Genomic DNA, 57671 nt, shown 5'->3' on the forward strand with positions numbered 1-57671 from the left:
CGCTGGCGGGAGTCGACGCCCGCATCGAGCTGGACCCGGCCCGGCTGCGCCCCTCGGACATCCCCAGCCTCGTCGGCGCTCCCGACAAGCTGCGGGCCCTGGGCTGGGAGCCGAAGCTGACGGTGACGGACGCCCTGCGCGACGTGCTCGGCCCCAAGGTCCCCTCGGCCACCAGGCCCCAGGGGTGAGGAATGGGGGGGCTTCGTGCCCCCTCCCCACCCCGCTGTCAGGTCCACCCCCGGCGGCCGTTAGTGTCTGACACACACCAAGCCAGGAGCAGGGACATGACGGACACGACGCGGGGTGGTTTCACGTTCTTCTGGCGGGAGCAGTCGCCGTTCTCGCAATGGCACCGCTGCCACTTCGTGGTGGAGGGCGTCGCGTACTGCTGCATGGAGCAGTACATGATGGCGGGCAAGGCGCGGCTGTTCGGTGACGCGGAGGTGCTGGCCAGCATCCTCCAGGCCACCGCGCCCAAGACGCACAAGGCGCTGGGCCGCAAGGTGCGCGGCTTCACCGACCCCGTGTGGACGCGGGAGCGCGAGCGCATCGTCTACGAGGGCAACCGCGCCAAGTTCACGCAGAACGCGTCGCTCCTGGAGACGCTGCTCGCCACGCGAGGGACGCAGTTGGTGGAGGCCAGTCCCACCGACCGCATCTGGGGCGTGGGGTTGTCCGCGGAGGACCCTCGCATCGACGACCCGTCGAGGTGGCGGGGCCAGAACCTGCTCGGCAAGGTGCTGACGCGGCTGCGCGACGACCTCATCATCGAGGAGGGCGTCAGCTCCGCGTAGCTAGCGCGCCAGCCGTTTCCAGGCACTCAAGCGCCTGTCCAGCGCGGTGAGGGCCCACAGGTCCGTGGCGTTGTCCGGGTGGACGGTGGCCAGGGCGCGGTGGAGCGCGTCTCGCGCCCGCGTCTCCCCCCACTCGGACAACACCCGCAGCGCCATCAGCGACGACTTGCGCTCGAGCAACCCCAGCAGCGCGTCCACCACGCGCGGGCTGCGCTCCTCCGCCAGCCGCTGGACGGCCTCGTGCCGCTCCTCCGGCGTCGAGTCCGAGGACGCGAGGACCTGGGTCAGCGCCTCGAATCGCGCCGGCTCCAGCAGCGGACGCGGCCCGGCGGGCTCCCAGTGCTCCAGGGTGACGCCGGTGCGCCCGAAGGCGACACACTCGCGCCGCACGCCGTCGTCGCCGAACAGGCCCATCAGCCGCTCGGGGGACGGGCGCCCGCCCACCAGCATCCGCCGCCCGCGCTCGGACAGCTCCGGTGACGCCCCCAGCAGGTGGACGCGCAGCACCGTGGCCTCGGCGGTGGCGAGCTGCTCGGGCGGGACGCGCTCCCACTTGAGGAACACCTCGGCCATGCCCCGCGCCTGGACGTACCAGCGGTACTCCAGCCACACCGCGCTGGGACGCGAGGCGAAGCGCGCGTCCTCGGCTTCGCGCAACCGGGGCGCGCCCTCCTCCACGCCGCCGAAGCAGTCCTCCAGCAGCGCCTGTGCCTCGTGGAGCTTCACGTGCCTCCGGGGTTCAGAAGTCGTACTGCACGGGGATGGAGAGGCCCGGCAACGACAGCACCGCCTGGCCCCCCGTCTTCCCCGTGAGCGCGGTCAGGCGCTCGGAGACGGGCGAGAGGTCGAAGCCCAGCTCCGCGAACTTCATCGCCTTGCACCGGTCGCCGTTGGCGTCGTGGATGAGCACCAGGTTCGCCACGGGCGTGCCGTTCGCGCCCTTCTGGAACTGACCGTCCCATCCCAACGTATACGTGTGCTCGGCGCAGCCGCCGCCGTGCGAGACGTTCAACGCCAGCACGTTGCCCTGGACCTTCGCGCCCTCGATGTTGATGGCGTCCTTGGGCTGGGGGTTCGGCATCACCACCAGGGGCAGCACCTCGGAGGGCTTCGCCGCCTCCTCCTCCGGGGGCCCCGAGGGAATCGGCTTCACGTCACCGCCCGATGGGCTCTCCGCCGCCACGTCGGGCTCCACGGGCTCCTGCTTCGCCTTGTCGTGCGCGCAGCCGACGATGAGACCGCCCAGCACCAGACCGTTCCAGATGAGCTTCCGCATCCGCATCCTCCAGGGCAGCGCCAGGCGCTTCGCGGACGGGCCCATCCCGCCCACGGCGCCAGGCTCCGCGGTCAGCGTCGGAGCGCCGCCTCGTAGATCGCCAGTGTTCCTTCCGCGGTCCGTTCCCAGGTGAACGCGCCGGCCCGCGCGCGGCCCTTCGCTGACAGCGCGCGCCGCTCCTCCGGCGAGCGCATCAACCGGTCCAACGTCGCCGCCAGCCCCTCCGCGTCGTCCGGCCGCACCGCGGGCGCGGCATCGCCACAGACCTCCGGCAGCGAGCCCGCCGTCGACACGACCGCGGGAGTCCCCAGCCGCATGGCCTCCAACGGCGGCAGACCGAAGCCCTCGTAGCGCGAGGGGAACACGAACACGGACGCGCGGCGCATCAGCTCGTAGAACACGGGCTCCGCCTGGTAGCCGAGGGGGCGGATGTCATGCCCCTCCGCGCGCAGCCGCGCGATGCGCGACTCCACGCGCCCGGAGCCGAACCAGCTCTGCCCCGCGAGCACCAGCGGCACGGAGCGACCGCGCGCGCGGAGCCGCTCCACCGCGTCCAGCACCAGGTCCACGTTCTTGCGCACGTCGAGCGAGCCCGCGTAGAGGACGTACTCCTTCGGCAGCGCCAGCGAGCGCAGGAAGTCCTCGCTCGTCGCGTCGAGCACCGGCGCGTGGACGTGGTCCACGCCGATGGGCACCACCTCCGCGCGGGACTCCGCTTCCGGGAAGCGCGCCAGCAGGTCCTGTCGCGTGCGCTCGCTGATGCACACCACCCGGTCCGCCAGCAGCAGGCTGCGCGACAGCCAGAGCCGGAACTGCCAGCGGAACTTCGCGGACACCGTCTCCGGCATCAGCAGCGGGATGAGGTCCAGCACCGTGAGCACGTAGGCCGTGCCGGGGATGCGCGTCAGCGGGAGGTTGAAGTTCCCGAGCGCGTGGTACAGCGGCGGGCGGGTGCGTTGGAGCAGCGCGGGCAACCGGGCGAGCGTCCAGGAGGTGCGCCCGCTGTCACCGCGCGGATGGTCGCCGCTCGAGCGGGCCCCGAACTTCTCCAGGCGCACGCCGCGCGCCTCGAGGGCGCCGGCCAGACAGCGGGTATAGAGGCCGATGCCGGTGGTCGGCTCGTCCCAGAGTGTCGCGTCGAAAGCGATGGGGCCGGTGGACACGGTGCGCCTCATAGCACGGCCGTGTGATAGGCAGGGCCGCGCATGGCGATCCACCAGTTGATAGCGAGCTTCGTCCCCGGAGACGCCACCGGGCAGGCCGCGCTGCACCTCCAGCTCCTCCTGCGCCGCATGGGCCACTGGGGCGGGCTGTACGCCGACGAGGTGGGCCCGGGACTGGAGGGCCTGGCCAGCCCCGCCGCGACCCTCCAGCCGGAGCCGGGAGACCTGGTGCTGTACCACCATGGCATCGCCTCGCCCCTGAGCAGCCGGCTGATGCACCTGCCCTGCCGGCGCGGACTCGTGTTCCACAACATCAGCCCCGCGCGCTTCTACCAGGGCCTGCCACTGGAGGACGCGCTGGTGGCCGGGCGCGCGCAGTTGGCGGCGATGGCGCCCTTCGTGGACGTGGCCATCGGAGTGTCGGACTACAACGCCGCGGAGCTGCGCGTGGCGGGCTACCGCAACGTGCATACGGTGCCGCTGCTCATCGAGCCCGAGCGCTTCGGCGGGGACCGCGCGGACGCGAAGCTGCTGCGGCGCTTGGAGGGCCCTGGCCCGGTCCTGCTCGGCGTGAGCCGGGTGATGCCACACAAGCGCTTCGAGGACCTCCTCGCGTTGCACCGTGAACTGCTGCGGCTGCGTCCCCAGGCCCGGTTGTTGATGGTGGGCGGCTACGAACCGGGGAGCCGCTACTTCCGCTCACTCCAGCGCGAAGCGAAGGGGCTGGGGGGCGTGAACTTCCTCGGCCGACTGAACCATGCGCAGTTGGTGGCGGCGTACCGCTCCGCGTCCGTCTTCGTCTCGATGAGCGAGCACGAGGGCTTCGGCGTCCCGCTCATCGAGGCCATGGCGGCGGACGTCCCGGTGATGGCGTACGCGGCGGCGGCGGTCCCCGAGACGTTGGGTGGGGCGGGCGTCGCGTTCGACCAGAAGCGCTTCGCCTTCCTCGCGGAGCTGGCGGTGGACCTGAGCGAGGACCTGTCGCTGCGCGAGCCCGTCCTCGAGGGGCAGCGCCGGCGGCTCGCGCACTTCTCCGCGGCGTCGGTGCAGCAGGCGCTGGAGCGCGCGCTGGAGGACACGCCCGCGCCGCGTCCGCGCCATCCCCCGCGTCCCCCCAAGCGCCCCCGGGTCGCGGTGGTGGTGCAGCGCTACGGCGAGGTGACGGGAGGCGCGGAGATGCTGGCCGCGCAGGTCGCCGAGCACCTGACGCCGCATTGGGACATCACGGTGGTGACGACCTGCGCGAAGAACCACCTGTCCTGGGAGAACGTCTTCCCCGCGGGACCGGACACGGTGCGCGGCGTGGACGTGCTGCGCTTCCCGGTGACGCGCTCGCGCAACATCCGTGGCTTCAACGGCCTGTCGCGACAGCTCTTCGACCGGAGCAACGAGCGGCTCCGCGAGGAGCAGTGGATCGCCGAGCAGGGCCCGCTGTCCCCGGGACTCCTGCGCCACCTGGCCACCACGCGCGACGTCTACGACGGGTACCTGTTCTTCACGTACCTCTACGCGCCCACGGTGTGGGGACTGCCCCTGGTGGCGGACCGGGCGCTGCTGGTCCCCACCACGCACGACGAAGCCCCCATCCGGTTCGACGCGTATCGCGACGTGTTCGAGCGCCCGCGCGCGCTCCTGTGCCTCACGCCGGAGGAGCTGACCATCATCGAGAAGTACTTCCCGAACCATGCGCGCACGCGCGTGGTGGGCGTGGGCGTGGACCGGCCCGCGGCGGATGGCACGCGATTCAAGGAGAAGCACGGCCTGCACCGGCCCTACCTGCTCTACGTGGGGCGCCAGGAGCCGGGCAAGGGCGTGCCGGAGCTGCTCCAGCACCATCAGGCCCTGAAGCAGCGCTTCGCGGACGCGCCGGACCTGGTGCTCGCGGGTGATGCCCACATGGACCTGTCGGGAGAAGGTGTGCGCTACATGGGCCGCATCCCCGAGCAGGACAAGCACGACGCGCTGGCGGGGGCCCTCGCGGTGGTGGTGCCCTCGCGCTACGAGAGCCTCTCGTTGCTGACGTTGGAGGCGTTCGCGCAGGCGACGCCGGTGCTCGTGAACGGGCGCTCGGACGTGCTGGTGGGTCAGGTGTCGCGCAGCGGCGCGGGTCGGGCGTACACGGACCTGGACTCGTTCATCACCGGGCTGCGCGAGGTGGGCGAGCACCGCGACTCGCTGGGCAAGCAGGGGCTGGCCTACGTGAAGAAGCAGGGCTGGCCACAGGTGGTGGCGACGTACAAGGAAGAGCTGGAACGCATCCTCGAGGAGAAGCGTCGATGAAGCTGCTGGGACGGGACATTCCGGCGCGGGAGCTGATCGCCCGCATCGAGGAGCGCCTGCGCACGCGCGGCCTCCCCACCTCGGAGCCAGTGGAGATCCCCGCAGAGGGCGTGGAGCCCCGCGTGGAGCCACTGACGTTCAACCTGCACGCGCTCGAGGAGCACTCGGACGCCACGCGCGCGCTGCCGCTGCACACCCATCGGGGTGGCGTGGGGCAGCTCGTCGTGGTGGCCAAGTGGGCCTTCCGCAAGACGTGCCAGGTGTTCATCAACGAGGCGCTCGGTCGACAGCGCGTCTTCAACGGGCACGTGCGCGACTCCTATGCGCAGCTCTCCGCCGAGGTGCTCCGCCTGCGGCGCGAGGTCGAGCAACTCCGCGCACGGCAGTCCGCCCCCGCTCTCGTGGAGGAGCCACGGAGGCAGCAGACGCCGACCACGCGACAGGAGCTCGTCATCTCTCGGGCGGCCACCGCTCCCGCGTCCGCCACCGATGGTGACCTGGTCCTCCCCAAGCCCCGGACCACCACCGCGAAGAAGGAGAACGCGCAGGCACATCCGGAACCCGCCCAGCGTCCCGAGCCCTCCTCGACCAGGCTCGAGCGCAAGGACGCCTCGGTGCCCCAGCCTCCGACTCAGGATGCGCCAACGAGCGCCAAGAGCCCCTCGACGAGCAGCAAGGGTTCACCCCTCCGCGGGGCGGGCGCACGGAACGCTCGAACCCCGGGCAAGGCCAAGCCGCGCCCTGTGGCCGGGAACAAAGGCACGCCCCCGACCGATGTGGCCGCGAACGCCGCATCCTCGAATGCCCCGCAGCCGACTTCGGCCAGCGCGGCGAATCGAGAGCCCCACGGCGCCGGCAAGGCCACGGGCCGCGCCGGGAAGATGAACCGCCCCCCTCACGGTGGCGGGAAGCCCACGGGCCACGCTGGGAGCAGAAGCGGCAAGGCCTCCCGGCGTCCCCGTCGGCGTTGAGGCATCGAGGGGGGCGCTGGACGGAGACGCACCACGCTCCAGCGCGACGAATCGAGCGACCCACGGCGTCGGCAAGCCCGCGAGCCGCACCGTGCAGATGAACCGCCCCTCATGGCGCGGGCAAGCTCACGGGCCGCGACAGGAGCAGGTGCGGCAAGGCCTCCCAGCGCCCCCGAGGCATCGTGGGAGGCGCTGGGCCGAAACGCACCGAGCCCTGACGCCCTCCCTTCGAAGCGCGAGGTTGCGACGGAGCCGGCCCCGAGGAAACAGCGGGGCCGCTCCCCCGGCGCGCCGTCCCGAGGACATCGTTTGACGGCCTCCACCCACCGTGCTCAAACCGAGGGGAGTGGAATCTCCGTCCGTCACCGTCGTCATCCCCGCGTACAACGAAGGCCAGCGGCTGCCTCGTTTCGTGGAGCGCCTCACCCAGGTCGGCCTGAAGCAGCCCGCGCCGCCGGTGGAGTTCCTCGTCGTGGATGACGGCAGTGCCCCCGAGCACGCGGCGGCCCAGCGCGCCTGCGTCGAGGCCGCCGGGACGCGGTTCACCGAAGCCGGTTCTCCCCACCGCTTCACGTACGTCGCCGCGCCCCGCAACGGCGGCAAGGGCTCCGCCATCCGCCTGGGCTGGAGCCAGGCCACCCCAGAGTCCGAGTGGCTCGCCTTCCTCGACGCGGACGGCGCCATCAACGCGGAGGAGCTGTTCCGGCTCGTGCGGATGACCACGTCACCGGAGACGGGCGACGTCGACGTGCTGGCGGGCTCGCGCATCCTCATGGCCGGCCGCCGCGTGGTGCGAAGCCTGGCCCGCCACCTCCAAGGGCGCATCTTCGCCACGCTGACGGACCTGACGTTCGACCTGAGGTTCTACGACACACAGTGCGGCGTGAAGCTCGTCCGGGCCTCCGCGCTGCGTCCGCTGCTGGGCGTCCTGAGCGAGCAGCGCTGGCTGCTCGACGTGGAGCTGTTGGCCCTGCTCAAGCGCCAGGGCGCCCGCTGCATCGAGGTCCCCATCGACTGGGAGGACTTCGGCGGGTCGAAGGTCATCCCCGGCCTGGACGCCGCCCGCATGTTCTGGGGGCTCCTCCAACTGCGTCGCCGGCTGGACCGCCTGCCCCTGCCCCCGGGCCCCTCCCACTGAGGGGACCCACCTCCCCCCACGCCCCACCCGGGTCGCCCGGGTCCCTCTCGGGGAAGCAAGCCCATCCCGACCGGGAGCCCCCTGACGGACCCCTGCCCCGCGGGGTGACGAGGTCGGGGCAGCCCCGAGCGTCCGCAGGCGTTACAACCGCGGTCGGACTTCTCGCTCCCGGTCGCCTGGGTTCACGCCCCGTCCAGAGGCCGCTTGCTTTCCAGACGGGGCACCGCGAAATAGGCCTCGCACGCGAGCCGTTGCTCCAGGTTCCTCCTACACCTTCTGTGATATGCGCGCCTTGACCGACCTGCCCTCAGCCCCTGGCTCCACCCTCCACCTGGGCCTCCCGGGCTTCACCTTCGAGGACCTCTATCGCCCGCGCGGCTTGCGTCGGCTCGCGAAGAGCTTCGATGCGCAGTTGGCCGAGGACGAGCCGGAGCTGTTCAAGGCGTTCGACGCGTACCGCCAGTCCGGCGGCACCAGCGTCCGCGGCCCCGAGGAGTCGGACCTGCTCGTCCGCGTGGCCCGCCACGTCTCGCGCTTCGTCGCGCGCCTCTTCCGCATCGAGGCGGAGCAGGAGCACCTGGCCGGAGGCCTGAAGGGCGAGCTGCCCCTGTTCGACTTCAAGCGCGAGTTCATCACCCGCCGCGTCTTCAAGAAGGGTGCCCCGGAGCGGCCCACGCTCGCCGAGTTCCCCTCGCTGGATGCCCGCATGGGGCTGCTCATGTCGCTCGGCTTCGCGGAGGCCGTCGCCACCGGGGACCCGGAGCGCGGGCTGGCCGAGTCGGTGCTGTCCCTCATGGAGCTGGAGCGCCTGTTCTCCGGCAACCTCCCCTCGCAGGAGCAGGAGAAGGCGGAGGCCCTGCGCGCCCGCTGGGCGGCCATCCGCGCCGCGCTGCTCGCCACGCAGGAGGGCCGCGACGCGTTCGGCTCCAGCCTCGTCACGCACGGCGACGACGCCGCGGAGCTCCAGGCGGTGCGCGCGCTCCTGTCCCTGGCGGACCGCTGGACGTACGCGCGCGCGCTGCACCCGGAGACGAAGGAGCAGTTCCACACCTGGCCCACGCACCGCATCCCCAAGCCGCTGGTGTTCGACCAGTTGGTCCAGCTCCAGCGCCCGGACGCGGAGCTGCCCGAGGCCACCGAGGGCCTGGCGCACCACCTGCGCCACCGCGACGGCTTCAAGCTCACCGACCGCCGGGGCACCCCGCGCGACGTGATGAACGAGGTGGACTACTGCGTGCTCTGCCACGAGCGCCAGAAGGACTCCTGCTCCAAGGGCTTCCCCGCCAAGGACCCGGTGGCGGAGGGGCACAGCTACAAGAAGAACCCGCTGGGCATCCCCCTCACCGGCTGCCCGCTCGACGAGCGCATCTCCGAGGCGCACCTGCTCAAGCGCGAGGGTGACTCGCTGGCCTCGCTGGCCGTCATCACGCTCGACAACCCCATGTGCCCGGGCACCGGCCACCGCATCTGCAACGACTGCATGAAGGCCTGCATCTTCCAGAAGCAGGAGCCGGTGAACATCCCCCTGGCGGAGACCGCGGCCCTCACGGACGTGCTGGACCTGCCCTGGGGCTTCGAAATCTACGGGCTGCTCACCCGCTGGAACCCGCTCAACATCCGCCGCCCCTACGCCCTGCCCTACGTGGGCCGCAACGTGCTCGTCGTGGGCCTGGGCCCCGCCGGCTACACGCTGTCGCACTACCTGCTCAACGAGGGCTTCGGCGTCACCGGCATGGACGGGCTGAAGATCGAACCGTTCCCGGACGAGCTCGTGGGCAAGGGCGGGCACGCGCTGCGCCCCATCCGCGACTGGCGCGCGCTGACGCATGAGCTGGACGAGCGCGTGCTGGAGGGCTTCGGTGGCGTCTCCGAGTACGGAATCACCGTGCGCTGGGACAAGAACTTCCTGACGCTCATCCACCTCACGCTGGCGCGCCGCGAGGGCTTCCGCATCCACGGCGGCGTGCGCTTCGGAGGCACGCTCACCATCGACGACGCGTGGGCGCTGGGCTTCGACCACATCGCCATCGCCGCCGGCGCGGGCCGCCCCACCATCATCGGGATGAAGAACAACCTCATCCGGGGCATCCGCAAGGCGAGCGACTTCCTCATGGCGCTGCAGCTTTCGGGCGCGTTCAAGCGCGACTCGCTCGCCAACCTCCAGGTGCAGCTCCCCGCCATCGTCATCGGCGGTGGCCTCACCGGCATCGACACCGCCACGGAGCTGATGGCGTACTACCCGGTGCAGGTGGAGAAGGCGCTGGAGCGCCACGAGACGCTGGCGGCAGCCCTGGGCGAGGAGGTCGTGCTCGCGCGGCTGGACGCCGAGGAGCGCGCCACCTACCAGACCTTCCTGGAGCACGGCCGCGCGGTGCGCGCCGAGCGCGAGAAGGCCCGCGCCGAGGGTCGCACGCCCGACTTCATCAAGCTGGTGCGCGCCTGGGGCGGCGTCAGCCTCGTGTACCGCCGCAGCCTCACCGAGTCCCCCGCCTACCGCCTCAACCACGAGGAGGTCACCAAGGCGCTGGAGGAAGGCATCCGCTTCATCGAGCGCATGAGTCCGGTGGAGGCGCTGCCGGACACCACGGGCGCCGTGCGCGCCCTGCGCTTCGAGCGCATGGTGACGGTGGACGGCAAGCTCAAGGGCAGCGGCCAGTTCTTCGAGCTGCCCGCGCGCACCGTGTGCGTGGCCGCCGGCACGTCCCCCAACGTCACCTACGAGCGCGAGTACCCGGGCACCTTCCAGCTCGACGAGGGCGGTGACTACTTCCAGGGCCACGCGCTGGTGGACGGCGCGGACGGCTTCGCCCTCCAGAAGGTGGAGGCGAGCGAGGACCTGGACGCGAAGGTGGGCTTCTTCACCTCCTACGCCAAGGACGGGCACTTCATCTCCTTCTACGGCGACAACCACCCCACGTACGCGGGCAACGTGGTGAAGGCCATGGCCAGCGCCAAGGATGGGTACGTGGAGGTGGCGCGCCTGTACGCGAAGGAGGTGGCCGCGCTCGACTTCGACGACGAGCTGGCCCAGGCCCGGCGCGACGAGGCGCGCGCGGCGCACTTCACGAAGCTGGACGAGGCCTTCAACGCCACGGTGGTGGCGGTCAACCGCCTGACGCCCACCATCGTCGAGGTCGTCGTGAAGGCGCCCTTCGCGGCGAGCCACTTCCAGCCCGGCCAGTTCTACCGGCTGCAGAACTTCGAGCGGAACGCCACCGTCGTCGACGGCATGCGCCTCACCATGGAGGGCCTGGCCCTCACCGGCGCGTGGGTGGACAAGGAGCAGGGGCTGATGGGCACCATCGTCCTGGAGATGGGCTCCTCGTCACGCCTGTGCTCGGCGCTCAAGCCCGGCGAGCCCGTCGTCCTCATGGGCCCCACGGGCGCGCCCACGGAGATCGGCCACAACGAGACGGTGGTGCTCGTGGGCGGAGGCCTGGGCAACGCGGTGCTCTTCTCCATCGCCCGCTCGCTCAAGGCCGCCGGCTGCCGCGTCGTCTACTTCGCGGGCTACCGCCTGAAGTCGGACTCCTTCAAGCAGGACGAAATCGAGGCGGGTACGGACCAGATCGTCTGGTCGGTGGACTCCGGGGACACCATCGCCGCGCGCCGCCCGCAGGACTCCTCCTTCCGGGGCAACGTGGTGCAGGCCATGCTGGCCTACGCCGAGGGCAAGCTGGGCGTGGCGCCCGTCATCTCCCTCTCGGAGGTGGACCGCATCATCGCCATCGGCTCGGACCGGATGATGCGGGCGGTGGCCGAGGCGCGCCACGGCGTGCTCCAGCCGTTCCTGAAGCCGGACCACGAGGCCATCGGCTCCATCAACTCGCCCATGCAGTGCATGATGAAGGAGATCTGCGCCCAGTGCCTCCAGCGGCACGTGGACCCGAAGACGGGCAAGGAGACGTGGGTCTTCTCCTGCTACAACCAGGACCAGCGGCTGGACCAGGTGGACTTCGTCAACCTGAACCAGCGCCTGCGCGGCAACACGGTGATGGAGAAGGTCGCCGACCTGTACCTCGCGCAACTGCTCAAGAAGGCCCCCCACCTCAAGCGCGTCTGAGGGGAGCACCTTCCGAGCGCGTCTTCACCGCCGCGTGCCGGTGAAGACGCGCAGCATCTCCTGGTAGTTCTTCACCAGGTCGTCCTCTCGCGTGAGGACCACGTCCACGTTGGCGTCGCCGTACTGGCGCCGCACGTCCGTCAGCTTCTGGAAGGCCTCCACCTGCTGCCGCATGGACGCCACCTGGGTGGCCAGCTCCGCGCGCTGCCCCTCCGGCAGCTTCGCCTGGAGCGCCTCCAGCTTCGCCAGCTCCTCCTCGTACTGGAGCGTGCGCCCCAGCTGCCGCTGGCCGATGACCGCCGTCACCACCTCCGCCAGGCCGTTGACGTCCGCCACGCTCAGCTTCGCCTGCGCGCGCGCCTCCGCCTCCGCCTTGGCCTTCGCCTCCACCACCTTCAAGCCCTCGCGCGCGGCCGCCATCGCCTCCGGCGTGCCCGCGTCCACCAGCGCCCCCAACCCCTGCAGCCCCTTCACCTGCTGGCCGTACACGTCCAGCATCCGCTGCTGGTAGGTGACGTACGCCTCCAGCTTCTCCCGCGTCACCACGTAGGCGCCGGGCTCGGCCTCCTCCTCGGGGAGCGGGCTGGCGGCGGGGGCCGGGGCTTCCGCCCTGGGTGCCTGCACACCCGTGTCCTCGCCCTTCTTACAGCCCGAGAAGGCCATCCATCCGGCCAGCAACCACGGCACCTTGCGCATCCGCTCTTCTCCCGAGAGACGGACCGTCAGTCCCCGCGTATATGCTGCGCGAGCTTTCATGGCGGAGAGGGCGGCCCCCTTCTGTCTGTCACGTCGGGGTTGTTCCGGCCACTGAACAATCGCCGCATTACCTTTGACCAACCCGGCCACGGTCGTGTACGAACCGCGGTCTTGTCGCACCGGTGGAGGGACTTTGAGGATTTTCCTGGTTAGGCACGGCGATGCGGACGCAGAGATCCCCGAGGGTCTCGGCGACGAGGCTCGCGCGCTCACGGCGAAGGCTCGGGCAAATACGGCGGCCCACTTCGCCTCACTCTCCGAGCGCATGGGTCCCATCGGCCTCATCCTGACCAGCCCGCTGGTTCGCACGGTCCAGACGGCGCAGATCCTCTCCTTCGTCACGAAGCACGAGGGTCTGCTGCGCGCCAACCGCTGCCTCCTGCCGGACATGCCGGTGGGCGCGGTGGAGCCGGTCATCGCCGAGCACTCGGACGAGAACCTGGTCCTCGTGGGCCACCAGCCGTCCATGGGCGCGCTGGCGGCGCACCTGCTGGGGATGCAGTCGTTCCCCAAGCCGGTCAACCCGGGCACCGTCATCGCCCTGGAGCGCCCCGAGAGCGACAGCACGCACCTCAAGTTCCTGTTCTACGCGGCCCCCGGCCAGCAGGTGCTTGACGTCATCCAGTGAGGCCCGCGCGGCCATGATGGACGAAGCCCGCTACAACCAGCTCGTCGCGAGCGTCTTCAAGAGGCTGCTCGCGGCGGCGGATTCCATCGACCCCGACATCCTGGAGGCGGAGAGCACGGGTGACATGCTCACCCTCACCGCCCGCTCCCGGGAGAAGTGCATCGTCAACACCCAGCGCGCCGTGAGGCAGGTGTGGGTGGCGGGCAAGGGTCAGGGCATCCACTTCGACTACGACACGGCCACCGGCACCTGGAAGGACGACAAGGGCCGGGGCCTGGAGCTGTTCGCGTTCGTGTCCGAGGTGGTCCGCGACATCAGCGACGCGGACTTCGTCTACCCGTCCTGAGGTTTGGCGCTGGTCGCGGCCTCCGCGACCATCTCCACCCAGTCCCCACCCGCGGCCTGCGCCCGTCGCAGGGCGTCGCCGGCGTCCTTCAACAGGCCGCCGAAGCTGACCTGGTTGTGGGAGGCGCCCGGGGCCACCTTGCCGGCGGGAGGCTCGGACACCGCCACGCCCACGGAGGCACTCCCCTCCGGGAGCACCTTCACGGCCTTGAGCTTCTCGCGCAGGCGCTCGGCCACCACGCGCGCGCCGGAGCGCGGCGTGTGCGGCAGGAAGACGACGAAGCGGCTGTCCACGAAGGGCACCGCCACGTCGATGTCGCGGATGCCCGAGTGGAGCAGGCGCAGCACCTCCGCGAGCGCCACCGTGCGCGAGGCCGGGGACAGGCCCGCCGCGCGCTCGGAGAACTTGTCCAGCTCCACCATCAGCACGGCGATGGGGTAGCGGTAGCGCCGGCTGCGCTTCACCTCCATCACCATCAGCCGCTTGAGGAACTCGAAGTCCGAGGACAGGGCCGACGACGCCGGCGACGCCGCGCCGATGGCCGGCATCTCCCGCGTCACCCGCCGCCCCTCGAGCTCCAGCGGTGGAGGAGGCGGCACCACGCGCACGGGGGCCGTGGCGCTGGGGGCGCTGGCGCCTCGACGGGCCTCGTCCCGCTGCAGCAGGAGCGAGACACACGTCAGCACGGTGGCGCGCTTGAGGGGCCCCACCAGGCTGCCGTCCGCCCCGGCCTGGGAGGCGCGGGTGTCGGCCTGCTCCTCGTCCGGCGAATACATCAGCAGGACGGGCACGGAGGCGTTCTGCGCTCGCAGGGCGCGGCACAGCGACTCCCCATCCACTGCCCCCGTTCCGGCCGCCAGGACCACGGCGGGCGGACGCTCCCGGGCGGCTTTCAGGGCCTCTTCGGCGCTGGCCACCCAGCTCACCTCGTGCCCGGCTCCCTCCAGGAACCGGCGCAGCGAGCCCGCCACCGCGGCGACGGGCTCGACCAGGAGCAGGAAGGCCATCAGACCTCCATGACCTCCTTCTCCTTCTTCTGGACGATCTGATCCACCTGGGCCACGCCGGCGTCGGTCTCCTTCTGGACCTTCTCGGAGATGCGCTTCTGGTCGTCCTCGGTGATCTTCTTGTCCTTCAACTGCGCCTTGATGACCTCGTTGGCGTCACGGCGGATGTTGCGGATGGCGACCTTGTGGTCCTCGCCCTTGGTCTTCACCTGCTTGGCGATGTCCTTGCGGCGCTCCTCGGTGAGCGGCGGGAACGGCAGGCGGATCATCTCGCCGTCGTTCATCGGGTTGATGCCGAGGTTCGCCTCGCGCAGCGCCTTCTCGATCTCCTTCAGGACGCTCTTCTCCCACGGCTTGATGATGATGAGCCGGGGCTCCGGGGCGCTGACGCTGGCCACGCCGGACAGGGGCGTGGGGGTGCCGTAGTAGTCGACGCGGATGTTGTCGAGGATGGCGGTGCTGGCGCGGCCGGTGCGCACCTTGCCCAGCTCCCGCTTGAGGTCCTCGAGCGTCTTGTCGATGCGGCCCTTCAAATCAGCGACGATGTCTCCGCTCATGTGTGAGCTCTCCTTGGAAGACGAGGGGGGTGAAGGGAGGCGCGAGCGTCAGGCCCAGGCCGTCTCGTTGCCACCCACGACGGTACCAATCTCCCCACCACCGAGCACCGCGCGGCGGATGTTCCCCGGCACGGTCAGGTCGAACACGATGATGGGCAGCTTGTTGTCCATGCACAACGAGATGGCCGTGGAGTCCATCACGTTGAGGTTCTGCTTCAACACGTCCATGTACGTCAGCGAGCGGTAGCGACGCGCGGTGGGGTCCTTCTTCGGGTCCGCGTTGTAGATGCCGTCCACCTTGGTCGCCTTGAGGATGACCTCGGCGTTGATCTCCATCGCGCGCAGCGAGGCGGCCGTGTCCGTGGTGAAGTACGGGTTGCCGGTGCCCGCGGCGAAGATGACCACGCGCCCCTTCTCCAGGTGGCGCACCGCGCGCCGGCGGATGTAGGGCTCGGCGATCTGCTCCATCTTGATGGCGGACAGCACCCGCGTGTGCAGGCCCTTCTTCTCCAGCGCGTCCTGCATGGCCATGGAGTTGATGCACGTGGCCAGCATGCCCATGTAGTCCGCGCTCGCGCGGTCCATGCCCTCCGTGGCCCCGGCGATGCCGCGGAAGATGTTGCCCCCGCCGATGACGAGCGCCACCTCCACGCCCGCCTTCGCCAGTTCGATGACCTCGTCGGCGATGGCACTCAGCGTGGGTGGGTGGATGCCATACTTCCCTTCACCCATCAGGGCCTCGCCCGAGAGCTTGAGAAGGATGCGCTTGTAGCGGAGCGGTTGGATGGTGTCGGAGGACATGCGCCTCCGCTTCTATCCCCCGTCCCGCGCAACATCAACGCCCGAGTCTCCTCCAGGGCCGCGCACCGTTTGCTGCAGGTCGCCAGAGGCCGTGGGAGCCCCTCCAAAAGGCGAGGGCCGCGTCACCCGCCCCCTCTTCGGGAGCAAGGCGCGCGGCCCTCCAGGTGCGTCACGGGGCCCCTAAAGAAGGGGCCGGGGTGACTCAGGCCTGGCCCAGCGTCTTGGCCACTTCGGCGGCGAGGTCGTCCTTCTTCTTCTCGATGCCCTCACCCACCTCGAAGCGGACGAAGCGGCGCACGGTGACCTTCTCGCCGATCTTCGCGGCGCGCTCGGTGATCATGTCGCCGACCTTCTTCTTGTCGTCCTTCACCCAGAGCTGGTCCACGAGGCAGACGCCCTCGTAGTACTTCTCCATCTTGCCCACGAGGATCTTCTCCAGCATCGCCTCGGGCTTGCCCTGCTGCTTGAGCAGCTCGCGCTGGATGTCCTTCTCCTTGTCCAGGTTGTCGGAGGGGACCTCCTCGCGGCGGACGAACTTGGGGTTGGCGGCGGCGATCTGCATCGCCACGTCCTTCACCAGGTCCTGGAAGTCAGGGTTGCGCGCGACGAAGTCCGTCTCGCAGTTGACCTCCACCAGCACGCCGATACGGCCGCCGTGGACGTAGGTGCCGACCAGACCCTCGGCGGCGACGCGGCCCTCCTTGCCAGCGGCGCGGGAGATGCCCTTCTTGCGCAGCCACTCCTCGGCCTTGGCGAAGTCGCCGTTCGACTCGGCCAGCGCCTTCTTGCAATCCATCATGCCCGCGCCGGTCCGCTCGCGCAGGTCCTTCACCATCTGGGCGGTGATTTCGGCCATGTTCGTCTCCAGCATCCGCCGTCATCGAGGGCGCCAGGCGCCGGGCGGAGCGTTTGGGTTTCGGGGGGAAACTTCGGGACAGCAGAAACAAGGACGGCCGGGTGACAGGCGTTCTGATGCGCCACCCGGCCGTTCGAGGACTGGGAACCGCGGGACGGCTACTCCGCCGCCGCCTCGCCGCTCTCCTCGCCACCCTCGGACGCGGGCTGCTCGGCGACAGCCGGGGCGCCCTTCATCTCGACGAGGGGGCCACGGCGCTCGCCGCCGCGGTCACGGTCGCCGCCACGGCGGTCGCGGTCGCCACGACGGGGGCCACGGCGGTCGTCACGCTCGCGGCGGTCGTCACGGCCCTCGCGCTCCTCCTGCTCGTCGCGCTCGGCGGCGCCGGACGCGCGGTAGCGGGCCGCGCCCTCGAGGCAGGCCTCGGCGATCTTGGAGGTGAAGAGCTTGATGGAGCGGATGGCGTCGTCGTTGCCGGGGATGACGAAGTCGATGCCGTCCGGATCGCAGTTCGTGTCGACCAGGCCGATGACCGGGATGCCCAGGCGCGTCGCCTCGTGGATGGCGATGTGCTCCTTCTTCGGGTCGATGACGAAGACGCAGCGGGGCAGCTTCGACATCTCCTTCACGCCGCCCAGGTTCTTCTCGAGCTTCTCGCGCTCGCGCTCCAGGGCCGCCACTTCCTTCTTCGGCAGGCGCTCGAAGGTGCCGTCCTCGGCCATCTTCTCCAGCGTCTTCAGGCGGTCGATGCCCTGCTTGATGGTCTTGAAGTTGGTCAGCGTGCCACCCAGCCAGCGGCTGGTGACGAAGAACTGACCGGCGCGGGAGGCCTCCTCGCGGATGACGTCCTGGGCCTGCTTCTTGGTGCCGACGAAGAGGACCGAGCCGCCGCGGGCCGTCACATCCGCCACGAAGCGGAAGGCCGACCGGGCCATCGTCACCGTCTTCTGCAGGTCGATGATGTAGATGCCGTTGCGGGCGCCGAAGATGTACGGCTTCATCTTCGGGTTCCAGCGCTTGGTCTGGTGGCCGAAGTGGACGCCGGCCTCCAGGAGCTGCCGCATCGTGATGCCGCCGGCGGCGGCCATGGCCTGCTGCTGATTCGTTTCCTGCGTGTCGATCGACATGTGATTCTCCGGTTGTGTCCGCCACGCCCAGGCGAAGCTCCGGTCGAGGCCCCGGGAGCGCGGCCCCTCGCGAAAGGGACCTGCCACCCACGGAAGCACCGGTGACCGGCTCAGGCGTGTGTGTAGTGGGTACGACTGGGGTGACTTCCCCCACCCCTAACCTCGGGGCGGGCGGTCCTTAACAGAACCCCTCCCGGCGGCGCAAGCTTCGCTTCACCGGGGGTGGCGGACGACGGGCCGGAGCCCGCCTGTCCACCAGGCATCCGACCCTCCAGGGGGGCTTGCCGCCCGGAGGGACGGCCGGCGGGGGTGCCCCCGCCGGCGAGGCGCCTAGACGCTGGCTTCCGCCGCGCCGTGGCACTTCTTGTACTTGCGCCCGCTGCCGCAAGGGCAGGGGTCGTTGCGGCCCACGCGGGGCCCACCCTGCTGGGCGGCCGCCGGCCGGGCCGCCGCGGCGACGGAGGCCTCGTCCAGCTTGCCCTCCGCGTTGCCACGGCCCTCCACCGCGCGCTTCTGCTGCTGCGCGAGCTGCCGCTGGATGCGCACCGCCTCCTCCTCCGCGCCGGAGGCGGAGCGGGGCTGCACGCGCATGAGCTGCGAGACGAACTGCGCCTTGATGGCGGACAGCGTCTGGATGAAGCCCTGGTAGCCCTCGCGCTTGTACTCCTGCTTCGGGTCCTTCTGGCCGTAGCCACGCAGGCCGATGCCCTGGCGCAGGTGGTCCATGCCCAGCAGGTGCTCCTTCCAGAGCCGGTCGATGGTGGCCAGGTAGTTGTACTGGAGGAAGCGCAGGAAGTTCTCCCCGAACTCCTCCTCGCGCGACAGGAACACCTTCTCCGCGGCCTTGTAGATGTGGTCCTGCAGCTCGTCGCGGTTGCCCACGCCCTCGAAGGTCATCTCGAGGTCGAACGTCTCCTTCACGTTCTGCGAGAGGGCCTCCAGGTCCCACCCGTCCGAGCCCTTCGTCGGCGCGTAGGTGTCGACCGTGGAGACGATGACGTCCTCCACCGCGTCCAGCACCATCTCCTTGAAGTCCGCCCAGCTCACCATCTGCTCGGAGCGGCTCTTCACGCGCGTCTTCGGGTCCTCCGTGTACTCCACGAGCGGGACACCCGCGCCCGCGGCCAGCACTTGGCGACGCAGCTTGTAGATGGTGCGCCGCTGCTGGTTCATCACGTCGTCGTACTCGAGCAGGTTCTTGCGGATGTCGAAGTTGTGGCCCTCGACGCGCTTCTGGGCCCCCTCGATGGCGCGGGTGAGCCAGATGTGCTCGATGACCTCGCCCTCCTGCATGCCCAGCCGCTCCATCAGGCCCTGGATGCGCTCGGACCCGAAGATGCGCATCAGGTCGTCCTCGAGCGACAGGAAGAAGCGGCTGGCGCCCGGATCACCCTGGCGGCCGGCGCGGCCACGCAGCTGGTTGTCCACGCGGCGCGACTCGTGGCGCTCGGTGCCGATGATGAACAGGCCGCCGGCCTCCATCACCTCCGTGCGCTCCTTCTTCGTCTCCTCCTCGATGCGCGCCTGGGTCTCCGCCAGCTTCTGGTTCCACGCGGTCAGCGCCTGCTGGTACTCCGCGTTCGGGTCCACCGGCGCGGCGCCGTCCGCCGCGGGCTGCGGCGGGAGGCCCGGGGGAGGCGCCTCCGGCGCGGGGCCCATGGCCGCCTTCGCCAGCACCTCCGCGTTGCCGCCCAGGAGGATGTCCGTGCCGCGGCCGGCCATGTTGGTGGAGATGGTGACCGCGCCCTTGCGGCCCGCCTGCGCGACGATGTCCGCCTCGCGCTGGTGCTGCTTGGCGTTCAGGACGTTGTGCGGCACGCCCCGCTTCTTGAGGAAGGTGGAGACCACCTCGCTCTTGGCGATGGACACCGTGCCCACGAGCACCGGCTGCCCCGCCTTGTGCAGCTCCTCGATCTGCTGCGCCACCGCCTCGAACTTCTCGCGCTCCGTCTTGTAGACCACGTCCTGCTGGTCCTTGCGGATGTTGGCGCGGTTGGTGGGGATGACGCGCACGTCGAGGTTGTAGATCTTCGCGAACTCCTCCGCCTCCGTGTCCGCGGTGCCCGTCATGCCGGACAGCTTGGAGTACATGCGGAAGTAGTTCTGGAACGAGATGGTCGCCAGCGTCTGGTTCTCGTTCTCGATCTTCACGCCCTCCTTGGCCTCGATGGCCTGGTGGAGGCCGTCCGACCAGCGGCGCCCGGGCATCTGGCGGCCGGTGAACTCGTCGACGATGACCACCTCGCCGTCCTTCACGACGTAGTCCTTGTCGCGCTTGTAGAGCGTGTGCGCGCGCAGGGCCTGCTCGACGTGGTGGAGCGTCTCGATCTCCCCGGGGTCGTAGAGGTTGGACACGCTCAGCCGCTTCTGCAGCTTCTCGATGCCCTCGTCCGTCAGCGACACCGAGCGGTGCTTCTCGTCCAGGGTGAAGTCCTGGTCCGGCACGAGGCCGGGGATGACCTGGTCCACCCGGTAGTACTTGTCCGTGCTGTCCTCGGTGGGACCGGAGATGATGAGCGGCGTGCGGGCCTCGTCGATGAGGATGGAGTCCACCTCGTCGACGATGGCGTAGTTCAGCTCCCGCTGGACGTAGTCCTGCAGGCGGAACTTCATGTTGTCGCGCAGGTAGTCGAAGCCGAACTCGTTGTTCTGGCCGTAGGTGATGTCCGCGCGGTACGCCTCCTGCCGCTGCTTGTCCGACAGCTCGTGCAGCACGCAGCCGGTCGTCATCCCCATGAACCTGTAGACCCGGCCCATCCACTCCGCGTCGCGCCGGGCCAGGTAGTCGTTCACCGTCACCACGTGCACGCCACGCCCGGACAGGGCGTTGAGGTAGCTGGGCAGCGTGGCGGTGAGCGTCTTGCCTTCACCGGTGCGCATCTCCGCGATGCAGCCCTCGTGCAGGAACATGCCGCCGATGAGCTGCACGTCGTAGTGACGCTGGCCGATGACGCGGCGCGCGCCCTCGCGGATGAGCGCGAAGGCCTCGAAGAGCATGCCGTCGAGCGGCCGCCCGTTCTGGATCTCCTGCTTCAGCCGGGCCGTCTCGGCGGGGAAATCCTCGTCCTTGAGGGCCCGCATCCGGCTCTCCAGCTCGTTGATGCGGATGACCTTCTCGCGGGCCTTCTTGAGCTCACGCTCGTTCTTGGTCCCGATGAGCTTCTTCAGCGTCCATTCGATCATTCGATTGACTCTCTCGCGGCCGGAGAATCCTCGAAGGACGGCGGCGAGTGAAGGGAAATCCCTGGAGATGTAAGGGGAGGCTGGTGGGAAACCACGGGTGCCCCCTGAAACTTCCTCTCGGCCGGTTGCCCAGCGCGCATCGGTTCAGAGTAAAGCGGAACCGAGTCCACGCAATGTCCCCTTCGCGAAATCAACGCCGCCCCTCTGGCCGGCGCGCTCCCCAGGGAGCCCCCCGCCGCCCCGGACGTCCCGGTCCTCCCCCTCCCCGCCAGGGCCCCGCCGGCCGGAGCGCCGCCCCTGCACGCACCGCGCCGCCCGCGCCCCCGCCGCCCCCCAGGGCGCGGATTCCCCCCATGCCCGTACAGACGCAGAACGCCACGGCGGGACGTTGGCTGTGGACCTGCCGCGCGGGCTTCGAGCCCCACCTCTTCGAGGAGCTTGAGTGGGCGGAGGCCTCGCCCCGCATGCTGGGCGAGGCGCTGGTGGAGAGCGACGCGCCCGAGGGCCCGCCCCCCGCCTTCGCCCGCGCCGGCTACCAGGTGCTCGCCACGCTGCCCCCCGGCCCCGCCGACGCCCAGGCGGACGCGGTGGCCCGGACGCTCACCAGCCAACGCGGCGCCCGCCCCTGGGTGCTCCAGGCCTTCACCCCGGACACGCCCCGGGGCAACACGCTGACGGCCGCGGCGGAGGCGCTGGAGGCCGCGGTGCGCGCCAGGCTCCCGGCGGAGCGGCTGCTCGGCGACGCGCAGCGGGCGCGCGAGGCCAGCGCCCTGCTCGTCGGGCTGTGCGTCGCGCCGGACGGCGTGGCGGTGCTGGGCCTGGTCGCGGCCCGGGAGGCCCTGTCGCTGGCCCCCGGTGGCCGCCGCCGCATGCGGCGCGAGGGCGAGTCCCCGTCCCGCGCGGCGATGAAGCTGGAGGAGGCGCTGGACGGACTGGCCTTCGAACCCGGGCGCGGCGACGTCTGCGTGGACCTGGGCGCGGCGCCCGGCGGGTGGACGCAGCGGCTGGTGGCGCGCGGCGCGAAGGTCGTGGCGGTGGACCCGGCCCGGCTGATGCCGGAGCTGACGGCCCATGCCCGGGTGAAGCACGTGCAGCAGAGCGCGTTCGCCTACGCGCCCGAGGCGCCCGTGGACTGGCTCTTCTGCGACATGGCGTGGCGTCCGCTGGAGGTCGCCCAACTGCTCGCCAAGTGGGGACGGCGGGGCTGGGCAGGCCATCTGGTGGCCAACATCAAGCTGCCCATGAAGGACAAGAACCCCATCCTCCACCGCGTGCGCCACATCCTCGTGGAGGACGGCGGCTGGGAGGGGCTCACCCTCCGCCAGCTCTACCACGACCGGGACGAGGTCACCGTGACGGCGCACCGGATGCGCTGACCCACGAGGCCTGCGCGAGGGCGCGCGACGCGCTAGAGATGGGCCACAGATGCCCTACCCACTCGACGACGCCACCGCCACCGCCCTCGTGTCCCTGTTCCCCTGGGTGATGACCCGCAGTCCCCAGGCGCCGGTGCAGGCCGCCGTGGAGGCGCTCCTCCAGGCGGAGCAGGCCCGCCGGGGACACCCGGACCCCAAGACGGGCGCGCTCCAGGTCCCCGCCCTCACGCAGGGCAACCTCCTCAAGGAGGAGTACGACCTGTCCACGCACGCGCACCACGACGGCTGGCGCGTGGGCGCCGTCATCGCGGACGTGAAGGGGATGATCAACCTCAACGCCCGCTTCGGCTTCCCCACCGGCGACGCCCTCCTCCGCGCCACCGTGGAGTCGCTGGCCGCGCAGTACCCGGGCGCCAAGGTGGTGCGCCTGCACCCGGACGCCTTCGCCGCCCTGCTCGTCCCCACCTCCCAGCTCACCGTGAGCGAGTCGCTGGCCGGCCCCACCCACGAGGCGCTGTCGCGCGACGTGCGCCGCGTGCTGCCGCCCGGAACGCCGGACGCGGACGCGCCGTCGTGGACGGTGAGCCTGCTGGAGGTGACGGTGGACGCCCCGTCGCACTGGCAGGTGCTGGGGCCGCTGGTCTGGGCGGAGCTGGAGCGCGCCCACGTCATGCAGCGCTCCGGCCGGGCGCAGGGCCTGCAGCGACGGCGGCTGCGGCTGGACGGCTTCGTCCCCGGGCCCGCCACGCTCTGAAGGGGGCCGCCGTGGCGGGGCCTCCCTTCCGGGACGGGCACCGGGAGGGGTGCCCCGCTACTCCTCGAGGATGAACTTGCGCGGGTTCTGCGGGATGCCGTTGACGCGGACCTCGTAGTGCAGGTGCGGGCCCGTGGAGCGGCCGGTGTTGCCCACCGCCGCGATGAGCGAGCCGCGCTTCACCTTGTCGCCGGCCTTCACCAGCATCTTCGCCAGGTGGCCGTAGCGCGTCTTGATGCCGTAGCCGTGGTCCACGACGATGACGTTGCCGTAGCCACCCTCCAGGCCCGCGAACACCACCGTGCCGTCCGACGGGCAGAAGACCTCCTTGCCGTGGGGCGCCGCGATGTCCAGGCCCGAGTGCATCACCCGGTCCGCGGTGTACGGGTCCAGGCGCTGACCGAAGTCGCTCGTCACCCAACCCCGCGCGGGCCAGATGGACGGCGTGGAGGCCAGCAGCGACTTCTGGTCCTGGAAGTACGCCTGCAGCTCCTGGAGGCTCTGCTCCTGGCGCGTGGCCTCCGCGCTCAGCTTGTCCAGCCGGCCCATCAGCAGCTTGGGCGTCTCCGTCGTCGTCAACTGGGTGAACTGGGTGTCCGTGGCCGGCGCCTGCGAGCCCGCCTCCGGCTCCGTGGGGCCCATGGCCAGGTTGCGCTGCGGATCCGACAGGAGCGTCATCGCGCGCAGCTTCTGGTCGAACCGCTCCACCCGGTCCAGCGTGGACCCGATGTGCTCGATGCGCTCACGCACCGACTTGAGCTGCGAGCGCAGCGTCAGGTTCTCCTCGCGGAGGATGCGGTTCTCGGATGCGTCCGCCGCCACCTGGAAGTAGTGGATGCTCGCCCCCGCCCCCAGTCCCACCACCAGCATGAGCCCCATCCCCACTTGCATGAGGAAGGAGCGTTGGATGGTGTACCGCTTCACCGGCGCGTCGTGGTCTGGGATGACCATCAACGTGAAGGACTTTTTCGCCACGGGACAGCTCCCTGCTTGCGTGGGACATCCGGCGCGCGAAGCTAAGTCGCTCCCGCGCGCCCATCACCTCCCCCCACCGCCTCACCCCTCCCGCTAACGTCTCCTCCTGGCGTCTGCCAGGGCTGGAAACGTTTGGGCAGCTACCATTCAGTTTCCAAGAGTGTCAAGGTCAACAGTGACCTGAGAAGGCGGTTGTCGTCCACACGCACGGCGATTTTCAGGCCTCGACCCGCACCACGATGACGGTGATGTTGTCGTCACCGCCCCGGTCGTTGGCGAAGTCGATGAGGCGCTTGGGCACGGACTCGAGCCCCGGAGCCTTGGCCACCACCTCGTGGATCTCCTTGTCCTCGAGCATGTTGGCCAGGCCGTCCGAGCACAGGAGGAAGACGTCGCCGGGCTCGGAGACGAGCCCCATGACATCCACCTGGACCTCCTCCTCGAAGCCCACGGAGCGGGTGATGATGTTCTTGTAGCGGGAGTGCTTGGCCTCCTCCGGCGTAATCATCCCCGCCTTGATCTGCTCGTTGACCAGCGAGTGGTCCTCGGAGATCTGCTGGATGAGGTCGCCCCGGATGAGGTACGCGCGACTGTCGCCGACATGGGCGAAGAAGGCGTGCTCCTCCCGCACCACCAACGAGATGACGGTGGTGCCCATGCCCGACAGGCGCGGATCCTCCTGGGCCGCGGTGTAGATGGCCAGACAGGCCTTCTCCACGGCGGTGCGCAGCGCCTCGGGGATGGGGGAATCCTGGAGGTTGGGCACGGACAGGAAGGGGTTGTCCTTCCCCTCCCGCGCGCGCCGCAACTCCTTGTCGATGGTCTCCACGGCGATACGGGAGGCGGTACCCCCGCCCGCATGTCCCCCCATGCCGTCCGCCACGACGTAGAGCTGGAGCTCGTCGTCGAGGAGGAAGCTGTCCTCGTTGTGATTGCGCTTGCGCCCGACGTCCGTCAGGCCAGCGGAAACGACTTTGAGGCGGGAGGCCGCGGTCTGCCCTGCGGTGTTGGACACACCAAGGATGCTATGTGAGACCCAGGGATGGGGCAAGGACACGGATGACCTTGCAGCGCGTCAAGCCGTCCGGCGCAGCCGGCCCCGGGGTGTGCCCTCGGGTCCGACCTCCCGGCCGCGGGCCCTGGGCGAGGCCAGGGCGCGGTGGGCCGAGCGCACCAGGGCCTCCGCCGCCCCCAGCGCCTCGCGCGTCACCTCCACCCCGGACATCATCCGGGCCAGCTCCCGCGTGCGCTCCGCCCCCGCCTCCAGGACTGTCACCTGGGAGACGGTCCGCTCCCCCTTCACCGCCTTGCGGATGAGCAGGTGCGCGTCCGCGTAGGCCGCCACCTGGGGCAGGTGGGTGATGCAGAGCACCTGACGGTGGCCGCTCACTTCCTTGATCATCCGGCCCACCACGTCCGCGATGGCGCCGCTGACGCCCGCGTCCGCCTCGTCCAGGATGTAGCAGCCGCCCCGGTCGCTGTCCGCCAGCGCCCGCTTGAGCGCCAACAAGAGCCGGCTCGCCTCGCCGCCGGAGGCCACCTTCGCCAGGGGACGCGCCGGCTCCCCCGGGTTGGCGCTGAAGAAGAACTCCACCTCGTCCAGGCCGTCCGGACGCAGCACCTCGCCGGGCGTCACGCGCACCTCGAAGGCCGCCTTGCCCATGGCCAGGTGCCCCAGGCCCTCGCGCACCTGGGCGGAGAACTCCAGCGCGCTCGCCGAGCGCGCCCGCGACAGCACCGCCGCCGCCTTGCGCGCGCGCTCCTCCACCCGCCGGCGCTCCGCCGCCAGTTCCTCCAACACCTCCTGCCGGTTCTCCAGCGTGCCCAGCTCGGCCTCGATTTCGCCGCGCTTCTTGAGCACGCCCTCCAGGGAGGCGCCGTGCTTGCGACACAGCCGCTTGAGCCCGTCCAGCCGCTCCTCCACGTCCGCCAGCCGGTTCGGGTCCGACTCCAGGCCCTCCACGTACCGGTTGAGCCGCCGCCGCGCCTCCTCCAGCTCAGACAGGGCCGTGCTCAACGCCTGCGCCACCGGCGTCAGCGAGGCGTCGCACTTGACGGCCTCGTGCACCAGCCCCAGGGCCCGCCCCACCGTCTCCACCGCGGACGGCTCCTCCCCGGAGACGAGCAGCTCCGCCTCCGCCGCGTGGCGCTTGAGCTTCTCCGCGCTCGACAGCCGCTTGCGCTCGGCGTCCAGCCGCGCGTCCTCGCCCGGCTCCGGGTCGATGCGGGCAATCTCGTCCAACTGGAAGCGCAGGAACTCCGCCCGCTCCCGCACCTTGGCCTCGTCCCCGCCCAGGGCCTCCATGCGCGCGTCCACCTCCCGCAGCGCGGAGTACTCCCCGAAGTAGGCCGCCAGCGGCGCCTCCACCGCCCCATACCGGTCCAGGAGCACCCGGTGCAGCCCCGGGTCGAAGAGGCTGACGTGCTCGTGCTGCCCGGCGATGTCCACCGCCCCCCGGGTCAGCTTCGTCAGCACGCCCACCGTCACCAGGGCGCCGTTGACGTAGACCTTGCCCCGGCCGGTGCGTCCCAGCACCCGGCGGACGAGCACCTCGTCCCCCAGGTCCGGCAGCCCCAGCTCCTCCAGGCGCGAGGCCAGCACCGGGGTGCGCGCGAAGACGCCCTCCACGGACGCCTCCTCGCAGCCGGCGCGGATGACGTCCGCGTCCGCCCGGCCGCCGAGCAGCAGCCCCAATGAATCCACGAGGATGGACTTGCCCGCCCCCGTCTCACCCGTGAGGACGGTGAGGCCGGCTCCGAACGCCACCTCCACCTCCTCGATCACCGCCACGTTCGAAATCCGCAGACCCAGCAGCACGCGCGCCCTCCAATGTCCGTACGACGGCCCTGGCACTGAACACCCTAACAGGTCCCCCTGACACTGCACAGGCGTTCCGTCCAGCCGCACGGATGGCGGGCGGGTGGGAGGTAGGGCACCGTTGACGCCCCAACCTCCCCTCCCGACTCAGGTCTCGGTGAAGAGCTCCTGGATGTCCTGCTCGGTGAGGGTGCGTGCACCCTCCTCGCTGTCGCCGCCCAGGACGCCGGCGGCCAGGTCCCGCTTGCGGCGCTGGAGCGAGAGGATCTTCTCCTCCACCGTGCCGCGGGTGATGAGCTTGTAGCTGATGACGGCGCGCGTCTGGCCGATGCGGTGCGTACGGTCCGTGGCCTGGTCCTCGACGGCCGGGTTCCACCACGGGTCGAAGTGGATGACGTAGTCCGCCGCGGTGAGGTTGAGGCCGGTGCCGCCCGCCTTCAGGGAGATGAAGAACAGGGGCGGGCCGTCCGGGCGGTTGTACTCGTCCACCTTGCCCATGCGGTCCTTGGTGCGGCCGTCCAGGTAGAGGTAGCGCAGGCCCTTCTTGTCCGCCTCCGCCTTGAGCAGCTCCAGCATCTCCGTGAACTGGCTGAAGACGAGGGCGCGGTGGCCCTCCGCCACCAGGTCCTCCACCAGCTCCATGAAGCGCTCGACCTTGGCGCTGGGCGGCAGGAGCGTGCCGGGCGGCATCTTGAGGAGCCGGGGGTCGCAGCACACCTGACGCAGGCGCATGAGCGCGGCCAGGATGGACACGCGGCTGCGCTTGAAGCCGACCTTCTCGATGCTCTCGTTGACCTTGCGGCGGCTCTCCTCCATCACCTCGCGGTAGAGGGCGGCCTGGCCGGGCTCCATCTCGCACCAGGCCACGCTCTCCGTCTTCGGCGGCAGGTCCTTGGCCACCTCCGTCTTGAGGCGGCGCAGGATGAAGGGCTGGATGCGGCGGCGCAGCCGGTCCTTCACCGTCCCGTCGTTGGCCACCTGGATGGGCTGCTCGTAGCGGTCGCCGAAGCCGTCCGCGCTGCCGAGGAAGCCCGGCATCAGGAAGTCGAAGATGCTCCACAGCTCCGACAGCCGGTTCTCCAGCGGCGTACCCGTCAGGGCCAGGCGCGTCTCGCTCGGCAGCGCCTTGCACGCCTGCGCCGTGGCGCTGTCCGCGTTCTTGATGTTCTGCGCCTCGTCCAGGATGACGTAGCGGAAGCCCACCTGGGAGAGCTGGTCCAGGTCCCGGCGCACCAGCGCGTAGGACGTGAGCACCAGGTCCATCCCCTTCAGGTCCTCGGCGCGCTCCTTGCGGTCCTGGCCGTGCCACACCATGGACTTGAGGCCCGGGGTGAAGCGCTCCGCCTCGCGCTCCCAGTTGGCGAGCACGCTGGTGGGCGCGACGACGAGCGACGGCTTGCGGCCCTCGTCGTTGGCCACCTTCTGCAGGAGGCTGAGCGACTGGATGGTCTTTCCCAGACCCATGTCGTCCGCGAGGATGCCGGACAACCCGTGGCGGCGCAGGAACCACAGCCAGGACAGGCCCGCCTCCTGGTAGTGGCGCAGCGTGGCCTGCAGGCCCTCGGGCACCGCCACCTTGGGCACGCCCGCCGTCTCGCGCAGCTCCAGCATCGCCTGGCGCGCCTTGGCCTCCACCTCCGTGAACTCACCCAGGTCCGCGAGCAGGTCCAGGGCCACGGCCTGGTGCAGCGGCAGCCGCGTGCGGGAGCGGCCCGGCAGCGCGCCGGCCTCCTCCAGGAGGTCCGCCACGCGCTTGATCTCCGCCGGGTCGGCCTCCGCGAACGTGCCGTCCTTCAGGGGGACGAAGCGCCGGCCGGAGTCCAGCCACATGCGCACGGCGCCCAGGTCCACCGCCTGGTCGTCGGTGACGAACTCCGCGTCCAGGTCGAACCACTGCACGCCGCTCATGCCCACGCGGATGCGCGGCTTGAGCTTGGGGCGCAGGCGCACCTTGGGGGCCTGCACGCCGAAGCGCTCCCAGTCCGCCGGCAGCGACGCCAGCCCGCGCGCCCAGAACTCCAGCGCCACGTCGCCCGCGGCGTCGAACACGTGCGACTGCGGGTCGAAGCGCAGCCCCATGTCCAGCAGCTGCTTGCCCGCGGCGCGCTCCAGCTCCTCGCGGCGCCGGAACAGCTTGCGGCTGTCCCCGCCCACGCCGCTGGCGTAGCCCAGGTGCGTGGCCGTGGGGGACACCGGCGCGGTGGTCTGCCCGTAGCGCGCGGCCAGCTGCACCTTCACGCGCTCCGGGTTGCCCTCCAGCGTCAGCACGAAGTGGGGCTCCACCGTCTCGTCGACCTCGATGTCGTCCGCCTTCAACGACATGCGGAAGCGAGGCAGGTGCGCGGCGAAGAACGTCAGCACCCGGTCGAGCTGGCCGGTGGGGAACGACATGCTCGGCTCGAGCAGCCACTTGCGCAGCAGGCGCGGCGGGAAGTCCGGCTCCACCGGGTGCAGGTTCTGCCCCTGGATGACCCAGGTGCGCCGGCCCGACAGGAGGATGACGTCCTTGAGCGCGTAGCTGACGCCGTCCGGGAAGAGCAGCTCGATGCGCGCGTCGGCGCCGTCCGGCCGGGACTCCAGGCGGATCTGCGGCCGCACCGGCGTCTCCGTGTTGATGAGCTGCGTGCCCCGGTAGATGACCCGCCGCTGGCGCAGCATGTCCAGCACCTCGCTCAGGTCCTCGTCCGACAGGACGATGCGCGAGTCGTAGCGGTGCTCGTGGCGGGCCAGCATCATGAAGACGCGCTCGTCCGCGGGGGCGATGCGGCCCCCCGTCTGGAGCAGGCGCTTGACGTGGATGGGGCCCTTGGTCTGCGCGTCCTGGCGGCGTACGTCCACCACCCACTGACGGCTGCCCGAGTTCGTGTTCGCGGCCGTCAGCCGGTAGAAGAACTCGTAGTCGGGCTGGGACGACAGGCCCAGCCAGCTCTCCACCTTGGCGAGCGCGGGCAGGTTGACCGCGTCCACGGCGGGGGCGTCCGACTCCACCGGGACCTCCGGCTCCACCACCTCGTTGCTGGCCGAGGAGGCGGGAGCCGCGGGCTCCGGGGCCGCCACCGGTTGCGGCCGGGGCGGCGGACGGAAGCGGGCCGCGTAGATGAGCGCCGCGGCGACCACGTGCTTGCAGTGGGGGCCGTACACGTTCCACGACTGGCAGGTGCAGGAGGACGTGGCCTTGCCACCCTCCAACATCAGCGCGACCTCGTAGCGCTCGCCGGACGAGCCGGCGACTTGTGCGCGGATGCGGTCCCCTTCCCGCTGGAGCCCGAAGACGCGCCGCGACTCGGCGACCTCCCGGCCCTTCTTGAAGGTGGTGGGTTGGACTTCGGCCTTCAGGCCCCTGAGCCACTGGGTGTCCTGAGGAGGGAGGGCGTCTCGGATGTCGACGGTGGATTGCACGGCTGGCAAAGGCCCCTGGCTCCTGGCGCCGGGGAACCTTTGCCACTAGCACAGCAAGAGGTCGCCCGCTCGCGGGAAATGTGGATGAGTCGGCCAGCGGAAGCAGCCACCGACCTCAGGCTATGAGAGCATCAACGCTCGCCATGACCCGGACCGTCCGCCCCCGTGTCTTCGTGACCCGCCAGCTCCCTGGAGAGGCCCTCGGCCGACTGGGCGAGCGCGTCGACCTGCGCGTCTGGGAGGAGGAGCTGCCCCCCTCGCGTGACAGGCTGATGGAGGAGGCGGCGGGCGCCGAGGGGCTCGTCACCTTGTTGACGGACCGGGTGGACGCTCGCCTGCTCGCCCTGGCGCCGGGCCTGCGGGCGGTCAGCAACGTGGCCGTGGGCTACGACAACATCGACGTCGCGGCCTGTACCCGGCAGCGGGTGGCGGTCGGAAACACCCCGGGGGCGCTCACGGAGACCTCCGCGGACTTCGCCTTCGCCCTCATCCTGGGGCTGGCCCGCCGGGTCGCGGAGGCGGACGCCTACGTGCGCGCGGGGAAGTGGCGCACCTGGAGCCCCACCCTGCTGTTGGGCACGGACGTGTACGGGGCGACCCTGGGCATCGTCGGCGCGGGGGGCATCGGCGCGGCGGTGGCGCGGCGCGCCCGGGGCTTCGGCATGCGCATCCTCTACACGAGCCGCGAGCCGAAGCCCGCGCTCGAGGCGGAGGTGGGCGCGCGGTGGGTGGACAAGGCCACGCTGCTGGCCCAGGCGGACATCCTCAGCCTGCACGTCCCGCTGACACCCCAGACGCGGCACTGGGTGGGGCGCGAGGAGCTCCGCGAGATGAAGCCCGGGGCCCTCCTGGTGAACACGTCGCGCGGCGGCGTGGTGGACCCGGAGGCGCTCGTGGAGGCGCTGCGCGGCGGCCGGCTGGGCGGCGCGGCGCTGGACGTGACGGAGCCGGAGCCGCTGCCCGTGGACAGCCCCTTGATGACCCTGCCCAACGTCCTGCTGGCGCCGCACATCGCCAGCGCGTCACACGCCACCCGGGGGCGCATGGCCTCCATGGCGGTGGACAACCTGCTGGCCGCGCTGGAGGGAAGGCGGCCACCCCACTGCGTCAACCCGGAGGTCTTCGCATGAACCTGCCCGCCCCCAGCGCGTCCGACCCCACCCTCGTCGCCGACCTGAACGCGCGCCTGCGCGACGTGCCGGACTTCCCCAAGCCGGGCATCGTCTTCAAGGACATCACCCCGGTGCTCGCCGACCCGCGCCTGTTCGGCCGCGTCATCCACGCCATGGCCGAGCCGTTCCGGGGCCGCCACATCACCAAGGTGGTGGGCGTGGAGGCCCGGGGGTTCCTCCTGGGCGCGCCCATCGCCCTCTCGCTCGACGCGGGCTTCGTCCCCGCGCGCAAGCCGGGGAAGCTGCCCCACCGCTCCGTGGTGGAGCGCTACTCGCTGGAGTACGGCGCGGACGGGCTGGAGATGCACGAGGACGCCATCCTCCAGGGCGAGCGCGTGCTGGTGGTGGACGACGTGCTCGCCACCGGCGGCACCGCGGAGGCCACCGCGAAGCTCGTCAAGCGCCTGGGCGGGGAGCTGGTCGGCTTCAGCTTCCTCATCAGCCTCGACTTCCTCGAGGGCCCCAAGCGGCTGGGGCCCGACAAGGTGACCGCGCTGCTGTCCTTCTGACGCGCGGCCGCGCGCGCCGGGCGGGGCGGCCGGGCGGCCGGGGCCCCTACCCGCCCCCCGCCTGCCTGCTGCCAGCCTCCGGCGACATGCGCACCTGAGACCGGGCGGTGGAGACCCACCGGCCCGTCAGGAGGCGTCATGCCCGAGGTGCGCTCCAGCGGGGGTGCCCGCATCCGCTACGACGACGTGGGCCAGGGCGAGCCCGCCCTGCTCCTCATCCCGGGCTGGTGCACCCGCCGCGACCTCTTCCAGCCGCTCGTGCCGCTGTGCGCGGCGCGCCGCCGCGTGCTCGCCGTCGACCTGCGGGGCCACGGCGACTCGGAACCGGGCCCGGGCGACTTCGACGGCGGCGCCATCCTGGAGGACCTGCTCACGGTGGTGGAGGCCAGCGGCGCCCGCCAGGTGGTGCCCGTGGCCCTGTCCCACGCGGGCTGGTGGGCCCTGGAGCTGCGCCGGGAGCTGGGCGCAGAGCGCGTGCCCCGGCTCGTCCTCCTGGATTGGATCGTCACCGAAGCGCCGCCGACCTTCCTCGCCACGCTCCACGGGCTCGTCTCCGCCAACTGGAAGCGGGCGCGCGAGGACCTGTTCCGCGAGTGGACCGCCGGCGTGGAGCGCGAGGAGCTGCGGCGCTTCATCATCGAGGAGATGGGCGCCTTCCCCGAGGAGATGTGGGCCCGGGCCGGCCGGGAGATCTCCGCGGCCTACAGCCGGGAAGGCTCGCCGCTGCGCGCCCTCACGGGCCTGAGCCCGGCGACGCCCACCCTCCACCTGTACGCGCGACCGGACTCGCACGACTACCTGGAGGCCCAGGTCGCCTTCGGCGCCCACCACCCCTGGTTCCACGTCATGCGGCTGCCCGCCGTCAGCCACTTCCCCACCCTGGAGGTGCCCGCCCTCATCGCCGCCGGCATCGAGGCGTTCGTCTCCGGGCGCACCACCGCCGTCAAGACGGGCCCGGGCGTCGACCGAGGCACTCCCCTGCCGGGCTGACCCCACGTCCCCGTGCGCGGGTTGACGTCCGCCCCCGGCGCGTTTATAAGTTGGTCACACAACCAACAAACAAACGCGCATGCCCCGACCGTCCAACACCGAAGAGCGCCGCCAGCAGATCGTCACGGGCCTGCTGCGGGTCATGTCGGAGCGCGGCTACGAGCGCGCCTCCGTCAACGAAATCGCGAAGGCGGCGGGGCTGAGCCCCGGCCTGGTGCACTACCACTTCAGCGACAAGCAGGAGATCCTCCTGGTGCTGGTGGAGCAGCTCGCGGCCCGGGGGCGTGCGCGCGTGGCGGCGCGGCTCGCGAAGCACCCGCCGGACGACGCGCGCGGCCGGGTGGACGCGTTCCTGGACGCCTTCCTCGCGGTGGGGGCGGACGCGGACGTGGACGCGGTGGCCAGTTGGGTCACCATCAGCGCGGAGGCCATCCGCCAGCCGGAGGTCCGCGCCGCCTACGAGCAGGTGGTGCGCTCGGACCTGGAGCAGTTGGAGTCGCTCGTGGCGGCGCTCGTCGGCAAGCGGCGCGCGCGGGCCCTGGCCGCGGGCCTGTTCGCGGCGGTGCAGGGCTACTTCGTCCTCTCCGCCAGCGCCCCGGGCCTCATCCCTCCCGGCTCCGCGGCGAACACCGTGAAGCACATGGCCGCGGGCCTGCTGGACACGGCCGACGCGAGGGAGCGCGCATGAAGACGCCCGCCAAGCTGGGGCTGCTGTCGAGCCTCTACCTGTCGCAGGGGCTGCCCTTCGGCTTCTTCACGCAGGCGCTCCCGGTGCTGCTGCGCCACCAGGGGCTGTCGCTGCCGGCCATCGGCCTGACGCACCTGCTCGCGCTGCCGTGGGCGCTGAAGTTCCTCTGGGCGCCGCTCATGGACCGGCACGGGTCGGCGCGCTGGGGCCGGCGGCGCGGCTACATCCTCCCCCTGCAGCTCCTGGCCGCGGGCCTGCTGCTGTCGCTCGCGTTGCCCGAGGGCACGGTGGACACCCGCTGGCTCATGGCGGCCGTGCTGGGCGTCAACCTGCTCGCGGCCACCCAGGACGTGGCGACGGACGGGCTCGCCGTGCATCTGCTGTCGCCGTCCGAGCGGGGCTGGGGCAACGGCATCCAGGTGGCCGCGTACCGCGTGGGCATGATCCTGGGCGGCGGCGTCATGCTCGCCATCTTCGACCAGACGGGCTGGCGCGTGACGTTCCTCGCCCTGGGCGCGACGCTGCTCCTCGCCACCCTCCCCATCGCGCTGCACCGCGAGCAGCCCTCGCCAGCGCCCGGGCACCAGAGCCTGGGCCTCGCCTGGTGGTGGCAGCAGCCCGGCGCGGCGGCCTGGCTCGCGCTGCTCGTCGCGTACAAGGCGGGAGAGGCGCTCGCCACGGGCATGCTCCGCACCTTCCTCGTGGACCAGGGGATGACGCTCACGGACATCGCGTGGATGCTGGGTGGTGTGGGCTTCACCGCGGGGCTCGTGGGCGCGCTCATCGGCGGCAGCCTCGTGGTGCGGATGGGTCGGCGTCACGCCCTGCGGGTGTTCGGCGTCATCCAGGCGGGCGCGGTGCTGCTGTACGCCGTCGTCGCCAGCGGCCAGGCCTCGCGCGCGTGGCTCACGCTCGCCTGCGGCGTGGAGCACGTGGCCAGCGGCATGGCGACCGCCACGCTCTTCACCGCGATGATGGACCGGTGCCGGCCGGACCACGCCGCCACGGACTACACGGTGCAGGCCTCGCTCGTGGTGCTCGCCACGGGGGCGGCGGCGGCGCTCAGCGGCTTCAGCGCGCAGGCGCTCGGCTACACGGGCCACTTCGTCCTGTCCGCCCTGCTCTGCGTCGCGGGGGTGCTCTGCGTCAGCCCCGCCCTCTCTTCGCGGTGGGCCCCCCACCCCGACCTCCCCGAGGTGTCGCCATGACCATCGCCGTCTACGCCGGCAGCTTCGACCCCATCACCTCCGGGCACCTGTCCGTCATCCGACAGGCCGCGCGCCTGTTCGGGCACGTCGTGGTCATCGTCGCCGTCAACCCCGCCAAGAACACCCTGCTCACGCCGGACGAGCGCGTGGCCCTGGTGCGCGACGCGGTGGCCATGCACCCCAACGTCACCGTCGCGCGGACGGACGGCCTCATCGTCGACTACGCGCGGGCCATCGGCGCCAGCGTCCTCCTGCGGGGGGTGCGCGGGGCGACGGACGCGCAGTTCGAGACGGAGCTGGCGCAGAACAACCGCGCGCTCGCGCCCGAAATCTCCACCCTCTTCCTGCCCGCCGAGGCCCACCTGGCCGAGGTGAGCAGCAGCGCCCTCAAGTCCCGCGCCGCGAACGGCGAGGACGTCTCCTCCTTCTGTCCGCCCGCCGTCGCGGCCATGCTGCGCGAGCGCCTGCACCCCTCCCTCCGGAGCCCGACATGAGCCTGTCCTTCATCCCCCTGGGCGTGGGCGACGCCTTCTCCGCCCTCTTCTATTCGTCCTGCCTCGCCGTGGAGGCCGAGGACCAGGTCCTCCTCATCGACTGTCCGCACCCCATCCGGAAGATGATGCGCGAGGCGTCGCTGTCCTCGGGCGTGCCGCTCGACGTGGACCGCGTCAGCGCCGTGGCCCTCACCCACCTGCACGCGGACCACTCCTCCGGACTGGAGGGGCTGGGCTACTTCTCCTTCTTCGTGCTGAAGCGGAAGCTGGAGCTGCTGGCGCACCCGGCCGTGGCCGACCGGCTGTGGGCGGGGCACCTGGCCGCGGGCATGGAGTGTCTCATCGAGAAGCGCGGCGAGCCGCCCAACCCCAAGCACTTCGAGGACTACTTCGAGCACACGCCGCTCTCCACGGAGGCGTCCGTGCGGCACGGCCCCTTCCTCATCGAGGCGCGCATGACGTACCACCACGTGCCCACCACCGCGCTGCGCATCCACGCGGGCGGCCGGTGCCTGGGCTACAGCGCGGACACCGCCTTCGACGAGGGCCTCATCTCCTGGCTGGGCAAGGCCGACCTCGTCATCCACGAGACGAACTACGGCGTCCACACGCCCTACGAGAAGCTCGCCGCGCTGCCCGCGGAAACACGCGCGCGCATGCGCCTCATCCACTACCCCGACGACTTCGACACCCAGGCCAGCGTCATCGAGCCGCTGGTCCAGGGCCGCCGCTACACCGTCTGACGCCCCGGCCGGAGCGGGAGGCGCCCGTCCCACCACCGCGGACGGGCGCCCCGGGACGTCGTGGGACTGCTCGCTACTGCGAGAAGATGAGCAGCGAGTAGGGGCCGATGGCGAACGAGGCGTTGTTGGCCATGCCGTCCTTCGCGCCGCTGTAGGCCGCGGTGTTCGCGGACGCGGTGTTCCCGAAGTCGCTCGAGTACCCGTTCCAGTCGCTGTTGAAGCGCAGGTACCAGGTGCCGGTGCGCGGGAAGCCGATGTTGTAGCTGGGGAAGTAGGTGCCGCTGAAGTTGGCCACGACGATCACGTCGTCGCCCGCGCCGCCGCTCTCCCAGCGGTGGTAGGCAATCACCTTGTTGGTGTTGTTGACGTGGTGGACGTTGACGTTGGCGCCGCGCAGGCCGCGCGTGTTGTTGAACCAGTTGCGGCGCAGGCGGATGAGGTCGCGGTAGAGCGTGGTGATGCCGCCGTAGGTGGTCGCCTTGGCCCAGTCCACCGGGTCGCTGTCGGAGAAGTAGCCGTCCTCGAGGAACTCCTGGCCCTGGAAGAGCATGGGGATGCCCGGGGACGTCAGGGCGATGCCCGCGCCCAGCGTGGAGCGCTTCTTGGCGGCCCAGCTCCCCGCGTTGCCCGGCCAGATCTCCTCCGGCACGCGCGAGTGGCCGTTGGCGACCTCGTCGTGGCTCTCCGTGTAGATGATGCGCGCGTGGCCGCGCCCGCTGAAGCGCTGGGTGATGGCGTCGCGCACCGCGGTCATGTTCCGGTTGGCGTCGTTCTGCTCGATGATGGCCGTGCGGACGGGGTGCACGAACTCACCGGCCCACTGCGCGTCGAAGCCCGCGCCGCCCGTGTTGTCGTCGCTGTTCCCGTCGGTGATGGAGTTGCCGCCGCCGAAGTCCTCCGCGATGGAGATCTTCCAGCCGCGCGTGGCGTCGATCTCCCGGTTGATGGAGCGGAACACCGGCCACGCCTCGGGGATGGCGTTGGAGCCGTCCGACGTGCGCATGTACTTGGTGGCGTCCCAGCGCAGGCCGTCGCCCCGGTAGTTGTCCAGCAGGTTCATCATCGAGTCGCGGATGTAGCTGCGCACGCCCGCGCGGCCGTAGTCCGGGCGCGTGTCGCCCCACGGCGTCGACTTGCGCCAGTCCGTGAAGAAGTACTCGCCGCCCGAACCCAGGCAGTCGCCGCTGAAGCACCACATGGGCAGGTCGCTCGGGCCGTAGTGGTTGTGCACCACGTCGAAGATGACGGCGATGCCCCGGTAGTGCGCCTCGTCGACGAAGCGCTTCATGTCGTTGGGCGACCCGTAGGCGCTCTCCGGCGCATAGGGGTACGCGGCGTTGTAGCCCCAGGAGAAGTCACCCGCGAACTCGAACGCGGGCATCACCTGCACCACGTTCACCCCCAACGCCTGCAGGTGGTTGAGCTTCGCGATGGCGCTGGTCCAGTTGCCCGGCCCGAAGCCCGGCGAGTCGAAGAAGGTCCCCACGTGCATCTCGTAGATGACCATCTCGTTGAAGCCCGGCGTGCTGAACTGCTGCGCGTTCCAGTAGTACTCGCCGTGGTCGAAGATGATGCTCGCGCCGGTGGAGTTCTCCTGCCAGTTCGACCGGGGGTCCGCCCGCTCCGCGTCGCTGCCCCACTGGTTGCGGGTGACGAACTTGTACTTCTGCCCCTTCACCGCGCCGGCGACGTCGCCGGAGAAGTACTCGGACGTCCCCTCCTTGCTCAGCTCCAGCGTGTTCCAACTGCTGAAGTCGCCCTTCACGAAGACCTTCGAGGCCAGCGGCGCCCAGACTCGGAACGTCGTGCCTCCCGAGTAGACGACTGCGCCCATGCCCGGTCGGCTCGACGCCGCGAGCTGCTGGCCGACCTGCGCCGTCTCCCCGAAGGAGCCCTGTTGAGTCGGAAGCGCGGACTCGCCACAGCCGAACAGCCCGGCCAGGAGCAACGCGCCCCACACCTTGTTGTGTCGCATGGTGACAACCTCCCTGTGTGTTCAGGGGGCGTCCTAGCAACCGCAGTGAAGTGCGAGCAAACCGCCTTCAAGTGAATTCTGTAACTTTCGGCCATGACACACTGTGCCACCCCTCCAGGATTCCCCGCGCGAGCGGCAACCCGAGGTAGGGGCATGGCGGGTGTGCTCGCCTTCGACGCGTGAGTGCGCTACTCCCGCGAGCCCGGCGCCGCCCGGGCGCCCCAGGAGAGAACGACTCGCGATGACGACGACGACAGCGCCGGCCCGAACCGGGGCCCTGCTCCTGCCGCTCGCGCTGCTCTGGGCGCTGGCGCCGGCGTCCGCCCTGGCGGCCGAGCCCGTCAAGCCCGTGCGGCTGACCTTCCTCCACCTGGCGGACGTCTACCAGGTGCAGCCCGTGCAGGGCGGGAAGGCGGGAGGGCTGGCGCGGGTGGCCACGCTGCGCAAGCAGGTGCTGGCCGAGGCGCCGGGCGCGCTGACGCTGCTGGGCGGTGACACGCTGTCGCCGTCGGTGGAGTCGCTCCTGGAGGTGGACGGCCAGGCGCTCAAGGGGCGCCACATGATCGACGCGTGGAACGCGCTCGGGCTGGACGTGGCGGTGCTGGGCAACCACGAGTTCGACTTCGGCGACGACGTGCTGAAGGAGCGCATCCGCCAGTCCCGCTTCCCCTGGCTGGGCGCCAACGTCACGAACGCGAAGACGGGCGCGCTGTTCGACGGCGTGAAGACCTACGACGTGCGGGAGATGGACGGGGTGCGCGTGGGCCTGTTCGGCGTGGTGCTGCCGGAGACCAAGACGACCACCAAGGCGGGGCCGGACACCGTGTTCGGCGACGTGTGCGAGGCGGCGAAGGGCGCGGTGGCGAAGCTGCGCGAGGACGGGGCCCAGGTCATCCTCGGCCTGACGCACCAGACGCTGGAGCAGGACCGCGCGCTCGCCCGGTGCGTGAAGGTGGACGCCCTGCTCGGCGGGCACGACCACGTGGGCGCGGCGGACCGCTCCACGGGCACGCCCATCTTCAAGGTCCCCGCGGAGGCGGTGGAGCTGGGCAAGCTCACCCTCGACGTGGACGCCAAGACGGGCCAGGTGCGCAAGACCACGTGGAAGCGGCTGCCCGTGACGTCCAAGGTGCCGGAGGACGCGGCGTTCAACGAGGCCATGAAGGCCTATGGCCCGCTGTTCGCGCGGCTGGCGGAGCCGGTGGGGCGCACGCCCGTCGCGCTGGACGCGCGGGGCACGTCGGTGCGCACGCGGGAGACCAACCTGGGAGATTTCGTCGCGGACGCGTTCCGCGAAGCCGCGGGCGCGGACGTGGCGCTGGTCAACGGGGGCGCGCTGCGCTCGGACGCGGTGCTGCCCCCGGGCGTGCTGACCCGCAGGGACCTGCACGGGCTCATGCCGTACACGGACGCGCTCGTGGTGGTGGAGCTGAGCGGCGCCACGCTGCGGGCCGCGCTGGAGAACGGCGTCAGCCTCAGCCGCGAGGACGCCCGCCCCGGCCGCTTCCCCCAGGTGTCCGGCATGCGCTTCACCTTCGACGCGCGCAGGCCCGTGGGCGAGCGCGTGCGGGAGGTGACGGTGCACGGCAAGCCGCTCGACCCGAGCGCCACGTACCGGCTCGCCACGCTGAGCTTCCTCGCCAGCGGCAAGGACGGCTACGACGTGCTGAAGGGGCAGCCCGCCACGCCCGCGCTGGCGGACGGGCGCGCGCCGCTGGAGGTCATCGCGGAGGCCTTCCGCACCGGCCGCCCCACCCCGCGCGCGAAGGGCGACGGCCGCATCGTCCGGCTGGACGGTCAGGCACTGGCGCCGGACGCGCGCCGCCCCGCACCGCCGATGAAGTAGCCCGCACCTCCGCCCGCCTGCGCGACGAGCATCCGCTTTCCGACAGACCTCCAGGTCGGAAGGGGGGTGTTTCAAGCCTCGTGTCTGGCAACCAACGGCCGGTATTGCTCCACTGCCCCGCGCACGGAGCCCCCTTCCTCTCCGACGTCGCGACACCTGGCCCTGGGACTCCGCATCCACCCCCACGCGGGAGCTGCCCATGGCCGAGCTGGAGACGTTCCGACTGCCGGAGTCCGTGAGCGGAAGTGACGCCGACATCACGTTGGCGTTGTCGATGATTCAAGCCTGGCGGAAGGACGGAATCTTCCAGGTCCAGACGACGAACGCGCAGGAGCTGAAGGTGCAACGCGCCTTCGAGGCCAGCCGGCGCTTCTTCCGTCAGCCCATGGCCGCCAAGGCCCGCTGCGTGAGCGACCTGACGTACAGCGGCTACATCGCCTCGGGCGAGGAGCTGACCGCGGGCGAGGCGGACCACTCGGAGGTGTTCACCGTCTGCAAGGACGTGCCGCTGACGGACGCGCGCGCCCAGGCCCGCTGGCCCTGCCACGGCCCCGCACCGTGGCCGGACGAGGCCTACCGCCGCGCGATGAAGGACCACCTGGAGGGGCTGGGCGCCATCGGCGACAAGCTGCTCCAGCTCGTCGCGCTGGGGCTGGGGCTGGACGACATGCACGTGCTCACCCGCCTGACGCGCGAGGGCTGGCACCACATGCGCGTGCTGCGCTTCCCGGCGCGCTCCCCCACCGCCACGCGCGGCATCGGCGCGCACACCGACTACGGCCTGCTCGTCATCGCCGCGCAGGACGAGGTGGGGGGCCTCTACGTCCGCCCCCCCATCGAGGGCGAGACGCGCCCGCGCAACTGGCTGCCCGGGGAGAGCTCCGCCGGCAGGTACGAGGACGACGAGCGCTGGACGTACGTCAAGCCCGTGCCCGGCGTCCTCACCGTGTTCCCCGGCGACATCCTCCAGTTCCTCACGCGCGGCTATCTGCTCTCCACCCCGCATCGGGTCCGGCTCAACACGCGCGAGCGCTTCGCCATGGCCTACTTCCACGAGCCCCACTTCGAGGCCTGCGTCCGCCCGCTCACCCACCCCGCCGGCAACGAGTTCATCCACTACGGCTCGCACTTCACCCACATGTTCATGCGCAGCTACCCGGACCGCGTCACCACCCAGCGCATCCTCGACGAGGACCGGCTCACCGTCCTCGCCTGGCTGCGCCACGAGGCCGTGCAGCGCACCACGCCCGTCGAGGAGGAGCGCCGGCTCGCCACCGGGTGAGGCCAGGCCTCAGGGCGCCGTCCAGCCACGGAGGCGATACACGGCGCGCCCCGCGAGCTCGCGCAGCGCGTCCGTGCTCTGGTTGAGGAAGCCCGCGCGGGGCAGCCAGCTCGAGCGCCCCGCGCGCTCGCTCGGCGTGCGGGCGTCCACCGGCAGCGTGTCGGGGTGCAGCCCCACCGCCGCGAAGCAGCCCGCCGCGCGGGGCATGTGCGCGGCGCTCGTCACCAGCAGCAGCGTGCGCCAGCCCCGCTCCTGGACGATGCGCGCGGACTCCACCGCGTTCTCCCGGGTGTTGCGGCTGCGGCCCTCGGTGACGATGCGCTCGGCGGGGATGCCCCACGCCTGGAGCTGCCGCGACAGCACGTCCGCCTCCACCACCGCCTCGGGGCTCGGGTCCAGCGAGCCGCCGGAGAGCAGCACCTGTCGCGCCCGGTCCTCCCGCAGGAGCTCGAAGCCACGCAGCACCCGCTCCACGGCCGCGTTGTACTCGGGCTGGCCCGTGCGCTCGGTGGCGGACGGGTCCAACGCTCCGCCCAGGACGATGACCGCGTCGTACGTCACGTCCGGCCGGGACGTGTCCCGCGCGCCCGCCTCCACCGCGCGCGTCAGCGCCGTGGCCACCCCCTCCGACGAGAAGGCGTAGAGGACACCGAGCCCGGCGACGGACAGCGCGCGCGACACCGCCGGGCGCAGGCGCCGCACCCGGCCGAGCAGCAGCAGGAGCAGCGCCCAGGTCAGCGGCGCCAGGAAGAGGTCCAGCACCTTCGACAGGAAGAGGAACACGCGCGGCGCTGGGGGCCCCTCAGCGCTCGCCCCAGTGGAGCTTTTGCCGGAGGATGGAGAAGTAGGCCACCTTGGGGTTGCGCACCAGGTTCACCCGGTTGGGCGAGCGCACCACCTCGATGCAGTCCCCGCCCTGCAGGCCATGGCCCGTCTGGCCGTCCAGGGTGAGGTAGGTGTCCGCCGTCTCGCTGCGCAGGGTGATGCGGATGACGCGGTCGGCGGGCACGACGATGGAGCGCTGGGTGAGCGCGTGCGAACAGATGGGCGACAGCACGGTGCAGTCCACGGACGGGTGGACGATGGGCCCTCCGGCGGACAGCGAGTACGCGGTGGAGCCGGTGGGCGTGGCGAGGATGACGCCGTCCGCCTTGTAGGTGGTGATGGGCACCCCGTCGATGGAGGTCTCGTGGTCCGCGATGCGCGCCAGGGCGCCCTTGTTGATGACCACGTCGTTGAGGATTTCGTCCTCGATGAGCACCCGGCCGCCGCGGATGAGGCGGCAGGTGAGCTTCATGCGCGAGTCCACCTGGAAGCGCCCCGCGAGCACCTCCTCCAGGGTGGAGAACAGCTCCTCCACCGGAATCTCCGTCATGAAGCCCAGGCTGCCCAGGTTGACGCCGAGGATGGGCACCCCGCGCCCGGCCAACAGCCGCGCCGCGTAGATGAGCGTGCCGTCCCCGCCCAGCACCACCGTCAGGTCCGCCCGGGCCGCCAGCTCCCGGTCCTCCACCCGCGGCCAGCCCAACGCATGGGCCAGCGTCCGGTCCGCCAGCACGGTGAGCTGCGGATAACGCTCGCGGATCCGGGCCGCCAGCGCCACGGCCTCCGGTTTGTCCCTCTTCGCGACGATGACCAGGGTCTGCACGGACTGGTTTTCTAATCCAGCCGGGCGGCCGGGCGCCTCCCTGTTTTGCGGGGGTGCCGTCCCCCGGACAGACGGCTCGGCGCGAAAGGGGCCCCGGCGCTATTTTTGGCCATTCATGGACCTCTTCGAACACGCCGGCCAGGAGGAGCAGGCCCGCCTCGCGCCGCTGGCGGAGCGGATGCGCCCCCGGACCCTCTCGGAGTTCGTCGGACAGGAGCACCTCACCGCCGAGGGCCGCTTCCTGCGCCGCGCCCTGGACAGCGACCAGGTCCCCAGCCTCATCTTCTGGGGCCCCCCGGGCACCGGGAAGACGACGCTCGCCCAGCTCGTCGCCCGCTCCACCGGCGCCGCCTTCGAGGCCCTCTCCGCCGTGCTCGCGGGCGTGAAGGACATCCGCGAGACGGTGGCCCGCGCCCAGGACCGCTGGAAGCTCCACCGCCAGCGCACCTTCCTGTTCATCGACGAGATCCACCGCTTCAACAAGGCGCAGCAGGACGCGCTGCTGCCCCACGTGGAGAAGGGCACGGTGACGCTCATCGGCGCCACCACGGAGAACCCCTCCTTCGAGGTCAACGCCGCGCTCCTGTCCCGCACGCGCGTCGTCACCCTGCGCGGCCTGGAGGACGAGGAGCTGGTGGCGCTGCTGCGCCGGGCGGTGGAGGACCCGCGGGGCCTGGGAGGCCAGGCGCGGGTGGACGACGAGGCGCTGGCCTTCCTCGCGTCCACGGCGGGCGGAGACGCGCGCAAGGCGCTCACCGCGCTGGAGGTGGCCGCGGCCCACGGCGGCGCGAAGGTGGACCGGGCCGCCGCCGAGGAGGCCCTCCAGCAGAAGATGCTGCTCTACGACAAGGGCGGCGAGGAGCACTACAACGTCATCAGCGCCTTCATCAAATCCATGCGCGGCAGCGACGTGGACGGGGCGCTGTACTGGATGGCGCGCATGCTGGAGGCGGGCGAGGACCCGCTGTTCCTCTTCCGGCGCATGGTCATCTTCGCGTCGGAGGACATCGGCAACGCGGACCCGCGCGCGCTCGCCGTCGCGGTGGACGCCCTGCGCGCCTTCCAACTGGTGGGCCTGCCGGAGGGCACCCTGCCCCTCACCCAGGCCGTCACCTACCTGGCGCTGGCGCCCAAGTCGAACGCGGTGCTGACGGCGTACGCCGCCGCGCGCGAGGCCGTGGAGAAGCAGGGCGCGCTGCCGGTGCCGCTGCACCTGCGCAACGCCCCCACGAAGCTGATGAAGTCGCTGGGCTACGGGGGCGGCTACAAGTACCCGCACAACTTCGAGGGCAACTACGTCCCGGAGGACTACCTGCCCGAGGCCCTGCGCTCCCGCAGCTTCTACACCCCCACCCGCAACGGGCTGGAGGCGGAGCTGTCGGACCGCTACGAGGCCATCCGACGGCAGCTCGCGGAGCGCGTCCGCGAGCCGGGCGAGGAGGGTTGAGGCTCCCCGCCCCGGTCGACGACCTCCGTCAGGAGGCGACCTCGAGCGGCTCGTTCCCCTCGGCCTCGTCCTTGATGGCGCGGGGCTTCATGGAGCGGCCGGCGACCTCGTACTGCTTGAGCAGGCGGCGGAAGTTGGAGCGGTCCACGCCCGCGGCGCGCGCGGCGCTGGAGACGTTCTGGTTGTTCTTCTCCAGGAGCGCGGACAGGTAGCGGCGCTCGAAGGCGCGCATCGCCAGGCGCTTGGCCTGGGCGTACGGCAGGTGGGCGAGGCTGAAGACCTCCACCGCCGAGTCGGCCTGGGGCGCGGACTGGAAGCCCGGCGGCAGGTCCTCCACGTCGATGACCTCGTTGGCCGTGAGCACCACCGCGCGCTCGATGACGTTCTCCAGCTCGCGGACGTTGCCCGTCCAGCGGTTGCAGGTGAGCGCCTCCATGGCGCGCGGGGAGATGCCCGTCACCTTCTTGTCCGCCTTGGACGCGTACAGCTTCAGGAAGTGGTGCGCCAGCAGCGGCACGTCCTGCGGCCGGTCGCGCAGGGGCGGCAGGTCGATGGTGATGACGTTGAGCCGGTAGAACAGGTCCTCGCGGAACTTGCCCTGCTCCTTGGCGCGGGACAGGTCCACGTGGGTGGCGGCGATGACGCGCACGTCCACCTTGACGGGCTCGTTGGCGCCCACGCGCTTGACCTCGCCCTCCTGGAGGACGCGCAGCAGGCGCACCTGCGTGGCGGGCGGCACGTCGCCAATCTCGTCCAGGAAGATGGTGCCGCCGTCGGCCGCCTCGAACAGGCCCTTCTTGTTGCCCGTGGCGCCGGTGAAGCTGCCCTTCACGTGGCCGAACAGCTCGCTCTCCAGCAGCGTCTCCGTCAGCGCCGAACAGTTGACGGCGACGAAGGGCTTGTCCTTGCGCGAGCTGCGGTAGTGGATGGCGCGCGCCACCAGCTCCTTGCCCGTGCCGCTCTCGCCCTGGATGAGCACCGTGGCGGTGGAGTGGCTCACCGTCTCCACCAGCTTGAAGACCGAGCGCATCTGCGGCGACTGGCCGATGAGGTCCTCGAACTGGCTGCGCACCGTGAGGGCCTCCTCCAGCGCCCGGGTGCGGTCCTTGAGCGCCTTGCGCTCGGCGGCCTTGGCCACCGTGAGGCTCACCTCGTCGATGTTCTCGAACGGCTTGGTGAGGTAGTCGTACGCCCCCGCCTTCACCGCCTCCACCGCGGTCTCCACCGTGGCGAAGGCCGTCATCATGATGACCTCCACGTCCGGGCGCTCGGCCTTGATGCCGCGCAGGAGGTCCATGCCGGACAGGTTGGGCATCTTGATGTCGAGCACGACGACATCGATGGTGGGGTCCTTGGCCGCCGTGAGACCTTCCACCGCGTCATCGATGGCCACCACCGGATGGCCCTCGCGCTGGAGGATCTGCGTCACGGCCTTGAGGACGACGGAGTCATCATCCACGACGAGGACTTTGGCGCGCCTGACTTGGTTCACGGCAACCTCTCGAGCTGCAGGGGGATGGGCAGAAAGACGGTGAAACGGGAGCCGGCGCCCACGTGGGTGTCGACGTGGAAGCTGCCCCCGTGGTCCTGGACGATGCGGTACGCGATGGACAACCCCAGCCCGGTGCCCTCACCGGGGGGCTTGGTGGTGAAGGACGGCTCGAAGATGCGCGGCAGGTGCCGCTCCTCGATGCCGCAGCCGGTGTCGGTCACCGCGAAGAAGCAGCGGTCTCCCTCACGGCCCGTCTCCAGCGACAGCCGGCCCTCCCGGTTGGGGAGCGCCTGCAGGCCGTTCTGGAGCAGGTTGAGCACCACCTGCGCCAGCTGGCCCGGGTCGCCGTACACCTTCGGAAGGCCGTCCTTGAGCCCCAGCGACAGCTCCACGCGGGGCGTCGCCTTGAGCTGCGCGCGGAAGAGGACGGCGGCGTCCTCCACGCAGCGCGACAGGTCGAACAGCCGCCGGTCCTCCACGCGGCTGTGCCGGCTGAACTTCAGGAGGCTCTCCACGATGCGCTTGCAGCGCAGCGCGCTCTCCTCGATGAGCCCCAGCGACTCCAGGTCCGGCTCGCTGCGCCCCGCGTCGCGCGACATGAGCTGCGCGAAGGCGAGGATGCCGCCCAGCGGGTTGTTGATCTCGTGCGCCACCCCTCCCGCCAACTGCCCCACCGCCGCCATCTTCTCCGTCTCGATGAGCCGGCGCGTCATCGCCTGCTCCTCCGTGACGTCGCGGTAGGTGCACACCACCCGCTCGTCCCCCGCCATGGGGTACGCCGACACCACGTAGGTGCGCCCGGCCTGCTGCACCTCGCCCCGCGCCCCCTTGCCGCTCTCCATCGCCGCCGGCAGCGGACAGCCCACGCACGGCTCGTTGCGCCCGAACAGGTAGCGGTAGCACGCGATGTCGGACGGAATCTGCTCGATGGAGCGCCCCGCCACGTGCGCGTACGCCAGGTTCGCCCGCCGCACCGCGAAGTCGCGCCCGCGCACCACGCACAGCGGCGTCTCCATGCAGTCGAACGACAGCTCCCATTCGCGCTTGGCCTGGCTGAGCATCCGCGTGCGCTGCGCGACGCGCTCCTCCAGGTCCGCGTTGAGCAGCTTCAGCTCCGCGTTCTGCTCCTGCGTCACGCGGTACAGCCGCTCGTTCTCCGCCTGCAGCGCGTACTGCTCGAACGCGCTCTTCACCGTCAACACCAGGTGGCTGTCGTTCCAGGGCTTGGAGATGAAGCGGAAGATCTCCGACCGGTTGATGGCCTCCTCGATGGCCTGCTGGTCCGCCTGCCCCGTCAGCATGATGCGCTGGGCGCGCGGCTCCTGCTGCTTCACCCGGGTCAGGAACTCCACCCCGTTCATACCCGGCATCCGGAAGTCGGAGATGACCACCTCCGGCCGGAACGCCTCCACGGTGCGCAGCGCCTGCTCGGCGTCCGTCGCCGTCTCGATGTCCCAATCACCCCGGCGGAGCACCCGGCGGATGGACTTGAGGATGTTCTCCTCGTCGTCCACCAGCAGCAGCCGCCCGCGGGAGGCGGTGTCTTGAGAGGGGAGCTTTGCGGCGAGGGGACCCATCGGACTCTTTCCGCCCCACGACAATTGCAATGCTCCTGCCAGCGGCAGAAGGGATGCAAACCCATGGAATCACGGGATGAATTGAGTCCCCGACAGTCAGGAGCCCGAGTCATCATAGACTCACCCCACCCCAATGGGTCAATATCGACTCGGGGTCTTTGACCCGGGTCACTCCCCCTGCGAGCCGGCGGGCGGGAACAGGGGGAGCTGGGTGTGGAGGCTGATGCGGTCCCTGCCGTCGTCCTTGGCCCGGTAGAGGGCCTCGTCGGCGGTGAGCAGCAGTTGCTCGGGGCTGAGGACGGTGCGGTGGGGGAAGCTCGACAGGCCGAGCGAGGCCGTCACCCGCAGGCGCCCGTCCGGGCCCACCTGGAGCAGCCCCAGTTCGCGGCGCACGCGCTCGGCCACGGTGAGGGCCCCCGTCAGGTGGGTGCGCGGCAGCAGCACCGCGAACTCCTCGCCGCCGTAGCGGGCGACGAGGTCCGTCTCCCGCACGCTGCGCTGGAGCGCCGCGGCCACCTCGCGCAGCACCCCGTCACCGATGGTGTGCCCGTACTGGTCGTTCACCTGCTTGAAGTGGTCCAGGTCCAGCAGGATGAGCGACAGCGGGTCGTCGTAGCGCTGGGCGCGGCGGAACTCCTCGCGCAGCCGCTCCTGGAAGTGCCGGTGGTTGTGCACCCCGGTGAGCCCGTCCGTGGAGGACAGCCGCTGCAGCTCGCCCACCTGCCCCGCGAGCCGCTTCAACCGCGCCTGCAGCTCGAGCAGCCGGTCGACCCGCGCCGCCAGCTCGTCGCCGTCATATGGGTCGAAGACGACCTCGGCGCCCCGCCGCAGCACCTCCAGCCAGGGCCGCATGAACTCGCGGCCGGCGACGACGAGGAGGGGGGTGCTGGGGCCGCCCTCGACCTGGGGGAGCAGGCGGTCGACCAGGGGCCGCATCGCCGAGGGGCACCCCGGCGCGACGAAGAGCACCAGGTCCACCTCCGTCGCCAGTCGGATGACCTCGGGGCCTGGAGGGATGCGCCGGAGCGTCCGCTCCCCGGTGTCCAGCACCCGTGACAGCTCGGCCTGGTTCGAGTCCGCCTCTTCCACCACCAACAAGGTGCAGGGTCTGGCGCTCACAGTGTCCCCGTAAATTGATACTTGCACGGTATCACAACGTGTTCCCGGGTGGGAGGCCCGTGATTGATTTGGGACCCAGGGCTTGCTAGCGAGCCGCTCCATTCGACCCCGTCGGTGTCACCGACGCGTCGCAGCAACGAGGTCCACCGTGGCCAAGTACCCCAGCATCAGCCTCTTCCTTCCCGCCTGGAACGAGGAGGACTACGTCGAACGCGCGGTGAGCCGGGCGCTCGACGTGCTCCCCCGCCTGACGGACGACTTCGAAATCATCATCGTCAACGACGCCTCCACCGACCGGACGAAGGAGCTGGCGGAGGGGCTGGCGGCGCGCATCCCGCAGCTACGGGTCATCACCCATCCGGTGAACCTGAAGCTGGGCGGGGCGATGCGCACGGGGCTGGCGGCGTCGACGAAGGACATCGTCGTCTACTCCGACATCGACCTGCCGTGGGATTTGCGGGAGCTGGAGCGGGCGCTGCACCTGCTGGACTACCTGGAGGCGGACATGATCTGCGCCTTCCGGTTCGACCGCACGAGCGAGGGCCCCAAGCGCATCGTCTACTCGTTCGTCTACAACATGCTCATCCGGGCGCTGTTCGACATCCAGATCAAGGACGTCAACTTCAGCTTCAAGGTGATGCACCGCCGCGTGCTGGAGTCGATGGAGCTCAAGAGCCAGGGCTCGTTCATCGACGCGGAGCTGGTGGTGAAGGCCATCCGCAAGGGCTTCCGCGTGTTCCAGATGGGCGTGGACTACTTCCCGCGCACGCGCGGCATCTCCACGCTGGCCTCGCCCTCCGTCATCGTGAAGATGGTGAAGGAGCTGGTGAAGCTCTACCCGGAGACGCGCTCTCCCGAGCCGCCGGCCCACCCCGTGCGCCTGCCGCCCTCCGTGCAGCCGCTGCGTCCGGCGTCGCCTCCCGGCCGCGCCGCGCAGGGCTGAGCCTTTCCGCATGGCGCGCCCCCTCACGCGCCTCGTGGTGAACGCGGACGACCTGGGCCTGCACCCGTCGCTGGACGCAGGCATCCTCCGCGCGCACCGCGAGGGCATCGTCACCAGCACCACGCTGCTCGCCATGGGGCCCCACGCCGCCGAGGCCGCCGCGCTCGCGCGCGCCCAGGGCCTGGCGGTGGGGCTGCACCTGGCGTTGTCCACGCGGCTGCTCCCCGCCGCGCCCGCGCCCACCGTGCCCACGGTGGCCCCCGGAGGCCGGCTGCGCGCCAGCTGGGCGGACTTCGCGCGGGCCTGGCTCACGGGCCAGGTGCGACGGGACGAGGTCTCGCGCGAGCTGGAGGCGCAGCTGGCGCGGGCCCGCGACCTGGGCGTGGAGGTCGACCACCTGGATGGGCACCAGCACCTGCACCTGCTGCCGGGCATCCGTCCCCTGGTGGAGTCCCTGGCCGCGCGCGAGCACCTCCCGTTGCGCTGGCCGGACGCCCTGCCCCGCGCGCCGTGGCTGCGCGCGCCCGGGCCCGCGCTGAAGACGTCGCTCCTGACGGTGCTCGCGAGGCTGGCGCCCCGGGCGCGCGCGGACGTGCGGCGGGTGAGCGCGGGCGGGGTCTTCGAGGCGGGCCGGCTGGACGAGGCCGCGCTGCTGTCCGCCCTGGACGCGTTGCCCTCCGGGGACTTCGAGCTGGGGTGCCACCCCGGCGAGGGCACCCCGCATGTCCCCGAGGACCCGGCGTGGCGCTACGGCTGGCAGGCGGAGCTGGACGCGCTCACCAGCCCCCGGGTGCGCGCGCGGCTGTCCGAGCGCGGCATCGAGCTGCACTCCTACGGGACGCTCGCCTCCGCGACGTAGAGCACGTGGGGCGTGGTGTAGCCCCGCCCCAGGTCCACCACCTCGCGCACGTCGAACCCGGCGCCGGAGAGCAGCGCCGTCATGGCCGCGCGAGGCTTGAGCACCATGCCGCCGCTGGCCCGCGTGCGCCCCAGCAGCGACACCATCACCCACTCCTGCGCCAGCGCCTTGCGGTGCTTCCAGGAGCCGTCCCCCTCCACCTCCTTCAACAGGAAGCGGCCACCGGGCTTGAGCAGGCCGCGCACCGTCCGCAGGAAGTCGGGCCAGCGTGGCTCGGGCAGGAGGTACAGCACGTCGCAGACCACCGCCGCGTCACACGCCCCGGGCAGCGCGGGCGCGAGCGTGGTCTCCACCGTGCCCTCCGACAGGTGGACGTTCGGCAGTCCCCCCAGGGCCCGCCGCGCCCACGCCACCTTGCGCGGGTCCGGGTCCACGCCGTGCACGGCGCGCTCCGGAGCCTCCAACGCGAGCAACGCGGACAGGAGCCCGTGGCCACAGCCGATGTCCGCCACCACGCCCCTGGGCGCGCGCTCCACCACGGACAGCAGCGGCGCGGAGGAGGCACGCGCGTGGACGTGGAAGCGCTCCGCGGCGGGGAGGCCGGCGTACCGCGCGAGGGCCTGCTCCAGGAGCGCGCTCATGAGATGTAGTAGTCCGCGCCGAAGGCCCAGGACAACACGAGCAGCGACACCGCGCCCACCGCCAGCGCGCCGCGCAGGAGCCTCGGGCGCTCACGCAGCAGCATCGCGCCGGTGAGGAAGACGGGGAAGGCCGACAGCAGGTAGCGCCCCATGCCCATGAAGTCCTTCGTGGACCACGCCGGCAGGCCGACGATGGCCAGCACGTACGCGGCATAGCCCCAGCCCAGCAGCTTGCGCGTGGGCCACACCAGCGCCAGCGCCAGGAAGGTGAAGAAGGCGTGCGCGGCCAGGCGGAAGGCCTCGCGCTTGTCGGTGGGCGACAGGATGACGCGCTCGAACCAGCTCACCTTGAGCCACGTGTGCCAGCCCGGCTGCTGGTCCCACCCCGCGGCGCCCTGCACCTTCACGAAGGCGAACGGGTCCCCGAACTGGTGCCACAGGTAGAGCATGTAGCAGCCGAAGCCCAACCCCGACAGCACGGGGAGGAAGTCCACCACGCCCCACTTCTGCCCCCGCGCGTGCTTCCACTCCAGGCGCCGCACCAGCAGCCCCAGCACCACCGCGGGCGCCACCGGCCGCGCCGCCGTGGCCACCGCCGCCACCAGCACCGCGGGCCCCAGGTGCCCCTTCTCCAGCAGCAGGAAGGCCGACACCACCAGCAGGACGAACAGCGCGTCCGAGTACATGGCGCCGTAGAAGTAGAACGTGAACGGGTACATCGCCATCAGCAGGCCGGCGCTGAGCGAGGTGGGCTCGTCCGCCAGCAGCCGGGCCCAGCGCGTGAAGAGGAACAGCGCCAGCGGGCCGCACAGGAACGTGATGAGGACGCCCGCCTGGTAGACGTTGGGGCCCAGCGTCTGCACCGCGCGGATGAGCAGCGGGTAGAGCGGGAAGAACGCCACCGAGCTCTGCTGCCCCGGCGTGAACTGGTAGCCCTCCTGGGCGATGCGCATGTACCAGCTCGAGTCCCACGCCACCCACCCCATGGTGACGTACTCGTCCAGGCGCACGACGGGGTTGTTCGGGTCCTTGTGGAAGTAGCGCCAGGCCCCGGCCCCGGCGGCGGCGCTGCAGGCGACGACGGCGACGAGGCTGACCCAGGCGATGGTGCGGGACGCGGAGCGGTTCATTGGCGGGCGGCAGGCTCCTCGCAGAACGCCGCTCCGGTCAAGCGCGGGGACGGGAAGCCACCCTCCCGTCCCCTCCCATGACGCGCCGCGCGCTCAGCGCGGGTAGAACGTCTTGCCCGTCTTCACCAGGTCCACCAGCAGCGGCGCGGGCGTGAAGCGCTCCCCCAGCTTGTCCTGGAAGTGCTCCAGCTTGCGCAGCAGCTCGGAGGGCCCCAGCGCGTCCGCGTAGTGGAACGGGCCGCCGAGGAACGGCGGGAAGCCCAGGCCGAAGATGGCGCCCACGTCGCCGTCGCGCGCGCTGCGGAGGATGCCGTCACCCAGGCAGCGGATTGCCTCGTTCACCATCTGCAGCACGAGCCGGTCCGCCATCTCCGTCGCGTCGAAGTGCTGGCGCTCCTTGCCGTGCGGCAGGAGCCCGTAGATGGACGGGTCCACCGTCTTCTTCTTGCCGCCCTCGTAGAGGTAGAAGCCCTTCTGGCTCTTGCGGCCCAGCCGTCCGTCCGCCACCACCGCGTCCAGCGACTTGGGCGCCGCCATGCGCTTGCCGAACGCCGCCTCCATGATGGGCCCCACCTTGTGGGCCACGTCGATGCCCACCTCGTCCAGCAGGGTGATGGGGCCCACCGGGAAGCCGAACTCCACCAGCGCCTTGTCCAGCGCGGCGATGTCCGCGCCCTCGCCCAGCAGGTGCGCCGCCTCGTTCATGTACGGCGCGAGGATGCGCGAGGTGTAGAAGCCCGGCCCGTCGTTGACGACGATGACCGTCTTGCCCTGCTTGCGCCCCACCTCCACGCACGTCGCCGTCACCCGGTCCGCGGTGCCCGGGTGGGTGATGATCTCCAGGAGCGGCATCTTGTGGACCGGGCTGAAGTAGTGCATCCCGATGACCTGCGACGGCCGCTTGCTGCCCTTGGCCAGCTCCGTGATCGGGATGCTGGACGTGTTGGACGCGATGATGGCCTGGTCGCCGGTGACGGCCTCCACCTCCGCGAGCACGCGGTGCTTGAGCTTCAGGTCCTCGAACACCGCCTCGATGACGAGGTCCGCCGACTTGAAGCCGCTGTAGTCCGTGCCCGCGGTGACGCGCGCCTGCTTCGCCGCCGCCTCGCGCCACGTCAGCGAGCGGCGCTTCACGCGCTCGTCGAGGATGCCCTGCACCTGCTTCAGTGCGCGCGCCACGCCCGCGTCGTCCTTGTCCTTCACGCGCACCTGCGCGCCCTGGAGCACGCCAGTCACGTAGGCGATGCCGCCGCCCATCAGCCCGCCGCCGAGCACGGCCACCTTCTTCACCTCGCGCGGCTTCACGCTGGCGTTGGAGGTGCCGTTCTCCTTCTTCAGCGCCGTCGTCGCGAAGAAGACCTCCACCAGCCGCCGCGACACGTCCGACACCACCAGCTCGCCGAACGCCTGGGCCTCCGCCTCCAGGCCCGCCTTGCGCCCGGACTCCAGGCCCACGCGCACGACCTGGAGCGCCTTCTCCGGCGCGGGGTACTTGCCGCGCGTCTTCTTCAACAGCTGCTTGCGCGCCTGGTCGAAGAGCAGCTTGCGGCCGAGCGGGTTGTCCTCCAGCGCGACCTCCGCCCACAGCTCCTTGTCCGCCAGCCCCTGGAAGAAGCCCGCCAGCCCCTTGCCGCGGGTGGCCGCCGCCTTCAGGCCCTGGTGCGAGCGCTCCGGCACGAGCGTGCCCTCCGCCAGCTCCCGCGCGCGCTTGAGCGCGACGGCGCGGAGGATGGGCACCGGCACCACCTCGTCGACGATGCCCAGCTTGCGCGCCTTCGACGGCTTGACGCTCTTGCCCGTCAGGATGAGGTCCAGCGCCGCCTGCGCGCCGATGAGCGCCGGCAGCCGCTGCGTGCCGCCCGCGCCCGGAATCAGGCCCAGCTGCACCTCCGGAAGACCCAGCGTCGTCTTCGGGCTGTCGGTGGCGATGCGGTAGTGGCACGCCAGCGCCCACTCCAACCCGCCGCCCAGGCACGCGCCGTGGATGGCCGCGACCACGGGCTTGGGGAAGGCCTCCAGCCGGTCGAAGGCCACCTGCCCGTCGCGGCTCATCGTGGCCGCCTCCTCCGCGCTGCGCAGCGTCTGGAGGTAGTCGATCTTCGCCCCGGCGACGAAGCTGTCCTTCTTGCCGGAGACGAAGACCACCGCCTTCACGTCCGCGTCACGCTCCGCGCGCTCCATCAGCAGCGTGAAGGCGCTCCCCACCTCCGGTGACAGCGTGTTGACGGGGGAGTCCGGCAGGTCGAAGGAGACGACGGCGACGCCGTCCTCCACCTGGAAGGAGAAGCCCTGCTTCGCCTCGAGTGCCTCGAGTTTGATGGCCATCACGCACGCTCCAGGACCACCACGGCGCCCAGGCCGCCGGCGGCGCAGACGGTGCACATCACCGTGTTCTTGTTCCGACGCTTCAACTCGTTGAGGGCCTGGGTGACGATGCGCGCCCCCGTGGCTCCGAAGGGGTGCCCCAGCGCGATGGAGCCGCCCGTCACGTTCAGCCGGTCCCGGTCCACCTCGCCCACCGGCGCGCTCCAGCCCGCCTTCTTCGCGAAGGTGGGCGACGCCAGCGCCTGCAGGTTGCTCGCCACCTGCGCGGCGAACGCCTCGTGCATCTCCACCAGGTCGATGTCCGCCAGCGACATGCCCGCGCGCTTGAGCGCCGTGGGCACCGCGTACACCGGCCCCTGCAGCAACTGGTCCCCCGGGTCCGTGGCCGCGTAGGCGTGCGAGCGCAGGTAGCCCAGCGGCTCGTAGCCCAGCGCCCGGGCGCGCTCCTCGCTCATCAGCAGCAGCGCCGCGGCCCCGTCCGTCAGCGGCGACGCGTTGCCCGCGGTGACGGTGCCGTACTTGCGGTCGAACACCGGCTTGAGCTTGCCCAGCGCCTCCAGGGTGCTGTCCTCGCGGATGATGTTGTCGCGCGACGCCGTCTCGTCGAACCGCGGCGGCACCGCGACGTGCATCACCTCGTTGTCGAAGCGGCCGTCCTTCCACGCCGCCGCCGCGTTGCGGTGCGACGCCAGCGCGATGCGGTCCTGCTCCTCGCGGGAGATGCCGTTCTCCTTCGCCATCTTCTCCGCGCTCTCCCCCATCGACAGGCCCGTGGAGTACTCCGCGATGGCGGGCGGCACCGGCACCAGGTCCTGCGCCTTGAGCTTCTGGAAGGGCCTGAGCTTCTCCGGCAGCGAGCGCCCCTTGGACGCCGCCGCCAGCGCGTGCGCCAGCGGCCGGCTGGTGAACACCGGCGGGTCCGACATGGCCTCCGTGCCACCGGCGATGGCCACGTCCACCTCGCCCACCGAAATCGCGTTGGCCGCCGTCGTCATCGCCTGGATGGACGTCGCGCACGCGCGCGTCACCGTCACCGCCTCCACCTTCATGGGCAGGCCCGCCGCGATGACCACCTCGCGCGCGATGGACGGCCCCGTCAGCGTGGGAATCACCTGACCGAAGACGAGCTGGTCGATGAGGTTCGGGTCGATGTCCGAGCGCTGCACCAGCTCCTGCACCACCATGCGCCCCAGGTCGAGCGCGGTGAGCCCGGAGAACACGGTGCCCGCCTTGACGAACGGGGTCCGCAGGCCGCGGACGATGGCCACCCGCTTGTGGCCGTTGCGCTTCTCGCTTGCCATGAGTGCCTCACCCTCCTACGTCGAGTGAAGCCCATCTAACGAGCGGTGCTGCGTCGCGTCAACGTCGGATTGACTCAAAAATCAATCCGCGACAATCCGACAGACGCCGGCCCGCGCTCCGAGGGGGCGGGCGAGTCTGTTCCCAGGAGGGCGCGCTCGCGCCACCTCCCCGCGGTGCGAGGCCCGCGTCCAGGAGCGGACACTCGCCTCGGGTGGGGACTACGGCGTGAGCGTGCCGGCGCGCAGCGCGGCGCCGTGCCGGTGCACGGCGTCCACCACGAACTTCGCGGCGTCCGGGTCCGTGGGCGGGAGGATGCCGTGGCCCAGGTTGAAGATGTGCCCCACGGGCCCGGCGCGCCGGAGGATGTCACGCACGCGGCCGTCCAGCTCCTCGCGCGGCAGGAACAGGTGCAGCGGGTCCAGGTTGCCCTGCACGGCCACGTCCGGGCCCAGCACGCGCCGGCCCTCGTCCATGGGCAGGGTCCAGTCCAGGCCCACCACGTCCGCGCCCGTGCCCTTCAGGAGCGACAGGTGCGTGGACATGCCCACGCCGAAGACGATGACGGGCACGCCCGTGGCCTGCAGCTCGGACACCATGCGCTTCAGGTACGGGATGCAGAAGCGCTCGTAGTCCCACGGCGACAGCTCGCCGCCCCACGAGTCGAAAATCTGGACGATGCTCGCGCCCGCCTCCACCTGCATCTTCAGGTAGGGGATGAGCGTGTCGGTGAGCTTGGAGAACAGCTGGTGCGCGAGCGCGGGCTGCTCGAACATCAGCCGCTTGATGAGGATGTAGCTCTTGGAGCCGCCGCCCTCCACCATGTACGCGGCCAGCGTGAAGGGCGCGCCCGCGAAGCCGATGACGGGCACGGAGTCGTTGAGCGCCTTGCGCGTGCGGCGGATGGCCTCCGCCACGAAGCCCGTGCCCTGCACCGGGTCCGGCACGCCGAGCCGCGCGATGTCCGCCGCCGTGCGCACCGGCTCCGGGAAGTGCGGCCCCTTGTCGCCCAGCTCCAGCGTGATTCCCATCGCCTCCACGGGGATGAGGATGTCGGAGAAGATGATGGCCGCGTCCACGCCCAGGCGCGTCACCGGCTGCACCGTCACCTCGGCCGCCAGGTCCGGGTGCTTGCACAGGTCCAGGAAGGCGATGTTGCCGCGGATGGCCCGGTACTCGGGCAGGTAGCGGCCGGCCTGGCGCATCAGCCACACCGGGGTGGTGTCCGTGGGTTGGCGGCGCGCGGCGCGGAGGAGTCGGTCGTTCACTGCGTGGCTCTCAGGGTGGGCCCCATCCTCCGCAGGGAGGACGGGAGCGGCATGGGTTCTTTCGGCGGCGGCGTCCCCCACGCCAGCGGCTGGCGCAGGGGCGCGTCGCCCTCGGAGACGTACAGCAGGCGGTTGGCGCCGTCCTCCCAGGTGAACTTCCCCGGGCCGCTGTCGCGCACGAGCTTGTACTCGAAGACCCCGCCCACCGGCAGCGACAGCGTGAAGGCCCCGGCCTCCGGACGCAGCGAGCGCTCGGGCTTCCACCCGCCCAGCTCCGGCCCGCTGCCCACCAGCCTCACGGACGCGTCGTCCGGGGTGAGCACCACCTGCCGTCGGGGCCCCTCGCCCCGCCCGCCCGCCCGCGCCCGGTCCACGAGCGCCGCGAAGCCACCCGGCGTCGCGGGCCGCAGCCGCAGCGCGCGCACCTGCCCCGGGGCCACCGTCTCGTGGAAGAGCGGCGATTCCGCCAGCCGCCCCAGCGGGGACTCGGTCCCCGTGAACGGGTCGACGCCCCGCCCCGTCCCGGCCAGCGCCTCGGGCAGGAACAACAGCCACGGCCGCGGGCTGGCGTTGATGCCCACGACGACGGCCTCGTCCGGCGTGACGCGGGCGAAGGCGAAGAAGTCCTCATGGGCGGCGAGCACCATCGTCTCGCCGCGCATGAGGGCCTCGCTGCCCCGCCGCATCGCCAGCCACTGGCCAATCCACGCGCGCAGCGGGTGGTCCGGCGTGAAGCGCATGTCCCCGC

General features: G+C 71.2%; 48 protein-coding genes (2 of these 48 only partly in view). 22 read left to right on the plus strand and 26 right to left on the minus strand.

The features are described 5' to 3' along the window. Positions 1–188, plus strand: the 3' end of a protein-coding gene (locus tag LZ198_RS07520; RefSeq protein ID WP_253971199.1) for a GDP-mannose 4,6-dehydratase. Its footprint begins 751 nt before the window's first position; 188 of the gene's 939 nt are visible here — the last part of the coding sequence; the start codon falls outside the window, past its left edge; the stop codon is at positions 186–188. A 96-nt stretch (positions 189–284) separates the two neighbouring features. Next, positions 285–794 carry an NADAR family protein gene (locus LZ198_RS07525; RefSeq protein WP_253971200.1) on the plus strand — a complete coding sequence of 170 codons (510 nt, stop codon included), beginning with the start codon at positions 285–287 and terminating at the stop codon, positions 792–794. On the opposite strand, the gene LZ198_RS07530 is transcribed toward LZ198_RS07525, so the two are convergent. The 3 genes from LZ198_RS07530 to LZ198_RS07540 form a co-directional block, all read right to left on the minus strand. Further along, positions 795–1520, minus strand: a complete 726-nt coding sequence (locus LZ198_RS07530) for a hypothetical protein (protein WP_253971201.1) — start codon at positions 1518–1520, stop codon at positions 795–797. Positions 1521–1533: 13 nt separating this feature from the next. Beyond that, positions 1534–2070, minus strand: a complete 537-nt coding sequence (locus LZ198_RS07535; RefSeq protein ID WP_253971202.1) for a hypothetical protein — start codon at positions 2068–2070, stop codon at positions 1534–1536. 71 nt (positions 2071–2141) lie between these two features. Further along, complete coding sequence (locus LZ198_RS07540) at positions 2142–3233, minus strand: glycosyltransferase family 4 protein (RefSeq protein WP_253971203.1); 1092 nt, start codon at positions 3231–3233, stop codon at positions 2142–2144. A 42-nt stretch (positions 3234–3275) separates the two neighbouring features. Here LZ198_RS07540 and LZ198_RS07545 point away from each other — a divergent pair, with 42 nt between their 5' ends. The 4 genes from LZ198_RS07545 to LZ198_RS07560 all read left to right on the plus strand — a co-directional run bounded on the left by LZ198_RS07545 (position 3276) and on the right by LZ198_RS07560 (position 11685). Further along, positions 3276–5513, plus strand: a complete 2238-nt coding sequence (locus LZ198_RS07545) for a glycosyltransferase family 4 protein (RefSeq protein WP_253971204.1) — start codon at positions 3276–3278, stop codon at positions 5511–5513. Continuing rightward, entirely contained in the window at positions 5510–6484 is a 975-nt protein-coding gene (locus LZ198_RS07550) for a hypothetical protein (protein WP_253971205.1), read from the plus strand. The genes LZ198_RS07545 and LZ198_RS07550 overlap by 4 nt, the downstream gene beginning before the upstream one ends. Positions 6485–6830: 346 nt before the next feature. Further along, positions 6831–7622 carry a glycosyltransferase gene (locus tag LZ198_RS07555; protein WP_253971206.1) on the plus strand — a complete coding sequence of 264 codons (792 nt, stop codon included), beginning with the start codon at positions 6831–6833 and terminating at the stop codon, positions 7620–7622. Between the two features lie 283 nt (positions 7623–7905). Next, a complete protein-coding gene (locus LZ198_RS07560; RefSeq protein WP_253971207.1) occupies positions 7906–11685 on the plus strand; it encodes an FAD-dependent oxidoreductase in 3780 nt (1259 codons plus the stop codon). A gap of 24 nt (positions 11686–11709) precedes the next feature. Here the strand turns inward: LZ198_RS07560 and LZ198_RS07565 are convergent, their stop codons facing one another. Continuing rightward, positions 11710–12381 carry a hypothetical protein gene (locus LZ198_RS07565; RefSeq protein ID WP_253971208.1) on the minus strand — a complete coding sequence of 224 codons (672 nt, stop codon included), beginning with the start codon at positions 12379–12381 and terminating at the stop codon, positions 11710–11712. A gap of 193 nt (positions 12382–12574) precedes the next feature. On the opposite strand from LZ198_RS07565, the gene LZ198_RS07570 reads away from it, so the two are divergent. After that, positions 12575–13069 (plus strand): SixA phosphatase family protein, encoded by a 495-nt coding sequence (locus tag LZ198_RS07570; protein WP_256559346.1) that lies wholly within the window; start codon positions 12575–12577, stop codon positions 13067–13069. Between the two features lie 13 nt (positions 13070–13082). After that, positions 13083–13415 (plus strand): iron donor protein CyaY, encoded by a 333-nt coding sequence (gene cyaY / locus LZ198_RS07575; protein WP_253971209.1) that lies wholly within the window; start codon positions 13083–13085, stop codon positions 13413–13415. On the opposite strand, the gene LZ198_RS07580 is transcribed toward cyaY, so the two are convergent. From LZ198_RS07580 to secA, 6 genes are all read right to left on the minus strand, one after another. Next, a complete protein-coding gene (locus LZ198_RS07580; RefSeq protein ID WP_253971210.1) occupies positions 13403–14422 on the minus strand; it encodes a diguanylate cyclase in 1020 nt (339 codons plus the stop codon). The genes cyaY and LZ198_RS07580 overlap by 13 nt on opposite strands. Then, positions 14422–14979 (minus strand): ribosome recycling factor, encoded by a 558-nt coding sequence (gene frr / locus LZ198_RS07585; protein WP_253971211.1) that lies wholly within the window; start codon positions 14977–14979, stop codon positions 14422–14424. The genes LZ198_RS07580 and frr overlap by 1 nt, the downstream gene beginning before the upstream one ends. A 48-nt stretch (positions 14980–15027) precedes the next feature. Then, a complete protein-coding gene (gene pyrH, locus LZ198_RS07590) occupies positions 15028–15780 on the minus strand; it encodes a UMP kinase (RefSeq protein ID WP_253971212.1) in 753 nt (250 codons plus the stop codon). A gap of 202 nt (positions 15781–15982) precedes the next feature. Further along, positions 15983–16636 (minus strand): translation elongation factor Ts, encoded by a 654-nt coding sequence (gene tsf, locus LZ198_RS07595; RefSeq protein ID WP_253971465.1) that lies wholly within the window; start codon positions 16634–16636, stop codon positions 15983–15985. A gap of 158 nt (positions 16637–16794) precedes the next feature. Next, complete coding sequence (rpsB, locus tag LZ198_RS07600) at positions 16795–17724, minus strand: 30S ribosomal protein S2 (RefSeq protein ID WP_407667388.1); 930 nt, start codon at positions 17722–17724, stop codon at positions 16795–16797. A gap of 369 nt (positions 17725–18093) precedes the next feature. Continuing rightward, positions 18094–20946 (minus strand): preprotein translocase subunit SecA, encoded by a 2853-nt coding sequence (secA, locus tag LZ198_RS07605; protein WP_253971214.1) that lies wholly within the window; start codon positions 20944–20946, stop codon positions 18094–18096. Positions 20947–21299: 353 nt separating this feature from the next. On the opposite strand from secA, the gene rlmM reads away from it, so the two are divergent. Together rlmM and LZ198_RS07615 are read left to right on the plus strand one after the other, a co-directional pair. Then, complete coding sequence (rlmM, locus tag LZ198_RS07610) at positions 21300–22322, plus strand: 23S rRNA (cytidine(2498)-2'-O)-methyltransferase RlmM (protein WP_253971215.1); 1023 nt, start codon at positions 21300–21302, stop codon at positions 22320–22322. Positions 22323–22371: 49 nt separating this feature from the next. Next, a complete protein-coding gene (locus tag LZ198_RS07615; RefSeq protein ID WP_253971216.1) occupies positions 22372–23076 on the plus strand; it encodes a nucleotidyl cyclase domain-containing protein in 705 nt (234 codons plus the stop codon). A 57-nt stretch (positions 23077–23133) separates the two neighbouring features. Here the strand turns inward: LZ198_RS07615 and LZ198_RS07620 are convergent, their stop codons facing one another. From LZ198_RS07620 to LZ198_RS07635, 4 genes are all read right to left on the minus strand, one after another. Next, positions 23134–24051 carry a M23 family metallopeptidase gene (locus tag LZ198_RS07620; RefSeq protein ID WP_253971217.1) on the minus strand — a complete coding sequence of 306 codons (918 nt, stop codon included), beginning with the start codon at positions 24049–24051 and terminating at the stop codon, positions 23134–23136. Positions 24052–24268: 217 nt separating this feature from the next. Beyond that, positions 24269–25066 carry a Stp1/IreP family PP2C-type Ser/Thr phosphatase gene (locus tag LZ198_RS07625; RefSeq protein ID WP_253971218.1) on the minus strand — a complete coding sequence of 266 codons (798 nt, stop codon included), beginning with the start codon at positions 25064–25066 and terminating at the stop codon, positions 24269–24271. A gap of 60 nt (positions 25067–25126) precedes the next feature. After that, entirely contained in the window at positions 25127–26869 is a 1743-nt protein-coding gene (gene recN, locus LZ198_RS07630; protein WP_253971219.1) for a DNA repair protein RecN, read from the minus strand. A gap of 147 nt (positions 26870–27016) precedes the next feature. Next, positions 27017–30268, minus strand: a complete 3252-nt coding sequence (locus tag LZ198_RS07635; RefSeq protein ID WP_253971220.1) for a DEAD/DEAH box helicase — start codon at positions 30266–30268, stop codon at positions 27017–27019. Positions 30269–30411: 143 nt separating this feature from the next. Between LZ198_RS07635 and LZ198_RS07640 the strand changes: the two genes are divergently transcribed. From LZ198_RS07640 to LZ198_RS07670, 7 genes are all read left to right on the plus strand, one after another. Further along, positions 30412–31398 (plus strand): 2-hydroxyacid dehydrogenase, encoded by a 987-nt coding sequence (locus LZ198_RS07640; RefSeq protein ID WP_253971221.1) that lies wholly within the window; start codon positions 30412–30414, stop codon positions 31396–31398. Further along, complete coding sequence (locus LZ198_RS07645) at positions 31395–31949, plus strand: adenine phosphoribosyltransferase (protein WP_253971222.1); 555 nt, start codon at positions 31395–31397, stop codon at positions 31947–31949. Before LZ198_RS07640 ends, LZ198_RS07645 begins: the two co-directional genes overlap by 4 nt. A 138-nt stretch (positions 31950–32087) precedes the next feature. After that, positions 32088–32939: an alpha/beta fold hydrolase gene (locus LZ198_RS07650; RefSeq protein WP_253971223.1), complete on the plus strand. Its 852-nt coding sequence runs from the start codon at positions 32088–32090 to the stop codon at positions 32937–32939. Positions 32940–33018: 79 nt separating this feature from the next. Then, a complete protein-coding gene (locus tag LZ198_RS07655) occupies positions 33019–33627 on the plus strand; it encodes a TetR/AcrR family transcriptional regulator (RefSeq protein ID WP_253971224.1) in 609 nt (202 codons plus the stop codon). Further along, the gene (locus LZ198_RS07660) at positions 33624–34835 is read left to right on the plus strand and encodes an MFS transporter (RefSeq protein WP_253971225.1); all 1212 of its coding nucleotides are present in this window, start codon (positions 33624–33626) and stop codon (positions 34833–34835) included. Before LZ198_RS07655 ends, LZ198_RS07660 begins: the two co-directional genes overlap by 4 nt. Next, positions 34832–35329 (plus strand): pantetheine-phosphate adenylyltransferase, encoded by a 498-nt coding sequence (gene coaD, locus LZ198_RS07665; protein WP_253971226.1) that lies wholly within the window; start codon positions 34832–34834, stop codon positions 35327–35329. The genes LZ198_RS07660 and coaD overlap by 4 nt, the downstream gene beginning before the upstream one ends. After that, on the plus strand, positions 35326–36072 hold the full coding sequence (locus LZ198_RS07670) for an MBL fold metallo-hydrolase (protein WP_253971227.1): 747 nt from the start codon (positions 35326–35328) through the stop codon (positions 36070–36072). The genes coaD and LZ198_RS07670 overlap by 4 nt, the downstream gene beginning before the upstream one ends. A 73-nt stretch (positions 36073–36145) precedes the next feature. Here the strand turns inward: LZ198_RS07670 and LZ198_RS07675 are convergent, their stop codons facing one another. After that, the gene (locus LZ198_RS07675) at positions 36146–38047 is read right to left on the minus strand and encodes an alpha-amylase family glycosyl hydrolase (protein ID WP_253971228.1); all 1902 of its coding nucleotides are present in this window, start codon (positions 38045–38047) and stop codon (positions 36146–36148) included. A 241-nt stretch (positions 38048–38288) separates the two neighbouring features. Here LZ198_RS07675 and LZ198_RS07680 point away from each other — a divergent pair, with 241 nt between their 5' ends. Both LZ198_RS07680 and LZ198_RS07685 read left to right on the plus strand, forming a co-directional pair. After that, entirely contained in the window at positions 38289–39893 is a 1605-nt protein-coding gene (locus LZ198_RS07680; RefSeq protein ID WP_253971229.1) for a bifunctional metallophosphatase/5'-nucleotidase, read from the plus strand. A 199-nt stretch (positions 39894–40092) separates the two neighbouring features. Then, complete coding sequence (locus tag LZ198_RS07685; protein WP_253971230.1) at positions 40093–41175, plus strand: 2-oxoglutarate and iron-dependent oxygenase domain-containing protein; 1083 nt, start codon at positions 40093–40095, stop codon at positions 41173–41175. A 9-nt stretch (positions 41176–41184) separates the two neighbouring features. On the opposite strand, the gene LZ198_RS07690 is transcribed toward LZ198_RS07685, so the two are convergent. Next, the gene (locus tag LZ198_RS07690) at positions 41185–41958 is read right to left on the minus strand and encodes a YdcF family protein (RefSeq protein ID WP_253971231.1); all 774 of its coding nucleotides are present in this window, start codon (positions 41956–41958) and stop codon (positions 41185–41187) included. A 19-nt stretch (positions 41959–41977) separates the two neighbouring features. Further along, entirely contained in the window at positions 41978–42823 is an 846-nt protein-coding gene (locus LZ198_RS07695; protein WP_253971232.1) for an NAD(+)/NADH kinase, read from the minus strand. A 115-nt stretch (positions 42824–42938) separates the two neighbouring features. On the opposite strand from LZ198_RS07695, the gene LZ198_RS07700 reads away from it, so the two are divergent. Next, positions 42939–44270 carry a replication-associated recombination protein A gene (locus tag LZ198_RS07700; protein ID WP_253971233.1) on the plus strand — a complete coding sequence of 444 codons (1332 nt, stop codon included), beginning with the start codon at positions 42939–42941 and terminating at the stop codon, positions 44268–44270. A 28-nt stretch (positions 44271–44298) separates the two neighbouring features. Here the strand turns inward: LZ198_RS07700 and LZ198_RS07705 are convergent, their stop codons facing one another. The 3 genes from LZ198_RS07705 to LZ198_RS07715 form a co-directional block, all read right to left on the minus strand. Continuing rightward, entirely contained in the window at positions 44299–45762 is a 1464-nt protein-coding gene (locus LZ198_RS07705; protein ID WP_253971234.1) for a sigma-54-dependent transcriptional regulator, read from the minus strand. Then, positions 45759–47339, minus strand: a complete 1581-nt coding sequence (locus LZ198_RS07710; RefSeq protein ID WP_253971235.1) for an ATP-binding protein — start codon at positions 47337–47339, stop codon at positions 45759–45761. The genes LZ198_RS07705 and LZ198_RS07710 overlap by 4 nt, the downstream gene beginning before the upstream one ends. A gap of 168 nt (positions 47340–47507) precedes the next feature. After that, positions 47508–48458, minus strand: coding sequence for a diguanylate cyclase (locus LZ198_RS07715; RefSeq protein ID WP_253971236.1), 951 nt, complete (start codon positions 48456–48458; stop codon positions 47508–47510). 148 nt (positions 48459–48606) lie between these two features. Here LZ198_RS07715 and LZ198_RS07720 point away from each other — a divergent pair, with 148 nt between their 5' ends. Continuing rightward, positions 48607–49401, plus strand: a complete 795-nt coding sequence (locus LZ198_RS07720) for a glycosyltransferase family 2 protein (protein WP_253971237.1) — start codon at positions 48607–48609, stop codon at positions 49399–49401. A gap of 10 nt (positions 49402–49411) precedes the next feature. Then, positions 49412–50260: a ChbG/HpnK family deacetylase gene (locus tag LZ198_RS07725; RefSeq protein ID WP_253971238.1), complete on the plus strand. Its 849-nt coding sequence runs from the start codon at positions 49412–49414 to the stop codon at positions 50258–50260. Here the strand turns inward: LZ198_RS07725 and LZ198_RS07730 are convergent. The 6 genes from LZ198_RS07730 to LZ198_RS07755 all read right to left on the minus strand — a co-directional run. Then, entirely contained in the window at positions 50233–50901 is a 669-nt protein-coding gene (locus LZ198_RS07730) for a class I SAM-dependent methyltransferase (RefSeq protein WP_253971239.1), read from the minus strand. The two genes, LZ198_RS07725 and LZ198_RS07730, sit on opposite strands and share 28 nt — an antisense overlap. Next, on the minus strand, positions 50898–52031 hold the full coding sequence (locus LZ198_RS07735; RefSeq protein ID WP_253971240.1) for a mannosyltransferase family protein: 1134 nt from the start codon (positions 52029–52031) through the stop codon (positions 50898–50900). Before LZ198_RS07735 ends, LZ198_RS07730 begins: the two co-directional genes overlap by 4 nt. A 93-nt stretch (positions 52032–52124) precedes the next feature. After that, positions 52125–54356: a fatty acid oxidation complex subunit alpha FadJ gene (gene fadJ, locus LZ198_RS07740; RefSeq protein ID WP_253971241.1), complete on the minus strand. Its 2232-nt coding sequence runs from the start codon at positions 54354–54356 to the stop codon at positions 52125–52127. Next, entirely contained in the window at positions 54356–55657 is a 1302-nt protein-coding gene (fadI, locus tag LZ198_RS07745) for an acetyl-CoA C-acyltransferase FadI (protein WP_253971242.1), read from the minus strand. Before fadI ends, fadJ begins: the two co-directional genes overlap by 1 nt. 219 nt (positions 55658–55876) lie before the next feature. Next, a complete protein-coding gene (gene hemE, locus LZ198_RS07750; protein ID WP_253971243.1) occupies positions 55877–56923 on the minus strand; it encodes a uroporphyrinogen decarboxylase in 1047 nt (348 codons plus the stop codon). After that, positions 56920–57671 carry the 3' end of an alpha-amylase family glycosyl hydrolase gene (locus LZ198_RS07755; RefSeq protein WP_253971244.1) on the minus strand. The gene runs 1738 nt beyond the window's last position, so 752 of the gene's 2490 nt are visible here — the last part of the coding sequence; the start codon falls outside the window, past its right edge; its stop codon occupies positions 56920–56922. The genes hemE and LZ198_RS07755 overlap by 4 nt, the downstream gene beginning before the upstream one ends.

Source organism: Myxococcus dinghuensis (genome assembly GCF_024198235.1).
Taxonomy (GTDB): Bacteria; Myxococcota; Myxococcia; order Myxococcales; family Myxococcaceae; genus Myxococcus; species Myxococcus dinghuensis.

What these genes read in the sequence shown, in the direction of transcription:
- LZ198_RS07525 (WP_253971200.1), top strand. Translation starts at nt 285, where the DNA reads ATGACGGACACGACGCGGGGTGGTTTCACGTTCTTCTGGCGGGAGCAG.
- LZ198_RS07535 (WP_253971202.1), bottom strand. Translation starts at nt 2,070, where the DNA reads ATGCGGAAGCTCATCTGGAACGGTCTGGTGCTGGGCGGTCTCATCGTC.
- LZ198_RS07545 (WP_253971204.1), top strand. Translation starts at nt 3,276, where the DNA reads ATGGCGATCCACCAGTTGATAGCGAGCTTCGTCCCCGGAGACGCCACC.
- LZ198_RS07550 (WP_253971205.1), top strand. Translation starts at nt 5,510, where the DNA reads ATGAAGCTGCTGGGACGGGACATTCCGGCGCGGGAGCTGATCGCCCGC.
- LZ198_RS07560 (WP_253971207.1), top strand. Translation starts at nt 7,906, where the DNA reads ATGCGCGCCTTGACCGACCTGCCCTCAGCCCCTGGCTCCACCCTCCAC.
- LZ198_RS07565 (WP_253971208.1), bottom strand. Translation starts at nt 12,381, where the DNA reads ATGCGCAAGGTGCCGTGGTTGCTGGCCGGATGGATGGCCTTCTCGGGC.
- cyaY (WP_253971209.1), top strand. Translation starts at nt 13,083, where the DNA reads ATGATGGACGAAGCCCGCTACAACCAGCTCGTCGCGAGCGTCTTCAAG.
- LZ198_RS07580 (WP_253971210.1), bottom strand. Translation starts at nt 14,422, where the DNA reads ATGGCCTTCCTGCTCCTGGTCGAGCCCGTCGCCGCGGTGGCGGGCTCG.
- frr (WP_253971211.1), bottom strand. Translation starts at nt 14,979, where the DNA reads ATGAGCGGAGACATCGTCGCTGATTTGAAGGGCCGCATCGACAAGACG.
- pyrH (WP_253971212.1), bottom strand. Translation starts at nt 15,780, where the DNA reads ATGTCCTCCGACACCATCCAACCGCTCCGCTACAAGCGCATCCTTCTC.
- tsf (WP_253971465.1), bottom strand. Translation starts at nt 16,636, where the DNA reads ATGGCCGAAATCACCGCCCAGATGGTGAAGGACCTGCGCGAGCGGACC.
- rpsB (WP_407667388.1), bottom strand. Translation starts at nt 17,724, where the DNA reads ATGGCCGCCGCCGGCGGCATCACGATGCGGCAGCTCCTGGAGGCCGGC.
- secA (WP_253971214.1), bottom strand. Translation starts at nt 20,946, where the DNA reads ATGATCGAATGGACGCTGAAGAAGCTCATCGGGACCAAGAACGAGCGT.
- rlmM (WP_253971215.1), top strand. Translation starts at nt 21,300, where the DNA reads ATGCCCGTACAGACGCAGAACGCCACGGCGGGACGTTGGCTGTGGACC.
- LZ198_RS07615 (WP_253971216.1), top strand. Translation starts at nt 22,372, where the DNA reads ATGCCCTACCCACTCGACGACGCCACCGCCACCGCCCTCGTGTCCCTG.
- LZ198_RS07640 (WP_253971221.1), top strand. Translation starts at nt 30,412, where the DNA reads ATGACCCGGACCGTCCGCCCCCGTGTCTTCGTGACCCGCCAGCTCCCT.
- LZ198_RS07645 (WP_253971222.1), top strand. Translation starts at nt 31,395, where the DNA reads ATGAACCTGCCCGCCCCCAGCGCGTCCGACCCCACCCTCGTCGCCGAC.
- LZ198_RS07650 (WP_253971223.1), top strand. Translation starts at nt 32,088, where the DNA reads ATGCCCGAGGTGCGCTCCAGCGGGGGTGCCCGCATCCGCTACGACGAC.
- LZ198_RS07655 (WP_253971224.1), top strand. Translation starts at nt 33,019, where the DNA reads ATGCCCCGACCGTCCAACACCGAAGAGCGCCGCCAGCAGATCGTCACG.
- LZ198_RS07660 (WP_253971225.1), top strand. Translation starts at nt 33,624, where the DNA reads ATGAAGACGCCCGCCAAGCTGGGGCTGCTGTCGAGCCTCTACCTGTCG.
- coaD (WP_253971226.1), top strand. Translation starts at nt 34,832, where the DNA reads ATGACCATCGCCGTCTACGCCGGCAGCTTCGACCCCATCACCTCCGGG.
- LZ198_RS07670 (WP_253971227.1), top strand. Translation starts at nt 35,326, where the DNA reads ATGAGCCTGTCCTTCATCCCCCTGGGCGTGGGCGACGCCTTCTCCGCC.
- LZ198_RS07675 (WP_253971228.1), bottom strand. Translation starts at nt 38,047, where the DNA reads ATGCGACACAACAAGGTGTGGGGCGCGTTGCTCCTGGCCGGGCTGTTC.
- LZ198_RS07680 (WP_253971229.1), top strand. Translation starts at nt 38,289, where the DNA reads ATGACGACGACGACAGCGCCGGCCCGAACCGGGGCCCTGCTCCTGCCG.
- LZ198_RS07685 (WP_253971230.1), top strand. Translation starts at nt 40,093, where the DNA reads ATGGCCGAGCTGGAGACGTTCCGACTGCCGGAGTCCGTGAGCGGAAGT.
- LZ198_RS07700 (WP_253971233.1), top strand. Translation starts at nt 42,939, where the DNA reads ATGGACCTCTTCGAACACGCCGGCCAGGAGGAGCAGGCCCGCCTCGCG.
- LZ198_RS07710 (WP_253971235.1), bottom strand. Translation starts at nt 47,339, where the DNA reads ATGGGTCCCCTCGCCGCAAAGCTCCCCTCTCAAGACACCGCCTCCCGC.
- LZ198_RS07725 (WP_253971238.1), top strand. Translation starts at nt 49,412, where the DNA reads ATGGCGCGCCCCCTCACGCGCCTCGTGGTGAACGCGGACGACCTGGGC.
- LZ198_RS07730 (WP_253971239.1), bottom strand. Translation starts at nt 50,901, where the DNA reads ATGAGCGCGCTCCTGGAGCAGGCCCTCGCGCGGTACGCCGGCCTCCCC.
- LZ198_RS07735 (WP_253971240.1), bottom strand. Translation starts at nt 52,031, where the DNA reads ATGAACCGCTCCGCGTCCCGCACCATCGCCTGGGTCAGCCTCGTCGCC.
- fadJ (WP_253971241.1), bottom strand. Translation starts at nt 54,356, where the DNA reads ATGGCCATCAAACTCGAGGCACTCGAGGCGAAGCAGGGCTTCTCCTTC.
- fadI (WP_253971242.1), bottom strand. Translation starts at nt 55,657, where the DNA reads ATGGCAAGCGAGAAGCGCAACGGCCACAAGCGGGTGGCCATCGTCCGC.